A 55,677-nucleotide genomic window follows, 5' to 3' on the forward strand; every position below is an offset into this window, starting at 1 on the left:
CCGGGGTGTCGCCGCGGCGAAGCATCGAGACACCGATAGAGACCGTGACGCGACCCAGGATCTCACCAGTCGATTTTTTCTTCAATTCCTTGGCCATCACGGCGCGGCGAATATGGTCCGCGACCGCCAACGCCTGTTTCAGCGCGGTGCTTGGCAGCACAACCGCAAACTCTTCACCGCCGTAACGCGCGGTGATGTCCTGGCCCTTGATGGTCTGCTTCAATGACATTGCGACCAACCGCAGGACCTGGTCACCGGTCAGGTGTCCATAGTTGTCGTTGAACAACTTGAAGTGGTCGATGTCGAACATCAGGAGTGACAGCGGCTTGTCTTCATTAGTCGCCCGCGCCACGGCATCCGCCACGGCTCGATCGAAATACTTGCGGTTGCCGAGACCGGTAAGAGGATCTGTCATGCTCTCGGCTCTGATGGCCTCAAGACTATGCTGAAGGTTGCTGATCTCGACCTTCGAGAGATCCAGCCGATTCTCCAGCGCCTTGTTGGTTTCCTGCATCTCCCGGGTTGACTTCATCAGCCTCGCGGCTACCGGCAGCACCGAGTTTCTCGGCGGCGCTCTTCAGGCTATCATCGAAACCGGCCGTCAAGCCGAGCACGTCGGCGATGAGGGCCATCACGTCGTCGATCTCATTGATGACCCGCGCACCGAGCTTATCGATGCGTTCGGTAGTCCTCATCGGAGAAAGATAGGTTTCGTAGATCTGTTCGAGGTCGGCATCGCTCAGCGTGCCGTTGCGCGCCAGCGTCTCATTAATGATCCTGCTGAGGGATATTTCTTCATAACCATGCTGCCAACGTGTACATTATGGACAAGCAGAAAAGCCCTTAATTCACAGGTATAACTTAAAACCGTTGTCCATAACGTCCATAACGATTACTACTAGCGCATACACCAATAGCGGGGAAAAAGCAGGTAAGGATAGTTAGAATCCAAAATGGGGATCCACACTAGAAATGTTCTGACCGTTAAGGCGATTGCTGCGAGCAAGGCGGCCAAATTGCGCGATGGCGGCGGTCTCTGGCTCATAACGAAAGGCAATGGTCGGTACTGGACTCTCGATTACAGGTTCGGCGGCAAGCGCCGGGAAATGGGTTTGGGGCCGTTACACACTGTCGGCCTAGCTGAGGCCCGTCAGAAAGCAGAACGGGCGCGGGAGCTGATTAGGCGAGGTATCGATCCGCTGGCCAACCGCGCGGTTGAGGCTATCGAGGCCGCAAAGGGTAAAGATGACGTAAAGACCTTCGGGCAGTACGCCGACGAGTATATCGACGACGCGGTTAAAGCGAAGCGGTGGCGCGGTGCCCGAACGGAGGCAGGTTGGCGCAATACTTTAACAAGGCACTGCGCCTCGATCCGCGGCAAGCCGATCGCCGATATCGATACTGCAGACGTTCTTTCGGTTTTGCGTTCGCTATGGGGAACGAAGCAGGAAACTGCCGAGAAACTGCGTTGGCGCATTGAGCGCGTCCTTGACGCCGCCCGAGTCGAGGGCTTGCGTAGCGGCGACAATCCATCGACATGGAAGGGCAATCTAGAGCACGTTTTGCACAAGCCGGACGGCTCCACGCGCGGCCACCACGCGGCATTGGCCTATAGAGACGCGCCTGCCTTCATAGCGCGGCTGCGCGGCACCAGCACAATCGCTGCCCGCGCGCTAGAATTTTTGATTTTGACTGCCACCCGCAGCGGCGAAACGCGCGGCGCAACTTGGTCCGAGATTCAGTGTGACGTTTGGTTGGTTCCCGCCAATAGAATGAAGGGTAAACGGGAGCATCGTGTCCCGCTATCCGACCGCGCTCTTGAGATACTTAAAGAAATGGCGGTAATGCGCTTGAACGACTTTGTTTTCCCGGGAGCAAGGGACGGGAGTCCACTCTCGAACGCAACGTTCGGAACGGTGATCCGCGCCCACGAGGGCGGTGCTGCGACGGTACACGGCTTTCGATCTTCCTTTCGAGATTGGGCAGGCGACGCGACGGATTTCCCGAGAGAATTGGCAGAGGCGGCGCTGGCACACCTCGTCGGCGATGAGACTGAGCGAGCGTATCGCCGCGGTGATGCCCTGAAACGCCGCCGCGAGTTGATGGAGGCGTGGGCGGATTTCCTGGACACCGGAAAATAATTAGAAGTTTTACGGGCTATAGGCTACAACTTGGCAGCCCATGTTATATCTATTGTCAACCTGAGCCGCTTCAGCGGCAGGCATGATTGCCAGTGAAGGCTTCGGCCCGGCAAGTGCCATCGGTTTCCTCGGTAACGCCTAACGCCTTCAGTTGGCTAGGTTCAAGTTACCCGACTGAAATCAATCCTATGCAATCCCAAAATCCGCCTTCCGGCGAGGCTTGCCTCGTCTCGATGAAACGTGTGTGCGAACTCACGTCCCTTAGTCGCACGATGCTGAACAGATACCGCGCCGAGGGGCGATTCCCCGCGGCTGTCCCGCTCGGGGATCGCCGCGTTGCCTTTGTCAAATCTGAAATCGCCGAATGGATCAACGCCCGCGTGGCTGCGCGCGGTGTGAATGGCAACAAGCCGCTGGCCGGTAGGGGGGATGCGATATGAACGCCCTTACCACGACCGACGTTCCGCTCGACACATTAGCGGCGGAAATCAAAGCGCGCATAGATGCCGGTGACCGAGCCGCGGATAAGGCAGCCGACCACTTCCGCGCTGCCGGCCTTCGCTTGCTTGACGCCAAGAAGCATCTTGCCGCAGCGAAGATTCCATTCGACGGCTGGCTCATTGAAAACGAAATCGGCCGGTCTCGCGCCTACGAGTTAATCGGCATCGCGAAGGGAACAAAGACGCTTGCTGGCATTCGCGCGTCGACCGCCGAGCGTGTTGCCCGGCATTCGAAAAAGAACCGTGATGCGGAGTCCGTTACTAACGGACTCGATAACGTCCTCGGAGATCGCGACAGCGCGCTAATTGCCGAAATCGATTGGCTTCATGCCGAGGTCGATCGACTGACGAAAGAGAACAGCAGATTGCAACGCCGTTGCGACATGATGTTAGAATTCTTGCGCGAAAATAATGTGCTCTCCCTGGATCAACGAGACGAATTCGTTCGCAAGGTTTGCACCGAAGCCACGGAAGGGTGCACTCAAGCCGCTTAATCGGCCATGACAGGCCAGCCTGCCGCACGACTGGCGCTGTAGCCGGGTGCATCGACCAATCTAGCTAGAGATTAAACCAATGAAATTACTATCAGTGACGCCGTCTTATGGCGGGAACGAACTTGCGCGAGCCTCAATTGAGGTTGCCGCTGGGATCCGACTGCACGACCTGAAAATCACGCGGAACGGCTGTGTGTTTGCACGCAACGCAACGCTCGACCGCGCGGCCGTCGAGCGGATCTTTAACCTCGTAAAAGGCGCTCGCCATGAACCCCGCGCAAGCTAAGACCAGTATTTGCGACAACGTCGACGACAACCTCAATGGCGACATCAACACGCCCACCTTCACGGCCACGCCGTACGTCTACAAAGATCCGTCGACGCTACCGTGCCGCGGTGAGGCAACCCAGAACTGGGTTGCCTTCGAGGAGGAGATCAACCCACAAATAATGGAATGGATGCGGCAGGCGATTGTCGCGAAGGAAATTGTAGAGGATCAGCAGCGTAAGGCGGCCAACGACAATTTCGTCTCCGACAGCGCACCTGTCGACCTATGGCAGCGGCGCGCACATCCGCCGCTTCCTACCGGATTGTTGCCCCCGGTAATCGAAGAGTTTGCCCGCGCACAGGGCGAGCTGATGGGCGTCGATCCCGGCGGCCTAGCTGCTGCGGCTTTGGCCGTTTGTGCAGCCGCGATTCCGGACTCCATCAAACTTCGGGTGAAACGCCATGATCCGCACTGGTTGGAATCTGCGCGGCTTTGGGTCGCTCCAATCGGTGATCCTTCAACGAAGAAGTCACCTCTGATCTCGGCGGCTGCTGCGCCACTGAAGCGCCTAGACAGCGACTTGTTCCGCAAATACCAAGAAGCGCGCCGTAAGTATGATGCACTGCCTCCCGACGTTAAGAAAGACACGGCGCCTCCAAAGCACATTCGGTTGCGCCTCGAAGACACGACGATCGAGGCGGCACAGGAGGTTTTGAAAGACAGTCCGGACGGCGTTTTGTGTTTACAGGACGAGTTATCCGGATGGTTCGGATCGATGGACAAATATTCGTCCGGACGGGGCGCAGCGAAGGATCGTGGCTTTTGGCTTCAGGCGTTTAACGGCGGTCCATATACGGTCAACCGTATCAGCCGTGGCGCGACCCTGATTGAAAATCTCTCGGTATCTCTACTTGGCGGAATCCAACCCGAGCCGATCCGCGCCCTGGCTGCCGACGCTCATGATGACGGGCTGCTGCAACGGTTGTTTCCAATCGTTCTCGGGGCTGCTGGTGCGGGCGTAGATAAGCCGATGCCTGATGCAGCAGCGGCTTACGACGCGATGGTTGCTCGCCTGACGCGTCTGCGGAGGCCAACAGGTGAGGGTAACCTCAGTAGCCTCATTGAGGTGCCGCTTCGGTTCGACGATACTGCCCAGGATCTACGAAGCGCCCTGGCGCAGCGTTACTTCGAAATGCAGTGCGCATGGGAGGCAGTAAATAAGAAGCTCGCCTCGCATCTCGGAAAATATGACGGCCTCTTCGCTCGCCTTTGCATTGTTTTCCACTGCGTCGAGAGCGAGGGCTGCCGGCCAGCCTCCGTCATAAAAGAAGACACGGCAAAGCGAGCCTCGGCTTTTTTGGAAGAGTTCCTCTTGCCTCATGCGGTCGCGTTTTATGTCGATGTTCTTGGAATGGCCGACCGCCACGATCACGTCTTGGCAACGGCGGGTTATATCCTCGCACACAAATTGGACACGATCACGATCCGCGATGTCCGTCGTGGCGACCGCGTTATGCGGGGAATGGATAACGACGAGGCCAGGACGGTTCTTGAACAACTAGATGCATTCGGTTGGATACAGCCAGTGCCATCGCATCGGCGCGACTCATCGATGTGGCAGGTTCTTCCATCAGTCCACAAACTGTTCGCTGAACGTGCCGAAACCGAGAAGGCAAAACGAGAAGCGGTACGAAAGATCATTTCGGAATCGCTGCAGTAACAACAAGTGGCCGCGAGTGGCCCTTGCGCGCGCGACAGATAAAGCAGAATCCACCCTTTTTATATTCAAGGGACGGTTTTTTCAACTTTTGACTTACGCGCGCAAGGGACACTCGCGGACAGTTGAAGCCAAAACCGCAAGGTCGGCCGTAAAAGTATGAGGACCAAACAATGATTTACGCAAACGATAACCAGCCCATTCGCGCCACCGACTTCCCGGACACACCAGAGGGGCTCGCAGCAAGGCGGGCTTGGCTGCAAACCGCACCAGCCACACACGCCCCGCATCACGAGCAGGCACCTTGCATGACGTGGGCCAAACGCGAGAAGGATGAAGCCACATTCTTTGCGCTCAAGCTCTGGCGCGCCATAAGCGAACCGCCTCGCATGGCTGCGAACGACAACGAGCCGCAGAATGAGGATGACACTGAGGCGGGCGAGCCTGCAACACTTCCGAACCTTGATTGCGAAATAATCGACGTTTCAGCGAAGCAACTTGTCTACGCCGAGAAGAATGGCATGACGCGTTGGGCTGGCAACAAGCTGGTAAAAATCTGGAGCGGGCACGCATGGGTTGGTCCGGACGCAGAGTTCGGTGATGCACGCCAGCGCCTAAGCGACAAGGCTGATACCGAAAACTTCGACGCAAAGCCATCGCCCGACGCCCAGGCGGAATTGGCGCGTGCGATGGATGCCGAGCGGTTGCGTAAGAGGCTCGGTATCAAAACATGCACCGTCCTTGATATGGCGGCCTCCGATAGCACCCTATTAGAAATCGGGGAATACCTCGGATTCTCTGGGCAATACGCCACGCGATCGGCGCGCAGAGAGGTCCGAACGGCCGTGATCGCGTTGAATGCGACGCTGGCGGAAGAGGGAAGAAAAGCCGCCGCTTGAGCGGGAATGTACGCTCGTAAGCCGCCCAATCCCTTTAGTAATTGTAGGGGCAATTCGCCCCGTTGCCCCAAAATCAATTGTTTCCAGAACTAATGGGCTTCAGAAATGAATAAGAGCGACGCAGCGCGGATCATCTCGCGTCGGCTAAACTTGAACCTGGGCCGCTGCAACGCGCTATTGGTAGCAGCCAGTGACGCTGGCGTACTCCCGAAGGGATGCGGACGATCTATCCCACAGTTATCAAGCCTCGAACTCGTTCATGTTTTGCTCGCTTGTATAGCGGACAAGGGCATCGGCGACGCTGGCGGTGGGCCTACGCCGATCGGGTCTCTTGCAGAACTGGCTGAGGTGTTCGCTGCTCAGTACCCCGCCGGGATGCTTTCAACCTACGCGTCCTCCAAGCGATGCGCCAAGGAGATCGGCGGCATAACGGTTTCTGGTGTTCCTGTCGCCACCGATGATCGATCCAAGCTGTTGATCGCAGGCGCCCGCAACAAAGCCGACGCAAAACCTGGGTTCACCACGAAATGGAAAACGGCTTCTGGCTTCGTGCCGATCGACGCAGCAACCATCATCACGATTAGCGATGCTGTGTTGGCTCACGTCAACGACTGCTTTGAAATCGAAGAGACAATTCTAGACGACATCGACGCTGGCACCATCACAACTCGCGAGCAGATAGACGCGGCTTTCGTCGGTTAGCTGGCGCCTTCGCCTACCACGGAGCGTGGTGGGGCATATGGGGCATGTGCGTTTGAGCGGCTGGTAGGGCTACCCCCCGGTCTAGGTTCCTTTTGGCCCCTCCCGGATAGGTGCGGGTGCGGGCAACCCCGAAATCTCGGTCGTTGCAAATTTTTTACTAGGCCACTTCCTTCCTTTTGGAATCATTGATGATTTTGAAGACCGCGCGGATCCTCCACGGGCAAAGGGCGTGCGCTCGAACGGGCTGCCCCATGCGCAGTCGCGAAAAGGAAATCGCGCGATCAAAGGACGCGTAGATTGGAGAGTCCGATGAGTAAACCAAAGCTAGTGCAGCGAGCCTGCTGCGGGACCGGTCTATCCCGCCGGCGAGGATACGTCGCGCCATCTAATGTCGACGTTTCTTTCGACATCGCCGGCGTGAACGGGCCTATCATTTCCGAAATTGAAGATCATCAGATCGAACGAACCACCTGCATTCACGAAGCCGCTCACGCCGTCTTCGCTCACGGCTCCTCCATTAAGATCGAATCTGCATCGGCCGCACCTCCCGCGCGGGTGATCTACGCGATGCCCTGCACGTCATCTCCGGTTGAGCGTATCGCTATTCTCTGGGCTGCCCCAGCAGCAGAGGCTGCCGCGCTAAATCGTCGGATCACCTTAAGCCTACTCGATGAATCAGACTATCTGAGCCGCGTTTGCGCGTTCGAGTTCGGCGGATGCGATGAATGTAAAATGGCGTTGACTGCCTGGACGGCCACCGGCCTCAGCGCCGGTATCGACGCGGCGCGCGCTGTATTCCGAGAAGGACAATTGCTTGCGTTGAAGCTGCTTGATCGGTGCGACGTGCGTGCCGCGATCAATGCGTTGGCCGACAAACTTGCTGAAGGCGCGATCGTCGACGGCGCAACCTGCCACGAATTGATTGAGCGGCATTTGCCGTTTGGTTCGCTACGCCAATCACAGGAACCTTCATGACTAAGATAATTGCAAGCCTCCCCAAATTCGGTAGGTCCGCGGAGGTTCGCGCGTCGTCCTTGACGAGAAGGACAACTCTATTGAGGTTGTTTGGACTACAGGCGCTGCCGTGCGCCGCTTCGATTGGCGCACTGATCGCTTCTACTCCGAAGTACTTCTTGTCACACCATCCGCCGTGCGCCTCGATCGCGTAAACGCTGGCGCGCCATTCCTGAACACCCATTCTGATTCCGACTTGAGCGATGTTATTGGAAGCGTTGTACCTGGTTCGGCAAAGCTTAAGGGCGGTAAGGGCATTGCTCGTGTCCGCTTATCAAACGCGTCAGGCGATGCTGACATTGTTAGCAAGATCCGTGACGGCATCATTCGCAACGTATCAGTCGGCTATGCAATTCATCGGGTTGAGAAGACCGAAAACGTAGACAGTGATGATGAATGGCGTGTGGTGGATTGGGAGCCGCTTGAGATTAGCGCAGTCCCCATCCCTGCCGATGCCGGTTCGCAGATTCGCAAGGCTGATAAGGCTGAGCAGTATCCCTGCGTCGTCGTGTCTGGCGGTATCGGAAGTCTCCGAGCCGAGGCAACGAAAGCACGAATGAGATGCCGCCAACGGATGGCGGGCGTCGTTTGAAAGGAGTTTTGGAATGTTTGCTCGCTTGAAGAAAATTCTGACCGAGGCCGATATCAACACCGTTGCCGACATCGAGGCGGCGCTCTCAGAGTACGATCTTGCCGCACTGGAGACCAGCCTTGCCACCGCTCAACAGCGTCGCAGCGATCTTCTGCTCACTGGCAATGATGCAGAAATCCTCGCAGCCGAAGACGAAGCGACCAGGGCGCGCCTAGCTCTCGATCGCGCCCATGCCGCTGTTGCCGAATTGAATCGACGGCTAGAGGAGGCGCGTGCCGAGGAGCGCAAGGCCGCGATTAGTGCCGAGTACGCCGCCACGAGTACCAAGGTGGAAGTCGCTGTCGAACGTATAAATAGTGAATATCCGGCTTTAGCGGCAAAGATCTTGGAGCTATGTATACTCGCCGACGCGGCTGATGATGCGACCACGTCATGGAGCAAGAGATGCTTTGCGGGCGAAGCTGAAGGCTTGCCTATTGTTGATACGGTTACGGAACGCCTTGAACTTCATAATCGCTGGATGGTGAACGGACTGACATTCTCGAACGCGACCCGCCTGCTGCCAGTTGGTAAGTTCGAGGGGCACTCGATTGATTTTGAATCGATCGCTCTTTATCACGCGCGTCATGGCTGATCGCACGAATGGCGGAGAGGTACTGGCGCGCGACCATGGAGGTATTGGCGCGGCTGGGGGCGACGAGACGAGAGGTCGAGGATGCGCGAGAGTTTATGCTCGACTTCGTAGCGTCGCGTGATGGGAGGCTTGTGGCCAGGGGTGAGGGGAGGTCGCGATTGTCTTTCAGCAAGATAGATTATCATCATGCTGCCGGCGCGACATACGTTTGCGTATCTACTAAATTGACATGCGGATTAATATCCGAGGTCACCAAATGCCATCACAGAAACTATCCGATGCGTGGGTACGCGATCTCACGTGGGACCGCGCCCTGGAAGCGTACCTCAAAAAGAAAGATCGGGCGGGCAAATCGCACCCAGAGCAGATCGCTTACTTCGATTCGATGGAACGAGGGCTCGCCCTGAAGCTCGTGTTCAGTTCGGGCGGTACGAAAATGTTCCAGGTGGTCACCTACGTAGGGAGCAAAGCGCTCACCTATAAGCTCGGCACCTTTCCGAAGATGAGCGTTAAGAAGGCGAAAATGGCCGCCCGCAAATATTATGAGAACCCGGTGCTAACCGAGGCCCCCAGCACTTTCAGGGAGGTCATGGAGATTTTCCTCAAGAGATACGTACAGGTGGAGGAACCCGGCTATCGCGGCGAAATCGAACGATCTCTGCGGAAACATGCGATCCCGGCTTTTAGCAAACGTCCATTCGTCGAACTCAAGCGTAAGGGCGTCGCGAAGCTGCTAGAAAACGTGGCGGGTAATAACGGCCCTGTCACGGCTGATCGTTTGCTGGGCCATTTTTCGAAGATGATGAACTGGTACGCGGCCCAATGCGGCGGCTATCGAAGCCCTATTGGTCCGAATATGCGACGCTCCGATCGCAAGGCCAACGTAGGAAAGCGTCCGGCGTCCCGGTGGCCAGCTTAGGACAAGGTCGCGACGACGAGTAAGGCAAAACCTGCGGCCTCAGCGCAATCGGATTATCGGATCAAAAGCGGATGTCTTCGCATCTGCGAACGACCCTTGCCCGCGCCTTTTCATGACACTGAGTCGCAGGCTGAAGGTCTCGTTTTAGATTGACACACTTCTTTGGGCACCCAATTATAAGAAACTTACATTACAGTAATATGACAGGTCAGACGTATAGATGAAATAAGCGCGAAGTTCCCCTCAATCGTGATTGGAGTTTGGTAATGAGATACCTTTTGATTGCGATTTGTGCGACAACGATACTGAGTACTTCAGCGCTCGCTTTTTCCGGTAAAAACGAAAGCGGCAAAGGTGATCGGGGTTATGAAGGTCGCGTTTATCTGGCCTACGACTCCGGCGGGGGGTATACCCCTGCATACCACCGCAGAGGATATGGGCCCTCTTATAGTGGCCTTCGCCCCCACCTTGTCTTCCGTGAGCGCTGCTCCTTCACAAATGACCCGAGCTGTTAGAGCTTTGGGCCTCGCTCTGAGCGTGTGCGCTCAGAGCGGATTGTAGTGGGTCCCTCCATCCATTTGAAATTGCGTCGCCCAGGCGCTTGGACTTTTCTGAGACCTAGCTGCTGAAGGCACGATTGCGGGAAGGGGCGACGACGATGTCCCGCTTCTGCTACTGATCGAGGCGGGCAGAGGCGCCGCGATTGCGCTCGATCAATTACCTCGCAAGTGGAGAATCTGCGAAGCACGGGAGCGCCGCCTTTTTTGCTGCCTTTATAGGGGTCTCAAAATGCCCACTGGGTGCGCATCGCGTAGGCGTCCCATTTAGCGCCGAGATCCTGACCGGGAAGGTTGGATTTCGCTATCGTGCCGTGGATCCAATTGAACATAACGCGCATGTTGTCGTTGAGATACCAATTTAGGCCGACGGTGACGTTATTTTGCTTTCCCCCGAACACCAGGTTGTCGTTGAGATCCATGTAGCTGTAGCGCGCCGCGATCTCCCAAGCGCCGATACCGCCTGCCACATCCCAAACGAAGGGGTTGCTCGGGCGGACGCCGCCGAACGCAGCGTCATGTTGGAGGTATTTGCGCTTCTCCCCAGTAAGAATATAACCGGCCTGAACATAGCCCCCCTTAAAATGGAGATCGGTATTTCCGAAGCGGGAGACGCTGTAGTCGAAATATTCGCTTTGTGCATGGAAAGGGCCGATGGCGCCGCCGACTTCGGCACTCAGCACCCGGACGTCATCGACATTAGCAATGTTATGGGTGTCGAGCACCCGGGTCGGATCGATGCGAAGTTCGATGCGTTCGCGCAACCGGATGTCATTGACGCCAGGGGCGCCGCCGGTGTCGGCTAGATAGAGCACCTCGCCGCCGAACAAGAAGGTAGCCACATCAGTGTTGATCGGCGTGAAAACCAGGCGGCCAACCGCTGAATAGGGTACGCGCAGCGTATGATCATAGGCGCGCTCGGGCCCCGTCAGGTAGGCCCCGGCCCACCACCACTTGTCGTATTTGATGACCCCGACGGCGGCGCGTTGGCCTCCAGCGCCAAGGTCGGCAGCCATCACTTGCGCAGAGGAGCGCTCCATGAATGTGATGTTGTTCGAACTGGTGGCCTGTTCGAGGCTCCACATCACTTTCATGTAGCCGATGTCGATGCTCGTGTTCTCGAAGCCCTTGTACGACAAAAAGGCGTTGTTGATCGTCCCCGTGCCGTCCTGAGAGCCGCCGAATTCACCGATCAACGCATATACCCAGTCGCGTGCGAATATGCCGGTGATGCCGATACGTGCGCGGCGCGCGTTGACGCCGTCCTGCAGATCCTGCGGCACGGTTGCAGACGAATTTGGCGTGTAATTATAGCCCCCGACATCGAAGTGCAGGCGGCCGGTGAGACCGACGCAGTTGAATCCATCCGCGGTGCAGAAGCGGGGAGCGCCGCCTTTCATTGACACCAGAACGTCCGGCGGTGCGAACGTCCCCTTTGTTGGCATATAACCGGCGCTGGCGTTCAGGAAGGTGTTGTGCTGAACGCTTTCGAGCTTCTTTTCCAGCACGCTAATTTGCTTTTGCAGATCTTCGACCTGCTCCGGGGTTACAACCTGTGCGTTCGCTTGTGCAGCACTAACCGCGCCGACAAGAGCGATCGCTCCAAGAAACGACTTTGTGCTTACCCATCTGGGCTTGTGCCGAAACGGCCCTTCCCGAGAAAATGCACCAACCTTCGTTCCGGATTGACGAATGTTTCGGTTCTTGCGTCGCGGCAGCATCAGACCCCTCCCAATTTCTTAAACTTGGGGCCCGTCTAAAATAGTTCCATTACAGGTGTACGACAGGCGTGAGAACACAGGACCGATTCCGTTCGACCATTTCCCCCGCCACCCGACGCAGCTGCGTTACCGGCGCAACTGGTGCGAGAGGGGAATTTTTGAGGGGAAGTGCGGGCGATGGCTTCGCGGGGAAGAGTTCATTTATCCGGAACGCCAGCAAGGCTTACCGCAGTTACGTGAGCCGGTTAATATGTTTAAGTTTGGGAGAAGGCCGGCGGGGAGATAACGGCGCAATAAGTCCCAACCGTCCCGTGACGGTCATTTCGGTGGTTGAAGCTCCGGCGAATTGATCCAATTGTAAAGTTCTGTGGCTTGGTCGGCCTGTGCGATTTTCTTGAGCAACGCGTCTTGTTCTGGCCCGGGCGCCATCGTCTCCGCCTGTTTTCGAACCTCGTCGGCCCATGCCGCAAGGCGTTCCTGCAGGGTGGTGGGTTGCTTGGACATGGGGGTGCTTCTCCCGCTTTTAGACGAAAGAGGGGATGTATTTTGTGTCTCTGACTTACTCTGTGCGAGTCAAAATTTGATGACAGCTACGCGAGGCGACACCGTTGAGCGAAGCCCGCGAAAAGCCCCGCCGGTCTGAGGCACAGCGGGCCTGATCGGTTCAGGGATCATGGGTCTCGCACGAGCCCGTTCCGGGCGATTCAATGCGCGGGGCAGAAGAGCGTTCCAAGAAAGCCCCTATGGGCGGGGTTCGCGACCCCCTCAGTAGTATGACGTTCGGGCGGCCGGCTTTTGAACCCTAGTTGCAAATTTTTTTGCCACGACGGCTGTGAATGTCAGCGTTTCCGGAGCCGGACGCCGGCGCCACCGCCGTTCTCAGGGATAAACTGTGCACCCGCATCTTCGAGAGCGCGTTGGATGGAGGCTGAGGTGGCAGCCCTTGGGATCGCCGCTCCTCGTTCAATGTTGTGTAACGCCGCCGTGGAAATATTGGCCGCTTTCGCCAAATCAGCCTGCTTCATGTTGAGCATGGCTCGCGCGCCTCGAATCTGCTCGGGTGTGATCATAGCTTCGTACTACGCGCGCTTAGACCTTTCAAAAGTACCTTCGCTCTCGCCGCCAACTCGCGGTATCAGGGGTTTTTCGCGGCTCAGAGTTGCGGAATCCCGCAGTTTGGAATTGCTCGAAACAAGCGGGTTTTCCTTTGCGTTTCGCGGGATGGCCTAACAATATCGATCCGCAAATCGTCATCCCATCGGGTCCGGTTTTCATGATCGTTTGTTCCTGTAACGTATTGACCGATCACGACGTTCGCGCTGTTGTCACCGCAGCAGAAGATTTGCCGCGCTCCGCGAAGCAGGTTTACGGGTGCCTCGGATGCAGTGCCGAATGCGGCCGATGTGCCCGGACCATCAAGACGATTATCACGGAAGCGCTCGGCACCTGTGCGCGGGAATGCTGCGCCGTCACGCCGTAATCCACGGAAAAGTCGAGCAGATCCAGGCCGAAAAGCGCCGTGTGAGCGCCGATTTGGCGCAAGACGAATGACGGATCAGGCGAAGATCGCTCTCAGAAAACTTGTAATCACCCATGCGATGGCGCCCGCGCTAAATGCCAGCGCTGGGTCTGGCAATCCATCCGGCGCGATTCGGCTCTCAGCCACCGCCAGAACTGTTGCATGGTCACCCTCATCTGTGGGCACGCAGACAGATCTTGCAGGCAATACAAAAGGGCCCAAGGAGACGATTTAATCAGGCACTTCGTTCTAGGCCTTGGTCACCATGGCCATGTCGTTATGCAGGATCTTTTGCTGCTCTCGGTTGTCCCACTTGATGGTGACACCGGCCCAATCCTTTTCGATAACCGTGCCGGCGTCCTTGCTATCGCCGTGCCAAATCACACGAGAGTTAACGGCTAGTGATCTTGATTCGCTTCCAGTCATCTTGCCGACCACCACGTGTGGGTCATTTTAGGGCTCGAAGGAGTGCCTCGCCGCAGAAGTTGGAATCTTTGCCTTCATCGCTGCTAAGCCTGCCGCCGTAATGCGAAACGTAGAGGCCGCTGGGACCTCGATCCAGCCTTTTGCGATCATTCTGTTGATTGTTACCGCCGCGGGTTGGAACTGCCTTTTATGTAGCTCGCCCCCTCGCTCGTGAAGAATCTGCAAGATGCTCCGCTCTCGATGAGTAGGTATGTGACTAGCTCTGGCAGGCATTAGCTGCCCTTCGTCTTTTTATCCCGCCTTTTTTCTTCTTAGGCGGCGGAGGTGGCTCGACGGCCTCACGAGCCAGCCGCTCGGCCCTTAGACGCTCGCGATTTTTGTCGAATGCCTTTGCTGCGTTCGCGTGCTCAATCATTGCCGATTTTGCGTCGGCGTCTCGAAGCACTTTGCGAGCTTCACGCGCCTCTTTCGAAATAGGCTTACGTGGTTCGTATTCCCCGGGCGTTTTACTCATTTCGTTTCCCCTTCAGCCCGATCTCGACAGCGCGGCGGATAGCCTCGGACGGCCGATACATTGTATTGGTTGGCCAGTCGGAGAAGGAGGAAAAATGAAAGATATCGACAAACTTCCACTGGCCCCGCGGACTGTCGCGCACGTTGGCCGCTAGTTATGTCGGCGTGTCGCCAACTACCTTTGACCGAATTATTAAGGACGGTCTGATCCCAGGGATTGGACGTGGCGGCTTTGCCGGCGCAGTTGATGCGTGCTGTGCGATAGGTTGGATGTACAAACTGGCCCGCCGGACGGAGGGTCTAAGCGGGCCAACTTGGGTTCGGGGATCACAGGGGGGTGTGGAACCCGTTCCAGATTATCAATGCGGTCGGATGAGCGGCGTTCCTATGCCCGGGCGAGCAAAGACAAGGCGGCGACCATCAAAAGACGAGCTACGGGGCAAGTCTTGGCGGTCGCCAAACTATAATCAGGCTACGCGAAATCAAGGTACGGATTCGCGTACTTGTTGTCTTAATATTTAAGTCACAAGGTGACGGGATGTTTACGTCACAAGATCACTGGTGAAACTTGGGATGGGGAGAGCCGCAACCCCGATCAAAAATTGCTAATTCGACGGGCGAGCAGCATCGAGCAATGGACCAGGTTATCATCGCCGTTTTGGTAGTTACCAGCGCATTGATAGGTGCGGCCGCAGGATTGCGCTTTAAAGTCTTCACTCTTGTACCCATAGCAATATTGATCGCTCTCGCCTCTGCTGCCGTCCTACACAGGAACGATTTCGGGGCCGTGAGCGGCATTGCCACTATAATCGCGTGTCTGGTCGTGAACCAAGCTGCCTATATAATCGTCCAGATATTCACTCCGGCAGCCGATCTACTTTCCAATGAAGTATCCGACAGCGACCCAAGCTCCGGTCGCGAGCAGGGTGTCCGCAGCGATAACGGCGATTATCGCAATCAAAAGCCATCCCCAACCGGTGCCTTCAAAGGCAGCTTTTATGCCCGCAAAAGGTAGCGAGGTCTTACCGGCTTGGTCGATGGACATGAGAGCTATTGATCCTGAGGAGAGCGCAGCAGCGGCGTGCGGTCTGATCGGCGCGCTTCCAACTCAGTTCCCTTACGTTAGTTCCTTAAATTAATTGAACTGAACCTAAAATGCGTCATTTCGCCTCTCACGACGCACGTGGGCGCTAGACCATTTATTCCGCGCTACCTTTCCGCTCCGTAGCTTTGTCCGCAGCTCAAACGAACGCGCAGCTGCCGGCCGCTAAGCCAGCAATTGCGCCCAACTCTCTAGAAAAGCGCCGTTCTTAAACGAGTGAATTTTCTCTCGCACCGTCTCGTGCTACGCGACGACGCCGTACCAGCCAATAGACACCATAACCGACGGCGAGAATCGGAAGGCCAGCCGCGCCGGCGATCGGTCCAGGCGCTCCGTGCACACGACCAGGCTTGTTTTGGCCGGGAGCGTTTTCGCAATTGCCCCGACCGTTGCAAGCGAGAGCAGGAGTGGCAATGATGACAGCGAAGGCTGCCGCGGACAACATCTTGAGCGCCGTCTTCATTGATTTTGCTCCAAGTTTTTGAAGGACCGATTCAATTATCCGCGCGTTAAAATTTAAAAATACCGCGATTTAAATCTTCACGCCAATTAAATCGAAATGTGGGCGTCTGGTTCCCTTCACGTTGCGTTACAAAGTGGAGGGCTTTTCGTTCACCGATCCCGCGCCAGCCTCCGTTTGCGCCACGTATGGCTCTTCTTGCTTTTTGGGTTGCCGATCGGCGGTGGAGTGTCGCCGTACACGGCTCGATAGAAATTGATCCGCGCCATGAACACGAACGGGCCGCCGTGCTCTGCGGCTTCCTGAAGCACCTTCGCTGCGCATTGCCAGGGCTCGGTTTTCCCGACCTTGGCGGGCAGGCTGGTCGCATACTCGGCCGCCTCTCCAATGGTGCGAATGGTGCCGCCGTCTGGCATCGGGATGGGGTCTTGGAAACGGTGGGACCAGTTCACCATCCCGAGCTCGGCCTCGTAAAATCGATTACATCGCTCCAGTTCGGGCGGGTATCGACCCAACCAACCGCCCCACACACCGTACATCGCAAGTGCGCGCTGATGTCCGACCAGTCCCAGTCCGGCAAGTCAGCGATTCGAAGTATCGAGTTATGCCCGCACACCCCGCCGTTAACGTCGCCGACGCAATGAACGAGGATGGTCTTTATCGTGATGTCTCGCTTCGGCTTGCCAGTCCAATATCGTAAGGAGGATGCTGGCTTCTTTCGCTAGGGTTTTCGTTGGGTCATAGCCGGAATCCCGGTACCTGCGTTCGGGCGTCACGCTTCCCTATCCCTCAGTCTAACACCAGGCCCCCGTTTTGTGGATGATGCCCCGTTCCTCTCAATCTAGACCCGGCGGGGATTATCTACGGGTAACCTGACCATCTAGCCAGTCTTGCTCCTCGGCAAGTGCTAGCCAAGCATCCTGCATTCGCCTGTAGCGGTTCTTTGACGGCAAATCCTTCGCCTCATCGGCGAGCTCACCGCAGTTGCGGGCGTTCTCCCTGTACTCTTCCGAGTTGTTCAACATGCGTTGCTCCGGCGAGGGTTTCGATCCCCTGTGGCGTGGCGGTTAGCGACAGGGCCACGCTTCATGCAACGCCTTTATTACCAAAGCCCGAAAGTCCAGATGGAGGACCTCAGGGTGTCTATCCAAGTAATTCACGACAACGCGCAGCACCTGTTCGTTAGTAGCCTCATCCGGCGCACAAAATCTGATGGATGGAGGCAATACCTTACTAAAATAGATGGCCGCGTTGACAATTCCGCTGCACTTACCGTCCCAAACGTCAAAGCGGCTGTTGTCTGATAAGGCATGGTGGCAGTGAGGCAAAAGGAAGTTTGCGCTCCCATAATCCTCTTCCGCCTTCGCGGAACAAGCAAAGAAACCAGCCAGAACAAGGCACAAAACGCATCCGAGCAGGGTGTTGCGGGTAGGGCGGTTCATCAGGCTTCCAGCGCGTGTTATTTTTTTGAAAGGGCTTTTTCTACGAGCCTCCGAATCGCTTCCGGCCGGCCGGGGAGGTCGTCTTGTTTGCGCGGCGAGAGCGGCGCGTCGGTTAGGTGTTACGCCTATCTCTCAGTATAGCCTCGGCCTCGCCGCCCTTTGTGCGGATTCGTAGCTCACCTTCAATGCGGAGCCATTCTCCGTGGAGTCTTTCGGACTGCGCGACCACTGTCATCCTTTGCAGAGACGAACTGTCGAGGCATTCTGTTACTTCAGCAATCAAGCAGTCAGGATCCTCGCCGAGCAACGCAAGCTTTACGAGAGCGGTGGTCTTATCCGGGTATCGACCTTCATCTATGAAGACGCCTTGGCTTTTGCGGACGGCGGTTACGCAGTAGCGATCGGTCATAGTAATCTCCCATCTTGCGCTGCTGCTGTCGGGATGGGCGGCTATTTCATGAGATGACGGAATGGACTAGGGCACCATAATCGGCCCGCGATTCCTCTCCGCCCATTCCCGAAGCCTAACCACTGTCAGAAGGTTTTTCGAGCCGAAGTTGTGAGCTACATGGCTCGCCACAATGATGAATGCGTCGACCATCTCGGTCGTGTTGGGCTGAAGCTCCTCGACTGCGATGGTGATGTCTTTGTCGCGGTGCAGCTTGCCGTCCGATATCAACTGCTTCGCGTGTGCCATCATGCGGTCCACCAAAGCAGGATCGAGATCGGCGCCTTTCAGAGGTTTAATCCGCAATACGCCAGACTGGGCGCGAATTTGCTCCCACATAGTTTCTTCCGCCTATCGCCAAATTCAGTTACCCGAGGAGCGGAGCCATGGCTTCAGTCAGGTTCACCTCGGCGCTCATTTCTTAATTTTTAGTCCTAACTCCACCAACCGCCTTATCGCTTCTGGCCGGCCGAGCAGGTCGTCTTGGCGGGGGCGCCACTCGGCCTAGTGTTTTGTCGATCCCGGCTGCTGTTTTAAAAAGGAACCGATGCCATCAGTTTCGAGCACCCGATAAAATTCGTCATAGGCATCTTGGTCGGTGGCAAATCGATCCTCCCACACAGTCGATCCACCCTCGTGATCGGTCACTTCGAGCGTCCAGCTTTCGTCTCCTTCAACGAGCCGATAAATTTCGACCCGCACGGTCACGCCTTCGCGAGTCACGACGCCGCTCAGCGGCGATTTTTCAATTTCGGGAACTTCATCGGACATGGCCGCAGAATAACGTAAGCGTCGCGCGCGGGGTAGGGGTTAGCGTCTCGCCAACCTCACACCAGGCCCGCCATTCACCGACTTCCCATCATCCAGAAAGATCACTCCGGCAGATTCGAGCGCGGCGCGGATGGCTGCCAGGTTATTGGCGATGGGTTGGTGCGCGCCATTCTCAAATCGACGAACGGTGGACAGTGCCACATTAGCTCTTTTGGATAGTTCGGCTTGATTCCAGTCAAGGAGCGCTCTGCCTGCTCGACACTGGGCTGCGGTGAAATTGCTCATTCCGGAACTATACGCCGAGCCGCTTAATAAATCATGCTTGTGATCGTAAAAGATTCGTTTGACTCTTTTTAGGTCTTATGCGCATACATTGCCCCTCACCGCGGCTGTCGCGGGGGCTGAAGGGGTAAGAAATATGATTGAAGCAGGATCCGCCGATAACAAAGCCACCACCGCCACACCCCGTCATTTGCTGACAGGATGTGCGAACTGACGACGGGGATGGATTTACTGATCGATCGACTCAACCACGCCTTCGATATCGTGTCGGATCTTGGTCACGCTCCTGGCGAGGACGGATGGTACGCAATGAATGCGATTACCGAGACGCGATGGGTCACCGAACGGCTTAGCGAAGACATCAGGACGGTGAGGCGCGAGTTCGATCAGGACCCGTCCAATCACCGGAAGGTCAGATTCAAGCAAGCAGCGGAGTAGCCACCCCAAAGCTCGCCCCTCAACCAGGGCCTTCTACCTCCGCGGCCCAGCCAATAGATCTTTGGCGGGCCGCGCCTTCCAAAAGCGGGGAGGAATAGCGGGGAACCCGCTTTAGTTGTTCATAATTGAGCCGTAAAATCAATGGCTTAAGCCGCAAAAGTCGATCCTGCTGAGGGAGCGATTATATCCGGCAGCGTAGACGTACCAGATTTCGTAGTTGCGTGGGACCGCGGTCTGCCGCAACGATCGGATCTGGCCGAGCGCCACCTCGGCGAACGCCATGGTGCGTTCATGTTCGTCAAGCTCAACCACTGATGCGGCCCCGCCGACGATTTGTGCAATCGTCGCCTCAAAACGACAAAAAATATAAACGTAGAATATTGGTTAAAGATAGCAGCAGGGGGTTTACGCGCGGTAAACGGTGTTTTCAACGAGCCGGCCGGTGAAGAACCGCGCCGGCCGAAAGGCTTAGCCGCGGGCGCGGATCGGGCGGAGCAAAAACGCCGGCAGGTGTGAATGGTCTCCCGGCTCGGAGATCGCTTCCCGGCGCGGTGCGGGTGCGCGTCCGATTGAAGGCGGCGACGGCGCGGCTATGGATGCTGCGGCCGTCGCGGCAGGGGCCTCGTGCCTCTGGCGATCCCCACTGGAACGGCGCGGTTTGCGGGCTTCGCGCTTTCCGCCGCGTGCATGACTCTCGCCGCCCTTGTCGTGTGCCTGGCGGGATCGAGAAGGCTTTCCTGCAGCCGCTCCGTTGGCACCGGCTTCCGCGACTGCTTCGTTCGCGCCGGCATCATAGCCGGGAAGGTCTGCCTTGGGTATAGCTTGACCGGTCAGCTTCTCGATGGCTGCGAGTGATTTGAAATCCGCGGGACAGACGATCGTGATTGCGGTGCCGGCGCGACCAGCGCGGCCGGTGCGGCCGATACGATGGACGTAATCGTCGGGATGGTGGGGGACATCGAAGTTGAGGACGTGGCTGACTTCGGGAATGTCGAGACCGCGGGCAGCTACGTCAGAGGCGACAAGCAGCGGCAGTTCACCCTTGCGGAATTGATCAAGTGAAGCGGTTCGCGCCGACTGATCCATATCGCCGTGAAGGGCGCCGACGCTGAAGCCATGTTTCTGGAGCGACTTATAAACGATGGCGACGTCGCGTTTGCGGTTGCAAAAGATGATTGCGTTCTTGAGTTCCTTGGCTTCGCGCAACAGGTGGCGCAGCAGCTCACGCTTCTCGTGCGGTTCGCGGCTGCAACTGACCTGCGATTGCGTCACGGTCGCCGCCGTGGTTGCGGGCCTGGAGACTTCGATCTTTTCGGGATTATGCAGAAAGGCATCCGTGACGCGACGGATCTCGTTCGGCATCGTCGCAGTGAAGAAGAGGGTCTGCCGGGTGAACGGCACCAGCTTGCAGATGCGTTCGATGTCGGGAATGAAACCCATATCCAGCATCCGGTCGGCTTCATCGATCACCAATAGTTCGACGCCCGTGAGCAGCAGGCCGCCGCGTTCGGTGTGATCGAGCAGGCGGCCCGGAGTTGCGATCAGCACATCGACGCCGCGAGTCAGCTTCAAATCCTGATCGCCGAAGGAAACGCCGCCGATCAGGAGCGCCACGTTGAGTTTCTGGCCGGCGCCATACTTGTCGAACTGCTCCTTCACCTGAGCGGCGAGTTCGCGTGTCGGCTCGAGGATCAGCGTGCGGGGCATTCGCGCCCGGGCACGGCCCTTCTCCAGCAATGTAAGCATGGGCAGGACGAAGGCGGCGGTCTTGCCGGTGCCGGTCTGAGCGATGCCAAGGACATCGCGACGCGCCAGCACGTGGGGTATAGCCTGGTCCTGAATGGGGGTAGGGGAGGTATAACCTGCGGCCGCAACAGCGGCGAGCACCTTGTCGGACAAACCGAGATGAGAAAAAGACATTGAGCCTCTAGTGCGGTGTTCAGAAGTTCTCTTCAGAAGTGCGGCAGATTCATCAAGAGAACCTCTGAACCAAACCGCACTAGCATACTTCGTTTTCGAGCGTCCTCTCGAATACGAAGCTCGCTCGTCACCCGCGTCCATGCAGGGCGAACTTCGTATTCAGGACGCTCGCCGAAACCGCCGTTCGGAATCGAAGGCAAAAGGCTGTCGCGCTCAACCCCTTAACGGCGTGCTCTTAAAAGCGAAGGGGGCTCTGACTTACGCTGACGGGCGGCTCACCGGGAAATCGTGTTCGGGTCCCGGGCCGCGTTGGCCGGAACATAGGGACGAACCAGCCAAAGTCAATGCGGAAATGGCGAAATGCCGAAAAACCCTAATGTTTTTGTCTGATTCGGACAGGGATTCTCAGCGGGTGGGGCTTCTCCGGTCAGCAAAGCAGCCGGCAGCCGGGATGAACCGCGGTCGATATTTGGCCGACTATGGCATAATCCAATTTGCGCGCGGTGATCGCTGAAACACGGGATATGGAAAAGTTGGAATGAGGGGCATTTCGGTCGAACGCGCGGCGCTGTTGGGCATTGCATCCGCATTCCTGATGCTCGCAAGCCCTGCGCTGGCCGCAAAGCGTGTCGCACTCGTGATCGGCAACAACGACTACAGGAACGTTTCGAAACTTCAGAAGGCCGTCAACGATGCCCGAACCATGGGTGACGCGTTGAGGCAACTCGGCTTCAGCGTGATGGTGGCGGAAAACCAGACCCGTCAGGCATTCAGCCAGACGCTGCTGGCGTTTGATCAGCAGATCGAGGCCGGCGACACCGCGTTCTTCTTCTACGCCGGTCACGGCTTCGAAATCGCCGGCCAGAATTATCTGCTACCGACCGATGTTCCGGCCGCCACCGAAGGGCAGGAGGAACTAGTCCGTGACGCTTCGATCCTCGCCGACCGCATCGTTGAGAGGTTGCAGAACAGGAAGGCCCGCACGTCGGTTTTGGTGTTCGATGCCTGCCGCAACAATCCGTTCGAGCGCAAGGGCACGCGCGCGGTTGCCGGCGGCGCAGGACTCGCACCGATGACCGAACTACCGGAAGGCGTGTTCTCGGTGTTTTCGGCCGGCCCCCGCCAGACGGCGCTCGATCGCCTGTCGGACAGCGATAGCAATCCGAACTCGGTATTCACCCGCATCTTCGCGAAGGAATTGGTGCAGCCCGGAGAGACCATGGTGCAGGTGGCGCAGCGGACCCGCCGCACCGTCAGCGAAATGGCCGAGACGGTGCGGCACAAGCAAGTGCCGGTCTATTTCGATCAGATGGTCGACGATGTCTTTCTGAACGGTCCTGCCAAAGCGGAGCCGCCGTCGTCGCACGCCGAGCCTGCCCAGAAGGTTGCAGCGCTACCTGTCGCACCGCTCAAGCCGCCATCCAACGAAGCGGTCAACGCGCCGATTGCAAATTTCTCGCGCCACAACGGCGGGTGGACCGTCGTGTTCTCGATCGCCGATCCCGCGCTCGGGATTTCCTGGCGCATGGGTGACAGCGGCGAGTTCAAGGAAACCGGCTTTCTCGATACGCTCGATCCACGAACCCGAAAGCGCATGCCAAATCCCGCGATCGAGCTTGCCGCCGACGCGCCGGCCGCGACAATCCAGATGCGCTATGTCGATGCCAACGGCGAAGTGCAGGGACCCTTTCCGATCCGGTTCGATCCGGATGCGGCATTGATCCGCGATCAGCGGAAAATCCTCGACATGACTGCCACGAGTTGGTTGTCGTTTCGTCAGTTTAATGGGCTACTCGTCTATTACACCCACCTGATGTCATATCGCTGCGCGATCCGCGAGGTGAGGATCGGAATCGACTCGTCGGTGCCGGATCGAGCGCTCAAGATGCCGCCCTGCGATCCGCTTGATCCCGTCGCAATTCCGCATGACGCCACGCCATATTTGAAGCTTTCGCCTGCAACGAAAACCATATCGGTTGAATTGACCTATCGCGACGGTAGCGTATCGGAGATCAAAAGTTTCCGTCGCTGATTTCTCGACTCGAAGGACTCAGCCGACTGTCATAGCGGCGCGGCGCATGGCTTCCGACCTCACAAGAGGATCGAGCCCGGTCTCCGGCCGTCAATTAACCCACGGATTATAAGTGCCAATGCTCCAGACTTGGCCCTCAGGATCGCGGCAGGTGAAGTCGCGCCCTCCATAGTCCTTGTCGGAAATCTCGAGAACGATGATGGCGCCGTTGGCCTTGGCCCTGGCATAAACGGAGTCGGCATCCGGCACCACGATGTAAGCACTCTGAGTCACCAGGTGATTGGTCGTGGCCGGCTTCTGAACCTTGGCGAAATCGTCGTCGCGCGCCGAGCCCAGCATGATCATGCCATCGCCTAGCGACAGTTCGGCATGGACAACACCGCCGTTGCCATCGTCATGGACGGCTTTGCGGATAAAGCCGAAGGTATCGCACAGCCAATCGATCATTTTGTGTGGATCACGATAACGCATCGCGGGAATCACGGGTGAACTCATTGCCTAGCCTCCTTGCAGTTGAGGTCTCCCTGAATAAGACCGCAACTTGCCGCTGGAATCTAGTCAACTACTTAGCGTACCCCGTGATAATGCTTAAACGTCCAGCATATCCTCGCTGGCGAATTCCGCCTTGTCGGAGATGAAGGCGAAGCGCGCCTCCGCCTTGGTGCCCATCAAACGCTCGACCGAATCCGCCGTATCCTCGCGATCGTCCGCCAGCAGCATCACGCGCAACATTGCGCGCTTTGCCGGGTCCATGGTGGTTTCCTTGAGCTGCGCCGGCATCATCTCGCCGAGCCCTTTGAAGCGGCCGACATCGACCTTGGCGTTGGCGTTGAACTCGCTCTTGAGCAGCGCATCCTTGTGGGCGTCGTCGCGGGCGTAGATCGTCTTGCTACCGTGAGTCAGGCGATAGAGTGGCGGCACCGCGAGGTAAAGGTGACCCTCGTCGATCAGATGCGGCATCTGCCTGTAGAAGAACGTGATCAGCAGCGAAGCGATGTGGGCTCCATCGACGTCGGCGTCCGTCATGATGATGACCCGCGAATAGCGCAAGTCCTCCTCGCGATAATTGGTCCCAGTGCCACAGCCCAGCGCCTGGATTAAGTCAGCCAATTGAGCGTTAGCGACGACCTTGTCTTTGGTCGCCGATGCCACGTTGAGGATTTTGCCGCGTAGAGGAAGCACGGCCTGCGTCTTGCGATCGCGCGCCTGCTTAGCGCTGCCGCCGGCCGAGTCGCCTTCGACGATGAACAGTTCCGAACCTTCGGTCGCGGTGTTGGTGCAGTCGGCAAGCTTGCCGGGCAGGCGCAGCTTCTTCACTGCGCTCTTGCGCGAGGTTTCCTTCTCCGCACGACGGCGCAACCGTTCGTCCGCGCGCTCGATCACAAAATCGAGCAGCTTGTTGGCCTGCACCGGATTGCCGGACAACCAATGATCGAACGGATCCTTGATCGCCTGCTCGACGATCCGCGAGGCTTCGGCGGTGGCAAGGCGGTCCTTGGTCTGGCCCTGAAACTCCGGTTCACGCACGAACACGCTCAGCATCACGGCCGCCCCGACCATCACATCTTCAGAGGTGATTGGCGCGGCGCGCTTGCCGAGGCCGACACGTTCGGCATGATCCCTCAGTCCACGCAGCAGCGCGCTGCGTAAACCGGACTCGTGGGTACCGCCGTCAGGTGTCGGCACCGTGTTGCAGTAGGAGGACAGGAAGCCGTCGGCGTCCGCGGTCCACGCCACCGCCCATTCGCAAGCGCCGTGTGCGCCGTTGCGGCCGGACTTGCCCGAGAAGATGTCGGGATGAACCAGGGTGTCCTTGTGGATCGCGGCGGCGAGATAGTCTTTCAGGCCGCCGGGGAAGTGAAAGGTCGCTTCTGCCGGGACGTCATCGAGGCCCTTGAGCAGCTCCGGCGCGCAACGCCAGCGGATTTCAACACCGCCGAACAGGTACGCCTTCGAGCGCGTCATTTTGAACAGGCGCTGCGGCTTGAACGCGGCCTTTGCACCAAAAATTTCGGTGTCCGGCTTGAAGCGGATGGTGGTGCCGCGGCGGTTGGCTATCCTGCCAAGGTCTTCGAGCTTGCCCCGAGGGTGACCGCGCTCGAAGGTCATCTTGTACAGATTTTGGCTGCGCGCCACTTCCACCTCAAGGAGCGAGGAGAGGGCGTTGACCACGGAGACGCCGACACCGTGCAGGCCGCCGGAGGTCTCGTAAACCTTGGAGTCGAACTTGCCGCCCGAATGCAGCGTGCACATGATGACTTCGAGTGCAGACTTCTTTGGGAACTTGGGGTGTGGGTCGATCGGAATGCCGCGCCCGTTGTCGGTGACGGTAAGGAATCCGTCGGCGGTCAGTTCGACGACGATAAAGGTCGCGTGGCCGGCCAACGCCTCGTCCATGGCGTTGTCGATCACCTCCGCGAACAGGTGGTGCAGCGCCTTCTCGTCAGTCCCGCCGATGTACATTCCGGGACGGCGGCGGACCGGCTCAAGCCCCTCGAGCACCTCGATGTCAGCGGCGGTGTAGCCGGCCTCAGCTCCCGATACGGGTGTTGAAGCTCGGGCGGGGACGCGACCCTTGACGTCCGAAGCCGCGAAAAGATCGTCAGGCTTCTTCTTATTAACGTTCGATTTCAGTGATTTGGCCATAATTATTCAGATACTGCGTACGGCTGCGTATGAAGGAATCGGCTACGCCGACTATGCCATGGTGGTTTCGTGCCGTCCGCGTCTTTGTGACTTGAAGTCGCCGGACGGGGGTGGCTTACCTGTGGCGGGTTTGGCGGGGAAGAGGTTTCCTGGCCGCATTGAGATTTGGCGAGAGGCGCTGTGGAATGGAAGACGTCGCACGTAGCCTGGTCGACTTCGTGCGCGATCATCAGGTTTGGGCTGCCGCTGTCGTTCTGGTGCTTGCTTTCGGCGAATCGCTCGCCTTCATCTCGCTGCTGGTCCCGGCGTGGGGCGTGTTGGTGGCCATCGGCGCGATGATGGGGCCTGGTCAGATCAATTTCTGGCCGGTGTGGGTAGCTGGGGCGGTCGGCGCGGCGCTCGGCGACTGGCTGTCCTATTGGATCGGCTTCACCTTCAAGGAACGGGTCGCTTCGATCTGGCCGCTGTCGCGGCATCCGGGCCTTCTGCCCCGAGGCGTGGCCTTGGTTGAGAAATGGGGTGTCCCATCGATTTATATCGGGCGGTTCTTTGGACCGCTGCGCGCCACCGTGCCACTCGCCGCAGGCATTTTCGAAATGCCGTCCTTGCGATTTCAGTTCGCTAACTGGACATCAGCGCTGATCTGGTCGGCGGTGCTGCTGCTGTTCGGCGACCTGATTTCACGGACCGTCGAATGGGTCTGGAGCGCGATCTGAGTCTCAGCAGCCTCCGCTCTGACGAACGGAGAACCGGCTGTCGCGCAACCACCACAACTGAGTTACAAGCCGCAGACGCGAGCGCGCTCGCGAATGCTAGGATAATGTCATGACCGGCGCAGACACCAGGATGAAAAGCACCGCTTCAAGCGGCGATAAGGCGAGCAGACCGACAGTGTTCGTCGATGGCGCCTCGGGAACGACTGGCCTCGAAATCCGTCAACGGCTTGATCGGCAAGGCGACGTCAATGCCAGGAGCCTCCCTGAGGACAAGCGGAAGGATCCGGCTGCGAAGCGCGCGCTTATGGCGGAAGTTGATCTGGTCATCCTCTGTTTGCCCGACGACGCGGCGAAGGAAACTGTCGCATTGATCGACGACATGGGTGCTGACGCGCCGAAAGTCCTGGACGCCTCGACCGCCTTCCGCGTCGCGCCGGACTGGACCTACGGCTTTCCGGAACTGACGCCGGATCAGGCGGACAGGATCAAGGCGGCGCGCAAGGTTGCGAACCCCGGCTGCTATCCGACCGGATCGATTGCGTTGCTACGGCCACTGACCGATGCCGGCCTGATCCCACGGGACTATCCCGTCACCATCAATGCGGTGAGCGGCTATTCCGGCGGCGGCAAATCGATGATCGAGAGTTTCGAGAAGGGAACCGCACCGGCATTCGAACTCTATGGACTCGGCTTCGAGCACAAGCACCTGCCGGAAACGCAGAAATACGCGAACCTGACGCGACGGCCGATTTTCGCACCGTCGGTCGGCGATTATCGGCAGGGTATGCTGGTGTCGATCCCGCTGCATCTCGATACGTTGCCGGGACAACCCGATGGCGCGACACTCCATGCAGCGCTGGCGAAGCGGTACGCAGGCAGCACCTATGTTTCGGTGATACCACTGGACAGCGCTGCTGCGAAAAGCGGGCGGATCGAGCCGGAGTCGCTGAACGGCAGCAACAGGCTCGAGCTTCATGTCTTCGCCAGCGACAAGCACCGGCAGGCCGTCCTGGTCGCGCGGCTCGACAATCTCGGCAAGGGCGCATCCGGCGCGGCGGTGCAGAACATGCGGCTGATGCTCGGGCTGAAGGATGAGGGGACGGATTAGAAGCGCCGTGAGGAGTGACGAACGCCAGATATTTCAGCCGCACTTTCCAGAGCGCTATTATGAGCCGCTGCGGGTTCCGCAGTATCGCTGATCACAAAGCCAGGAAATCTCAATGAACAAATTCGTCAAGTTCACCGACGCCGCCACCAGCCATGAAATCTTCGTCAACGTGACTCATATCATCGCGGTTACCCCGACTTCAGCAGACCGAACGCAAACGTGGATTCACACGGCAAATCCTCAAAATCCGACGTTCACGATCGACGAGAACGTCGACGCAGTGATGCAGAAGCTAGGCGGTTAGCGTTCCCTTCGGCACCATGCAATCTAATGGCTACTCTTTCGATCTTTCGGAAGGCAGCAACCCGCGTTGGCTGACCCGACCCGGTCGCAAATGACGAGAAGCAGTCATTTGAGCGGTTCAGAAATGCTTCCAGCTAGTCCATCCGGCGTGCGTGCGAATGGTTTCGAATTCTGTGGTAAGTTACGTCCGGTCGGTTTGTTTGTGGGAGATTGCAAATGCCAGGATCATCAGACGCGGTGAGAGTGATCCAGCCCGGCAAGACCTATGTCGGCAAGCAGGGCTTTACCTACGGAGCCGGCGTATCGAAGGAGACGGCTGGAGCAAAGCAGGTCTGTTTGAATGTGCTGCCCATGCCTCCGGGTGCCAAGGCAAAGGTCCATTACCACAAGGGCATCGAGACGATTGCTTACCTTTTGGAAGGTGAATGCGCCGTCTACTATGGCGACACACTTGAGCATCGTCTCGTCGTCAAGGCTGAGGACCAAGTCTATATGCCTGAGGATGTCCCGCATGCTCCATCCAATGAGAGCGGAGCGCCGTGCAAGTGGCTTGTCGTGCATTCATCCGGTAGCGATCAGGACGGCATCGTCCTGCTACCAGACCTTGATGCAATATTGGCGCAGAAGCCGGGCGCGACAGCGTCGTAAGTCATAAATTCGTGCTTCTGCTGTTCGCCCTTTGGGACTGCTGTCCAACTCTGAAATCTCCGTTCCTCGGGGCAGACCGGAAGCGGCGAGCGGGCGATCAAAGCGGCGCTTTTGACCCGAACCGATCACGCATCAGTTAGACAACGATTGATCGGTTCCACGATACCAGATGCTGACTGCTTCCCGCCAATATGGTATATTAGGTCAATGCATCCCAATCCGGGGAGCGTGACCGGCCCTGCCACGCAAAATCAATGCGATAGGCGTTGAGCCGCACGATGGAGGAAGCTATGTCCATCGAAAGCATTCTGAGGCGGAAGGGCCCTGACGTCACAACAATAGGTCCGGAAGCCAATATCAAGAGCGCGGCGGGCTGGCTCCGCGCAAAAAATATAGGCGCGCTCGTGGTGACGAGTGGAAACGCAATTCTTGGCCTCATTTCCGAACGTGAAATCGTTGACGCATTTTTTCGCTACGGCGAGGCAGCCGGGTCGATGCGTGTGAAGGAAATCATGCAGCACGGTGTGACCACCGTGTCCCCGGACGAAAGCGTCACTCGCGTGATGAAACTGATGACGCACCAACGCGTGCGACACTTGCCGGTAGTTCATGGCGGCAAGCTAGCCGGCATCGTCAGCATCGGCGATGTAATCAAGTATCGGCTGGAGGAGCTGGAGCTGGAGGCGAACGTCCTACGTGATGCCTACAGCATCTCGCGTTGACGCCTTAAGCATCGTCTCACAAGCGTGCCCGTGTTTGATCTTGTTCCAATTTGAACGAGGGCCCACTCGCTTGGGCTTGGCGTGCATGCTCGCGCGCACCTTGGGATGCCTGCCATTGGTGGCCCATCGGGCGCAAGCGGGTCATCTCACGAGCGCACGCGACGTAGCTGTCCGGCGCATCCTCGATCGGCGGCTGGCGCTGATCCCTCCTCAATTTGTGCTTTGATCCAAGTCAACATCGGCAAGTTGGGTGCATTCAGGCTTTCTTTTTTTTGAGCCGCGGAGGCATTCAATGAAACTCAGTAGTTTGCTTGCAGGCGCGAGTCTTTTCGTCCTGAGTTCTGTCTCGGCATTTGCTCAGCAGGTCACGGGTGTTCCAGGTTCACCCGGTGCCACGACCACCATCGACGGGAAGCAGATTCCACCGCCCCCGCCAGCATTCGGCGGGATGATCAAGGAGAAGGCCTCGGAGTCAACCGCCTGGTGGGCGCCCCGTGTCGTGCCGCCGAAGGGCGCTCCCAACGTGTTGCTCATCATGACGGACGACCAGGGTTTCGGAGCACCGAGCACCTTCGGCGGTGTTATTCCCACGCCCGCAATGGATCGCATCGCTGCACAGGGCCTGCGGTATACCAATTTCCATTCCACTTCGCTGTGCTCACCGACTCGGGCGGCCCTTATCACCGGCCGCAATCATCATTCGGTCGGCTTCGGAGTGGTCGGTGAAATATCGACGGGATTCCCAGGTTACGACTCGATCATTCCGATCGAGAAGAGCACCATCGGCACTATCCTGAAAGCGAACGGGTACGCGACCTCGTGGTTCGGCAAGGACCACAACACACCCTCGTTCCAGTCGAGCCAGGCAGGGCCTTTCAATCAATGGCCTAACGGCATGGGATTTGAGTACTTTTATGGCTTTGTCGGCGGTGACGCCAGCCAGTGGCAGCCGAACCTGTTCCGCAACACCACGGCTATCTATCCTTTCCAGGGCAATCCCAGCTGGAATCTGGAAACCGCCATGGCCGACGAAGCCATCCAGCACATCAAGCAACTCAAGGAGATTGCGCCCGACAAGCCGTTCTTTGTCTATTACGTGCCAGGCGCAACCCACGCGCCACATCATCCGACACCGGAGTGGATCGAGAAGATCGGCGGTATGCACCTGTTCGATGACGGCTGGAACAAAGTGCGCGAGAAAATCTTCGCCAACCAGAAACGCCTGGGCATTATGCCGGAAAATGCCAAGCTGACGCCGTGGCCGAAGGAATTGCCGCAATGGGACTCGCTCGGTTTGCTGGAGAAGAAACTCTTCATCAAGCAGGCCGATGTCTATGGGGCTTACCTCGCTTACGCAGACCATGAGATCGGCCGCGTCATCCAGGCCATCGAAGATCTCGGAGAGATGAACAACACCTTGATCATCTATATCGGCGGTGACAACGGCGCGAGCGCCGAAGGCATGATCAACGGTACGCCCAACGAGTTCACGACCTTCAATGGTGTCACGGTGCCGGTAAAGGCTCAGTACCTCTGGTACCCATTCTGGGGCTCGGACAAGACTTTCCCGCATTTTGCTGCGCCGTGGGCCTGGGCGATGGACACTCCATTCAAGTGGGTCAAGCAAGTGTCGTCGCATTTTGGTGGGACCGCCCAAGGCATCGTCATGTCCTGGCCTGGCCATATCAACGATGCCGGAGCTATCCGTCGCCAATTCCATCATGTCATCGACATCGCTCCAACCATCCTCGAAGCGACCGGCATTTCGCAACCTGAGACGATCGACGGTTTCAAACAGAGCCCTATGGAAGGGGTGAGTATGGCGTACACATGGGACAGCGCTAACGCCGACGCCAAGACGACGCACACGACTCAATATTTCGAGATGCTCGGGAATCGCGCCATCTATCACGATGGATGGGTTGCGGCCACGACACCGATGACGCTTCCATGGAAGCTAAGCAGCGCGCCTCCACCGGATGTGATCACGGGATACAAGTGGGAGCTTTATAACGTCCAGGAAGACCCTACCCAGTTTAATGATCTGGCCGCCGAGATGCCGGACAAAGTCAAGGAACTGCAAGCTATCTTCGATGTCGAGGCGAAGAAGTACAACGTGCTGCCGCTCGATAACACGACGCTCGCGCGTTGGAATACGCCGCGTCCAAGCCTGACTGCAGGGCAGACGGTATTCACCTATTCGGGCGGACTGACCGGTGTGCCGGCAAGCGCTGCGCCGAGCATCCTCAACAAGTCCTATACCATCACCGCCGAGATCGAGATTCCCGAGGGCGGCGCTGAAGGCATGATCGTCACCGAAGGCGGACGTTTCGGCGGCTACGGGCTGTTTCTGAGCAAGGGTGTGGCGGGCTTTCGGCGGGGCAAGCCTGTGTTCCTCTATAACCTTCTCAACCTGAAGCGCACGATCTGGTCGGGACCGGAGTTGAGCGCGGGCAAGCACACCATCGTTTTCGACTTCAAGCCCGATGGGCCGGGATTGGGAACGGGCGGCACGGGCGTACTTTCAGTTGACGGCAAGGAAGTAGACCGAAAACCCATTGAACACGGCACGCCTGTCGGGTTCTCGGAGGACGAGACCTTCGACGTCGGCCAGGACACCCGCACCGGTGTCGCGATGCTCGAGTATCGCTACGATCCTCCGTTCAAGTTCACGGGCAAGATCAACAAGCTGACGTTCAAGCTCGGACCAGTGCTGAAGGATCCGGCGCAAGCCAAGGCAGAGCTCGGACCAATGCCGGCGCCGGAGCCGGATTCCATTGGCGAGGCGAAGCCTCAAAAACCATCCGCGAACGTTGGAAAGAAATGAAGGGCGCATTGGCGTTCACTGCCGTCAGCGAAGCTGCAACGGGATTGGCACTGCTGATCGCCCCGTCGCTGGTGGACCAGTTGTTGCTGGACGAGCAGCTTTCCGGTGTCGCTGCGCTGATTGCCTTGGGGATAGCCTGCTGGCCAAGGTGGCCGCCACGCGCGGGCATGTTGATCTACAGCGGAGCCGTCGCCCCTATATTTGGCTTACCTCGGTTTCGCAGGCGGATTGAACGGCGTCCTTCTGTGGCTGGCAGTCATCCTTCATCTCATATTGACCGCTCTCTTGATGCGTGGCCCGCAAAGCCGCGACTTATAGCGTTTTCGAGCGAAGTAAAATCCGGTTCGCGTGAAGAAAGCGCATCAAATCAACTGCGTATCTCACGAGCGCACGCGGACATAGCTGCCCGGTGCATCCTCGATCGGTGGTAGCGCGCCGGCCCCGACCTCGCGCGCCGCGATCTCCTTGCCGTCGATATTTCGCAGCCATGCGAGCCAGTCCGGCCACCACGAGCCCTTATGTTCCTCCGCACCCTTCAGCCACTGGGCGAGAGTCTTGTTGCGGAGCTTGTCGTTGGTCCAATACTGGTATTTGCCGCGCGCGGGTGGATTGATCACACCTGCGATGTGGCCCGATCCCGACAGCACGAAGCGTACCGGACCGCCAAAAAAGCGCGAGCCGTACAACACCGATTCCGCCGGCGCGATGTGATCGTCGCGGGTCGCGAGATTGTAGACGGGCACCTTGACCTTCGAAAGGTCGAGCAAGGTATTGTCGAGCACCATCGAGCCGGTGGAAAGGCGATTCTCAAGATAACAGTTTCGCAGATAAAAGGAGTGGTTGGCCGCCGGCATCCGCGTGGCATCTGAATTCCAGTGCAGAAGATCGAAGGCGGGTGGTGCCTTGCCCTTGAGATAGTTGCTGACGACGTAGGACCAGATCAGGTCGTTGGAGCGCAGCATGTTGAAGGTCATCGCCATCTTGCTGCCTTCCAGCACGCCGGACCGCTTCATGTCGCGTTCGAGCGCGGAGATCTGATCCTCGTCAGCGAATATCAGCAGATCGCCGGCATGGGTGAAGTCCACCTGAGCGGCGAAGAAGGTCACCGACCTCACGCGCGGCCGCCGCTTATTCGCAAGCCATGCCAGCGTAGCGGCAAGCAGAGTGCCGCCGACGCAGTAGCCGGCGGTATGCACCTTTGTCTCTCCGGTGGCCTTTTCGATGGCATCCATCGCGGCGAGCGGACCTTCCTTCATGTAGTCCTCGAAGGTCTTTTCCCCGAGCCGTCCGTCCGGATTAACCCAGGATATCACGAACACGGTGATGCCCTGGTCCACACACCACTTGATGTATGATTTCTCCGGCTTGAGATCGAGGATGTAGAACTTGTTGATCCATGGCGGCACGATCAGCAGCGGCGTCCGCAGCACGTTTTCGGTGCTCGGCGAATACTGGATCAGTTGCATCAGTTCGTTCTGATAGATCACTTTGCCCGGCGTCGTCGCCAGGTTGACGCCAACCGCGAGCCCGGCGGAATCTGATTGGCGGATGCGCAGCGCGCCTCTACCGGCCTCGATGTCTTCCGCCAGCATCTTCATGCCGCGCGCCAGATTGTCGGCGTTGGAGGCGAAGGTTTCGCGGAGCACCTCGGGGTTGGTCATCACGAAATTGGATGGCGCGACGGCGTTGGTGAACTGCGTGACGTAGAATTCCGCCTTCTTGCGGGTATGCGGATCGAGATCTTGGGCGTCGCGAACCAGTTCGTTCGTCCATTTCGTCGTCAACAGATACGCCTGCATCAGGAAATCGAAGATCAGGTTCGACCGCCATTCCGGATCAGCGAAGCGTTTGTCGCGCGGTTCCGGCTCGATGGCTGGCCTGACCTCTTCGCCGGCCAGGCGGCGCGCGGCATAACCCCAAAGCTCCATATAGGATGCGCCGAGCTTTGCCTGTAATTCGACGGCCCGGGTCTGGTCCGACAGCCAGTATTCACAGACCGTGCTGACGGTCTTGATCAACTCGGCGAACTCGGTCGGCGAGTTGTCGGGGGTCTGGTCGTGCTCACGAGCCTTAAGATAAGCGGCCAGCGCCCTGCCACCGTTTTGCATGGCATTCGCAAGATTCATCGCGAAGGTGTCGGAGTCGAACCCCGTCTTCGGCTTGGTATCGGTGGATACCTCGCTCATGGACGCGTCTGAGGGCTTGTTCATCATTCCGTCACGCAGGTTGCCAATGGCGGGCATTGGATCATGACATAGTCTTGGGGACTTGTTGCCTGATTCGATGTGGTGCCGTGCGACAACACTTCTTGATCCCGCCATACATGGGCCGTGATGACTCGATTGAAATGGCCGCACCTTCTTGGATTTCGAAGTTTTAATATTTTCGGAAGCATAATGGTCTCGCCTACGATTAGGTTTGATAAAACAAACATTTACCGGCGCAAGCTTGGGCGGGACGATGTGAGCAGCGTGACGGTAGCATCACAACGACGGACGAGCAGACGTGCGGGACCCGTGATCGCCTGCACCGCCGCATTGGCGTTGATGTCGCAGGCGCTCGGAGGCTGCACATCGATTGCCGATCTACCTTTCGAGGCTCCGTCGGGTGCGGCGGAACGGTCCCACGACGTATCATCCTATCCTGCGGTGCATGACCTTCCCGCCCCAAGAGATCATGCGGCGATGGATCGTGCCGAGCAGGCGCGGGTCGAAAAGGAACTGATCGACGCGCGCGACCACCAGGCTCACGCCTCACAGGACCACGGCTCGGAACCCAGATAACTTCGCTCGAAAACGCTATAAAACACGCGAAGTGATGGCAGAGCAGGGTGTCCGTGTTAAAAGAGATGATTCAAGCAGAAGGCTGCGCCTGAAACGTCAGACCTCGACGTCGACGAGCTAACGCTTGAATATGCCAAGCTTTTGAATACACACGTTTTCTGCTGAAGCTTCGTCGACTTCATCGAGGCAATGGGCGATCGCCTCGTCAATCCGGCCTGGAGCCAGGACTTATGGAAGAGTTTTATCGCATCCGCCGTCTGCCGCCTTACGTGTTCGAACAGATCAATCGCGCCAAGGCGGCTGCACGGAACGCCGGAGCCGATATCATCGACCTCGGTATGGGCAACCCGGACTTGCCGACGCCGCGCCACGTCATCGAAAAACTCAAGGAAACCCTCGGCAAACCCAAGACCGACCGCTATTCAGCTTCGCGCGGCATCACCGGCCTGCGGAAGGCTCAGGCGGGTTACTATGCCCGCCGCTTCGGCGTGAAGCTCAATCCCGATACGCAGATCGTGGCGACGCTCGGCTCCAAGGAAGGTTTTGCGAACGTCGCTCAGGCAATCACCGCGCCGGGCGACGTGGTGCTCTGTCCAAACCCCAGCTACCCGATTCATGCATTCGGCTTTTTGATGGCTGGCGGCGTGATCCGCTCCGTGCCGTCGTCGCCGACGCCGGATTTTTTCGCCGCCTGCGAGCGCGCGATCATCCATTCCATTCCGAAACCGATCGGGCTGATCGTCTGCTACCCGTCGAACCCGACGGCACAGGTGGCGAGTCTCGATTTCTACAAGGATCTCGTCGCGTTCGCGAAGAAGCACGAGATCTTCATTCTGTCCGATCTCGCTTATTCCGAAGTCTATTTCGACGATAACCCGCCGCCTTCGGTGCTACAGGTGCCCGGCGCTTTCGACGTCACCGTGGAGTTCACCTCGATGTCGAAGACGTTTTCGATGGCCGGCTGGCGCATCGGTTTCGCGGTCGGCAACGAACGCATCATCGCGGCGCTGGCGCGTGTCAAATCCTACCTCGATTACGGGGCTTTCACGCCCGTGCAGGTGGCGGCCACGGCGGCGCTGAACGGCCCCGACACCTGCATCCGGGAGATGCGCGAGATCTATCGCAAGCGCCGTGATATACTGGTTGAATCGTTCGGCCGTGCCGGATGGGTGATTCCGCCACCTCAGGCCTCCATGTTCGCATGGGCGCCGCTGCCCGAACGTTTTCGTGATCTCGGGAGCATGCAGTTCTCGACCCTGATGGTTGAGAAATCGGGCGTCGTGGTTTCGCCCGGTGTCGGTTTCGGCGAGCACGGCGAAGGTTATGTCCGCATCGCCATGGTGGAAAACGAGCAGAGAATTCGCCAGGCCGCACGGGGCGTTCGCCACTTCCTTGAAAGCGGCATTGAAACGTTGCACAACGTGGTTCCTCTCGCCAACCGGCGGTAGGCGCCAGTCCGGAGAACGGCTTTCCGGTCTTTCGCTCGGATCGTGCCCTGCACGCCGGTTTTCCAGCAGGTTTGTTATGGTCGCACCACTGAAAGTGGGCATCGCGGGGCTCGGAACTGTCGGGTCCGCCGTCGTCCGACTGATAGAACAGCAAAGCCGCGCGCTGTCAGCACGCTGCGGACGCGGCGTTCGCGTCGTCGCTGTTGCAGCGCGCTCGAAAACCAAGAAACGCGACGTCGACCTTACCGACATAGCATGGGCTAAGGACGCGCTGGCGCTGGCGAACGATCCCGGCATTGACTGCTTCGTTGAGCTGATGGGCGGTTCAGGCGATCCGGCGCACTCGGCGATCGAGGCGGCCCTGAAATCCGGCAAGTCGGTGGTGACGGCCAACAAGGCGCTGATCGCCAAGCACGGTCTGCGGCTCGCCGCTCTCGCCGAACAACACCACGGCGCGTTGAACTACGAAGCCGCGGTCGGCGCCGCCATTCCCGTCATCAAGACGCTGCGCGAAGGGCTTGCGGGAACCACGATCAATCGCGTCTACGGCATTCTCAATGGCACCTGTAACTACATCCTGACGCGGATGGAGAAGGAAGGCCTGTCGTTCGCCGAATGCCTGAAGGACGCCCAGCGTCTCGGCTATGCCGAAGCCGATCCGTCGTTCGATGTGGACGGGCACGACACCGCGCAAAAGCTGTCGATCCTGGCGAGCCTGGCTTTCGGCACGCGTGTTGCGCAGAGCGCGGTCTATGTCGAAGGCATTTCCTCGATCGCGCCGGAGGATCTTCGCGCCGCTGAGGAACTTGGCTACCGGGTCAAGCTGCTGGGGGTCGCGGTGCGAACCTCAAAAGGCATCGAGCAGCGGGTGCATCCGACCATGGTGCCGAAGACGTCGTCTATCGCACAGGTCATGGGCGTCACCAACGCGGTGACCATCGATGGCGACGGCATCCCTCCGATCACGCTTGTCGGTCCGGGTGCCGGCGGAGCCGCGACTGCGTCCGCCGTGGTGGCAGATATCGCCGATGTCGCGTCCGGCATTCGGGCTTTGCCGTTCGGCCGTCCCACGGCGAAGCTGCGCGCGACCGAGAAGGCACCGATGGAGCGCCACGAGGGCGGTTATTACATCAGGCTGATGGCACGCGATTTCGCCGGCACCGCTGCGACCATCGCCACGCGGCTGGCCGAGCAGAAGATTTCAATCGAATCGATCGTCCAGCGTCATCCCAACGGCAAGCTGGATGACGAGGAATCCGACACGCCGACTTCGCCGGTTCCGGTGCTCCTGATCACCTATGCAACCCACGAGGATGCGGTGCATCGCGCGCTCCATGCGGTGCGGGCTGACAAGGTCATCACGGGCCGCCCGCAGGTCATACGAATCGAGAAGAATTGAACGAGGATTTTCGTGCCGACGCAGGGGCCTCCACGCTGCCCGAGGGAGTTGAGACGATGCCGACACAGAATTCCGTCCCGCCGGAGCAGGTGCGCGAGCGCCTCCTGACGCTCGAGATCGCGCGCGTGACGGAGCGGGCGGCGGTGTCGGCGGCGCGGCTGCGCGGGCGCGGCATGGAAAAGGCGTCCGATCAGGCTGCGGTCGATGCGATGCGACGCGAACTCAACAAATTGCCGATCAACGGCACGGTCGTGATCGGCGAGGGCGAGATCGACGAGGCGCCGATGCTGTTCATCGGTGAGAAAGTCGGCAACACACGCGGCCCCCAGGTCGATATCGCCGTCGATCCGCTCGAGGGGACTGTGCTGTGCGCCAAGAACATGCCGGGCGCAATCGCCACCATCGCGATGGCCGAAAGCGGCACGCTGCTTCACGCACCGGACTGCTACATGGACAAGATCGCGATCGGTCCCGGCTATCCGAAGGGCACGGTGGATCTCGACGCGCCGGTCGAAGAAAACATCATCAATCTGGCCAAGGCCAAGGGCGTCAAGCCGACTGACATCACTGCCATCCTGCTTGACCGGCCGCGCCATGCGGCGAAGATCGCCGCGCTTCGCAAACTCGGCGCCGCGGTGAGCCTTATCAGCGACGGGGACGTCACCGGCGTCATTCACACCGCGGAGCCGCGAACGGGAATCGACATTTATCTCGGTAGCGGCGGCGCGCCGGAAGGCGTGCTTTCGGCAGCGGCGCTCCGCTGCATCGGCGGCCAGATGCAGACCCGTCTCATTATCGACAGCGAGGTGCTCCGCGAGCGTACCCTGAAAATGGGGATCAAGGATCCGAGAAAGAAATACGAGATCGAGGATATGGTGAAAGGCGATTGCCTGTTTGCCGCTACAGGCGTGACGACGGGCTCGCTGCTGTCGGGTGTCCGGTTCCGCAAGAACAGGATCGAGACCGAAACGGTGGTGATGCGGTCCGCGACCGAGACCATGCGTCGCATCAAGGCCGAACATCGCAAGATAGATAAGTTCGACCTGGATTGAACCAGACCCCAAGGCCCGCGATAAGGCCGGCGACGTTGTTGGCTTTATACGGATATCGCAAGGCACGGACGACAACATGACCTTGCCAGCCTCCGCGTTGCCGATCGAAGCGCCTGATGCCTTTCTCGGTGTGTCGCATTCGGCGACCGGCCGTCTGTGGCGTGACCGCCTCGATCCGCGCGGCACGGCGCGCGCACTGGCGATCACTCAGCGCCATCGGCTACCGGAAATGCTGGCGCGGGTGATCGCCGGACGTGGCGTCGAAATCGATGCCGTTGAGGATTTTCTCGATCCCACCATCCGCCGGCTGATGCCCGATCCATTCACCGTGACGCAAATGGAGGCGGCCGCCAAGCGGCTCGCAGATGCCGCGATGCGCGGCGAGAAGGTTGCGATCTTCGGCGATTACGACGTCGACGGCGCGACCTCTGCGGCGCTTCTCGCCTGGCATCTGCGACATTGCGGCCTCGATCCGCTGATCCATATCCCGGACCGCATTTTCGAAGGCTATGGTCCGAACGTCGATGCGATCGACACGCTCGCGGGCAGGGGCGCGACGTTGCTGGTGACCGTGGACTGCGGCACCACGAGCATCGAGCCGCTGGCGGTCGCAAGACAGCGGGGCATGTCGGTCGTCGTAATCGACCATCACCAATGTGGCGACGACCTGCCCGAGGTCGAGGCGCTGGTGAATCCGAACCGGCCGGACGATCTTTCCGGGCTCGGACATCTCGCCGCCGTCGGTCTCGTATTGGTGACGCTGGTCGCGTTGAACCGCGAGCTGCGCCAGCGCGGCTTCTGGGGTGACGAGCGGCCGGAGCCGGATCTCCTGAACATGCTGCATCATGTCGCGCTCGGCACGGTCGCCGACGTCGCGCCGCTGACCGGCCTTAACCGTGCCTTCGTCGCGAAGGGGTTGATCGCGCTGCGCCGCCGCGATCATGTCGGCCATACCGCGCTGATGGACGTGGCGCGGCTGAACGGTCCGCCGGAAGCCTGGCATCTCGGTTTCATGCTGGGACCGCGCATCAATGCCGGAGGCCGCATCGGACGCGCCGATCTCGGCGTGCGGCTGCTGCTGGAAGGCGATGTCTCGGAAGCTGCGCGGATCGCCGCCGAACTCGATCGCCTCAATACCGAGCGCCGCGTGATCGAGCAGGCGGCCGAAGCGCAGGCCGAAGCCGAGGCGCTGGCCTCGCTTGGTCTCGAGGACAAAGGATCTGTCATCGTCACGGCGTCCGAGGGCTGGCATCCGGGCGTGGTCGGTCTCGTCGCGTCGCGGCTCAAGGACAAATTCTCGCGGCCCGCTTTCGTTGTCGCGCTGGAGCCCGGCGGCATCGGGACCGGATCGGGCCGTTCCATCGGCGGCGTCGATCTCGGCAGGGCGGTACGGGGGGCCGTGGCAGACGGCGTTCTGCTCAAGGGCGGCGGCCACGCCATGGCGGCCGGCGTCACGCTGCGGAAAGAACGGCTCGCGGAATTCCGCGCCTACATGGAAACAGCGCTGGCCGCCGATGTCGCGCGGTCGCGCCATGTCCGCGAGCTTTTCATTGATGGCGCGGTCAGCGCGCGGGCGGCGACGCCCGAGTTCGTGGCGACGCTCAATCGCGCGGGACCGTTCGGCGCGGGCAACCCCGAGCCGGTGGTGGCGTTGCCGTCGCACCAGTTGATCCATGCCGACGAGGTCGGGCAGGCGCATCTTCGGTTGCGATTCAAATCCGGAGACGGGGCTATCGTGAACGGCATCGCGTTTCGCGCGGTCGGCCAGCCGCTCGGCAACGCGCTGGCGCAAATGCGGGGGCAGCCGTTGCATGTCGCGGGATCGCTGGCAGTGGACCGCTGGCAGGGCGCGGAGCGTGTGCAGTTGCGCGTGGTGGATGTGGCGACGCCCGATCCCGGGCCAGCGGTTATTCGCTGATCGATTGTTGCGCTGACCGCAATCGTTGGAAGGCAAGGTGCCAGGTTATTGTGCGCGCAGTCGTCCAAGCACCTCGAGTCCGGCATAGCCGTCGGTCGGCAATCCGACGCGGGTCTGAAAATCCTTCACTGCCTTCATGGTGTCGTTGCCGACGCGGCCGTCGGTGCCGCCGGTATCGAATCCGGCTTTGGTCAGGCGCGTCTGCACTTCCTGCACTTCCGCGAGCGTGAGCGCACGTTCCGAACCGGGGAATGGATGAAGGAAAGGCGACGCCCCGAGAATGCGATCGCCGAGATGGCAAATTGCCAATGCATAGTTCATCGACGGATTATAGCTGCGAACCGCGTAGAAATTCGGCCCAAGCAGGAACACCGGGCCGCCCGGTTCCGGGATCCAGAGTTTGGCCGATGCATTCGGCTGCGGAAACGCCTTGCCGTCGGCGCGTTGCACGCCGGCCGCCGCCCACGCGGCATAACTGCGGCTGCCGCTCGCGCCGCCGGGTGCGCGCACCTCATAACCCCAATGTTCGCCGCGATGATATTTCCCACGGTTGACCAGATAGCGCGCGGTCGAGCCCAGCGCGTCGTCGGGTTTTCCAAATGGCGAGACCCGGCCGTCGTGATCGTAGTCCATGCCGACGTTGAGCCAGACCTCGGGCATCCATTGGGTGTGTCCCATCGCGCCGGCCCATGAGCCGCGCATCTCTTCGGGCGTGCTCCAACCCTTGTTCACGATGCGCAATGCATTGATCAGTTCGGTTTCCCAATAGCTGCGCCGTCGTGGTTCATTCCAGGCGAGCGCTGCCAGTGAAGGAAACACCGGGCGCATGTGGTTCTTCTGAACCAGCGGATCGCCGAACGCGGATTCAACCCCCCACAGTGCCAGCAGTGTGCCGCGCTCGACGCCGAAATCGTGTTCGATCCGCGCGAACAGTGCCTCGTTCTTCCGAAGCGCCTCCTTGCCCGCGGTGATCCGCCAGTCCGAGACGCGACGGTTGATGTATTGCCAGGTCTTTTCGTGGAACTCCGGCTGGTTGCGCATCTGCTTGAACACGCTCATGTCCGGCTCGATCCGGCCCATGCAGCGGCTCCAAGTCGCGTCTGAGATGCCCTTTGCCAGCGCGCGGGCGCGAAAGCCGTCGCGCCATGGCTCGAAGCCCTGAGGCGGGGCGGCAAGAGCGGGGAAGGGCGCAAGCGCTGCCAACGCTCCAAGGCATTGCAGCGCGCTGCGCCGGCTGAGCCGGATGTGAGAATCGAGGATTGTCATGCAACGAGCATAACGGAGGGAAGCACCCCGCAGCAAAGCCTCATTGCGTTGCGGGAACCTCGACTCCTCGGACAGCCTTCGGGATCAGTGCTTGTTAGGTTGTCAGTCCTTGGCGCGCTCGACGTAAGAGCCGTCCTCGGTCATGACCACGATCCGCGTGCCGACGCCGACATGGGGCGGCACGCCGGTGCGGACGCCGTTCGACAGCACCGCGGGCTTGTAGGATGAGGAGGCGGTCTGCCCCTTGGTGACCGGCTCGGTGTCGACCACTTCGAGCGTCACCCGCTGCGGTAGCGTGATCGCCACCGGCACCATGTCGTGCAGGGACAGTTTCACCACCATGTTTTCCTGCAGGTAGGGCGCGGCGTTGCCCACGACCTCCTTAGGCACCTGAACCTGATCGTAGGTCTCCGCATTCATGAAGTGGAAGCCGTCGGCGTCTTCATAGAGGAACGTGAAGTTGTGATCCTCGATGGTGGCGCGTTCGACCTGGTCTGTGGTCTTGTAGCGCTCGGAAATTTTCACGCCGTCGCTGATCCGCCGCATCTCGATTTGGCTGACCGGGGTTCCCTTGCCGGGGTGGATGTTCTCCGCGGTGAGGACCACGTAGAGCTTGCCGTCTTGCTCGATGACGTTGCCCTTGCGAATAGAACTGGCGATAACTCTCACGGCTGGATTTCCTAAGGTTTGGCTCGAGACCGGTCCGGACGGGGGCGTCCTGCGGCCGTTGAGGCGGCTTCGGGCCGCAACATACTGATTTGGTTCGCTCGCGCCAGTGGGTTGCGGCTAATTCCGGTCGATTGCTGAGGATGGATGAATCGGATTTCACCCTGGTGGGACCGGGCAAGGCACGCGGACCGGAGGCCGTTTCTGGAAGCGCGCAGGACCGTGACGAAGGCGCTGCGGGCCTGGTTCGACACGCAGGGGTTCGTCGAGGTCGAAACCGGCGTTTTGCAGGTGTCGCCGGGCAACGAAACCCACCTTCACGCGCTCAGCACCACGCTGATGATACCGGGCGGCGACCAAGTCGCGCGCCACTTGCGCACTTCCCCGGAATTCGCCTGCAAAAAGCTGCTGGCGGCCGGTGAACAGAAGATCGTGGAGTTCGCGCGGGCGTTTCGGGATCGCGAGCATGGCGTGCTGCATCTACCCGAATTCACCATGCTGGAGTGGTATCGCGCTGGCAGTTCCTATGACGTCGTCATAGCCGACTGTATCGCCGTGATCGCCATTGCGGCGCAAGCGACCGGGATTCCGAGATTTTCATTTCGCGGCCGGCAGGCCGATCCGTTCGTCGAGCCGGAGCGGTTGACGGTCGCTGCCGCGTTCGACCGTTTCGCGGGGATCGACCTCCTGAGTACCGTCGTCGGCCGCGAGGGTGACCGCCCGGCCCTGGCCGCGGCGGCGCAGGGGAAGGTGCGGATCACGGACGACGATAATTGGTCGGATATCTTCAGCAAGGTGCTCGTCGAGCATGTCGAGCCCCATCTCGGGCAGGGCCGGTTGACGGTGCTATTCGAATATCCCGCGCCGGAAGCCGCGCTCGCGCGCGTCAGTCCGTCCGACAACCGTGTCGCCGAGCGTTTCGAGATCTATGCCTGCGGCGTTGAGCTTGCGAACGGCTTTGGCGAATTGACCGACGCCGCAGAACAGCGCATCCGTTTCGTGCAAGCGATGAACGACAAGCAACGCCGCTACGGCGAGCGCTATCCGCTGGATGAGGATTTTCTTGCGGCCGTGGCCCGAATGCCGGAAGCGGGCGGAGTGGCGCTGGGCTTGGATCGGCTGGTGATGCTGGCGAGCGGAGCGTCGAGAATCGATCAGGTAGTATGGGCGCCGCCCGCGGAGGATGCATGAGCGTCAAGACCGACAGGAGCGTCGTTTCGACATTACGGCGGCCGGAAGACCTGATCGCCCATGGCCTCGCGCCCGCATCAGGGCTGGCCGATCTCGAGAAGGTTGCCGCGCGCTATGCGATCGCGATCACGCCGCACGTCGCCGCCCTGATCGATCCGACCGATCCCGATGATCCGATCGCGCGGCAATATCTCCCAAGCGCCAATGAATTGGCTGCACAACCGGGCGAACGCGCCGACCCGATCGGCGATCACGCCCATTCCCCGGTGGACGGCATCGTTCATCGTTATCCCGACCGGGTGCTGCTCAAGCTCGTTCACGTCTGCGCTGTCTACTGCCGGTTCTGCTTCCGTCGCGAGATGGTGGGACCTGCCAAGGAAACGGCGCTATCGAAATCCGCAACCGCGGGCGCGCTCGATTACATCCGGTCGCATCCGGCAGTCTGGGAAGTGATCCTGACCGGCGGCGATCCGCTGATGCTGTCGCCGCGGCGGCTGGCCGAAATCATGGGCGAACTTGCCGCAATCGATCACGTCAGGGTCGTCCGCGTCCATACGCGCGTGCCGGTGGCCGATCCCGCTCGGGTCACTGACGAGATGGCGGCGGCCCTGCGGATGGACGGCGCCACGACATGGCTGGCGCTGCACGCCAATCACCCGCGCGAACTGACCGCGGCGGCGCGGTCGGCCTGCGCGCGGATTGTCGACGCTGGCATTCCCATGGTCAGCCAGTCGGTGCTGCTGCGCGGCGTCAACGATGACGCAGCAACGCTGGAGACGCTGATGCGCGCCTTCGTCGAATGCCGCATCAAGCCATACTATCTGCATCACGGGGATCTCGCGCCGGGCACCGCACATCTGCGAACCACCCTGGAAAAAGGCCAGGTTTTAATGCGTGCGCTACGTGGTCGCGTGTCCGGCTTGTGTCAGCCGGATTATGTTCTCGATATTCCCGGCGGGCACGGAAAGGTGCCTGTGGGACCGGATTATCTATCGCGCTCAGATTTAATATCCGGGGAAGGTGAACATGGTCCAAAATTGCGTTATCGTATTACCGACTATTGTGGCGGCGTTCACCTTTATCCGCCGGTATTGTAGAGGTTCGTTTGTCCGGCTGGCTTAGTCACAGATCAATCGCGGAACGTTTGCGCGTTCTCAACCGTTCTTGACAGGCCGATCTCGGACGTTGGAGGCAGCGAAATGAACAAGATCATCGCGTTGGCGGCTTTTGGGGTCTTGGTCGGTGCGCCCGCGGCGCTTGGGCAGTATCAAGCGAGGGACGGGTCGTCACCAGGTTCAAGCGTTGACAAGTCCTCGCGTTACGACGCGCCGATCGGTCATCGCCAGCCGCGCCCGAGCGACTTGCCGCCGGAGAGGGCGGACACGGAGAACCCGACACCGGTCGATCCGGCGGATGCTGCCCTCAAACGCAAGATTAAAAGCATCTGCCGCGGCTGCTGATGCAGCTGGGTTGAATTTCGTAACGTAATCAGGTTTGCGGATTGGCGCCTTCATCTGACGTCTGTCAGAAGGCAAAACGCTCTAACACGCATTTCTCATGGCGAGCGCCATTCCAATCAACGTGGTACCGCCGAATATCATATTGAGGCCGACCAGCAACCCGATGGCCCAGGCCGCCGATCCCGGGAGGCCGACGATGATAATGCCAGCTATGATGAGGTCCATCACTCCCGCGGTCAGCAGCCAGCCCCACCGCTGCGAGAGTTCGCGGCGATGTTCAAGAGCGTACATGATCGTGACGGCACCCTCGGCGAGGAAGTAGGCGCCGAGCAAGATTGTCAGCGTCAACATACCCTGTACGGGCTGCACCACCAGCAGGATGCCGACGAGAATCGACAGCGCAGCCGAGAGCAACGACCACCAAAAGCCCGGCATCCCCCGTGCCCAGAAGGTAGCGACAAGTCCGACGACGCCGCCAACGAGAAACAGCCAACCGAGAAAGATCGTGATGGCGAGGCTCGCCATGGGTGGCACGACGATGACAGCCAACCCCAGAAGCACGAGCAGGATGCCTTCGAAAAGGAAGGCCTTCCAATGCTCGCGGACTTCCGTGCTCACTTTCAACTGAAGGCGTTCGAAATCTTGGGAAGGGGTCGTCATTGGCTGGGCTCCATGAAACGGAAACGCGCATCCCTCGGGGCACCAGCTTAACGCGCGACGGCTCCAAAAGCAGCAAAAAATGCCGACTGCTGCGCGGTTCAAAAGTTCGCGTCATCTCACGACGCGTTGATCAATGCGACCTTTGGAATGGCTCCAGGAAGCAATGGTCGGACTTGCCGGAGATCGCGGCTCGTCCCCGCCACTGGAAAGGGATACCCGAGAACGCAGATGCCAACTTCATCACCAGCAGCCGGAATTCCGACCGGCACGGTGCCATGGTCAAACCAGCCTGCTTTACGGGGCAGGCAATCCGTACCAAGACGTCGCCGTTCAGACCTGCACACCCTCTCCGTTACAGGGCGCACTGTTCCAATTGCTCCACTGAACGTTGGCAAGACTGCGAAAATCTGTCGTCAGCGGACGCCGTGTAAGTTTCTCGTAAGCGCCGATGACCTTCTCTGAGACGGTGAGCTTGCGCCGTAGGTTGGCCGCTATCCGCAGCGTCTCGACGCGCACTCGCGGATCCGCGGTTTCACCAAAGCGGAAACGGCGAACCTCAATGTCACGCAGAGCTTCGCGATGCTTTTTCAATTGAGCGCGGTGCCATGCGATGGTGCTATCGCTATCAGCCATCAAAAAATCCTCACTCTGCGCGGCTGCATTTAGCCGCAATAAAGAACGAGAGCCGAACCCATCCTCCGCTGATTTCGATTCGTCAGCGGAGGAAGGAATTGAGACTGAGAAAGCGTCGACGGATTCTGGTTAATCAAAGGTTAACGAGCATTCACGGCGCTGGGTGAGGCACAGCAACACGCGGGTGATCCTCGATTCCAACGTTCGCAAGAAGGCTTACTGAAGGGGAAAAGGAATGTTTAGAAGCGACCCGCCAACCGTGATTGTTTTATTGACCGGCAGCGGATTGCACGTAATAGCAGGGCCGTGGAAATTGTAGCTTTGCGTTCGTTCTGATCACCGTTTCAATTGATGCGATGAATTATTGACTATGACAATTACGGGTCTCGATAGAGAAGTTCTGCTCACGCTCAACGCATTCGGTGGAGGAAGCAACAACCTCTGGGACCTCGCGAACAATTCGCTTTTCAGGGGATTTCCGGTGTTCTTTTCTCTTGTCGCCCTGTGGTTTTCCGGTGATCAGCCGGAGCGTCACGGTCGTATGCTAGCCGGGCTGCTGGCGGTCTGTTTGGCGACAATGCTTTCTGTTTGGTCACAGTTTCACACCGCGGTTCACATACGTCCAATTCTGGACTTGGCAATTCCTCTGGATACTGTCATTCCGCGAACACCATGGGACCGAACGAATTCGTTTCCGAGCGACACAGCGACCTTGTTTTTTAGTCTCGCTGCTGTGGTTTTTGTAGAAAAGCGGTGGGTCGGGCTATTCTGCTTTGTTTGGGTCGCGGCGATAGTCGCGATTCCCCGGATCATTGTCGGGCTCCACTATCCAAGCGACATTCTTGGGGCGTTTATTCTTGGACCGGTGACCGTTTTCCTTTTTGCCACGCTTCCATACCCAAAGGGCCTGTTTGAACGCGCGCTCACGTGGTTCGAAGGCCGTCTGTATATTGTTCACGCACTCTTATTCATTTTTTTGGCCGAAGCGTTCGACCTGTTCCCGAGCTTGCAAGCCCTCGGAAAGGTGTTTGCGCGAATGCTTCACTCCTAGAGCCCTTCCGCTTCCGGCGGCATCAGCTTCCGGCGGCATCAGAAGCGGAATTCTATTTTTTTGACGCGTTTTCCTCACGCGAACCGGTATCCACTTCGCTCGAAAACGCTATAGAGTTTTTGCTTGGGCAAAACTTTAGGCCGGCTCCAGCCGTGCAGGAGCCGTCAGTTCACGACATCATGGCTGCGCTTGGTGACACTGGCCTAAGCGAGCCGCTACACACGGGAAGCCAACGGAACAACACAGCGACAGGTGCGCCGTTGCCCTGATTTCCCGTATGTCACAGCCCGGCGCCAAACTCCGCCCCGTCTGTTTTATTTCGAGTGCGACTTCCGCGAACTGTGTTTCGTCTCCGGAGCAGACGCAGAAGCAGCGTGCTCCGAAAGTTGATCGAGACGTGTGTTCAGCTTTCCTACGTCCGCTTGAAGAGCGTCTACGGTCGTCTTGATGGACTCAGGATTTTCCGTCTCGGCAACCTTCCTCTTGAGAGTGTCGAAATCCGACGCAGAGAAAGCGCCCAACTTAGTTTGTACGGCCGCGATCTGAGACTCCAGGCCCTTGATCCTAGCATCGAGCTGAGCATCAGATGTTGGCGGAGCCTTCATCTTGGCTTCTAGGAGGAGCAAGCGTTGTTCAAGTCCGGCGGTTGCATCGGCGTGCGGCGCAGCCTGGTGTGCAGGGGCGGGTGCCGCCTTCGCTTCGCTCGTAAGCCGGCCGGTACTGCTCCATACCAAGGCCATGCTGCCGAAAAACATCACGCAGATAACGGCTATGCCCCCGATCAACTGATTGGAGCGGTCGTGTTCATTCATCACGTTGCCTCCTTGCGTTGCTAACGTTGCATTGCTTACGTTGCGTTGTCTCCCTTCGAGCCAGTTACCAAGTATGACTGAGCTGCGACATTTTGTACAGGGGCGCACGCATCCATTGGCGGCGTCTGCGGAGGTCTGTCTGCTCATCGCAGCATTTTCGAAAAGACCAGAAAGAGCGACGGTGTTCCATCCAGGAACTTCGCCCTCGGACGCAGTGCAAGCTACCGTCGTCATTCCGCCAAAGCGAAACCGAAAAGAACGGCATCTTACGACGCCAGTCTCAACAAGAAGCACAACATCATCGAGCGCTTCTTAAGCTAGCTGAAGCAGTTCAGGCGCGTCGCAACCCGCTACGAACTATTTGCGACACGTCGGTTAAACAACCAAAGCGCGAGGGCGCTTGCCAGCATCACCAGCCCGCCCAGCAGCACCGACAACGGCGTAGCCCCGAGTCGCTCAAACCATTGAGTATAGAAATGAATACCGCTGAAGACGGCGACGAGGTTGACCAACCAGCGTCGATTTGCCCGAACGGCCCAGAATCCAGCACCGAGCAACGCCACCGCCCACATCACGCTGAATGCCATGGCCGGAATGACGGGTTTGGTCATGAGCGTCGAGGATACGTCCTTGGCAGCGAGCGAACGTATCAGCATCAGTGGATCGCCCCATAGTGAGCCGATCCAGAAGCCGAAATTGATCAACAGCAGCGAGGTTCGCGCGGCTGTGACCGCGAGCCGCGCATATTCGGCTGGCAGACGTCGCGAAGCTCGATAGGCGATCAGGGCCACCATAGAAAATACGACCACGGTGAGCGTCGGTTCGAAAATAGCTAGCGAATAACTGGCGTGGCTATAACCCGTGCGTGCTCCCAGGCAAGCCGAAGCGGCCAGCACCGCCAGCGCCATCAAGAGGCTGGAGCGAGCGATGATAGCTGCGAGGCAGAAAACACACGTGACAATCAGCATGGTGGCAAGGAGGTCGGCACGATAGGCGATAGCGCCGCCGCCTAACATCAGTGCGCCGATGACAAGGCAAATCTGCCCGAAAATCATCCAATGCTGCACGCGATTAAGTGCAATTGCGCAACCTGCGACAAAAAGTGTGAGCCCGAAGCTAATCGCCGTCAATGGCGCAGGCGCCAGCGCGACGGCACCCGCCGCAATAGCGACGACAGCGAACCCGACGAGGATGTTGATGCCGAGAGAGATTGTATCATGTGCAGCGAGCTTCGTGAGCTTTTCGGCTTCCTCGCTCGTTAGCTTGCCTTCCTCAACAAGCTTGGAAATGTCCAGCGTGATTTTCATCGTCCCTCGTCCAGCGGAGCCGATCCCTATCCCATATAGAAACTGTCAACCTATCAGAAATCAACATCCACGCCTCACTGTATGATTGTCGGGGGAAGACTACGCGCGCATATGAAATGCAGTTATGCTGTGCATACTATAGTGCGAAATCGGGGAGGCGGGTTACGGCTACGCGCGCGTCAATCATCGGTGGCGCAATTGGGGCCCGCAACAGCTAGCGAAACTGATGACGCTACAGTTTATTGACTTAGATCAACGAAAAGGTCCGCTATCGCACTCCGATGATCGGCAAAGGTCACGTCGGGTGCTGGATAGCCAACTGACCAGTAGATCGGAGAGTTGCATGAGAACCATCAACCCGTTGGTGCTGTTAGCGCTGTTAGTATTGCTCGTTGCGCAATCGGCTTCGACAGAGGCTGCGGATTTGAGCGGAGCTTGGGCGATTGATTCCTCGACCTGCGGTGACATATTTACCAAAAAGAATAACAAGCTTGCTTTCAAGCAAGATGCTGATCTCCACGCGGGCGGTATAATTGTTCATGGAAAGCAAATAACCGGCACATTTCAAAAATGCACCATCAAATCATTGCACGATGACGGGCGGGATGTGCGAGTGATTGCGGCGTGCTCGGACGGTATCGCGGTATCGGACATGGAGTTCGACGTGAAAATCTCCGGAGAAAACAAGATCACACTTAGCTCAAAGGAGCCGGTACCGGTGGAAATGCCATATGTTCGCTGCCCGATGTGACTGTCCGGACGGCGACATTGGTGGCGAACGATGGAGGTTCGTCATGTCTATTCCAGTGGCATTGCGCGCAGACGCCAAGACATCATAGCTGGCGTCACCAAATGAATCGGCGAGACTTAAGGGCCGCAGTCCCTAGCGGACCAGGAGATTAAGCGGTTTCAGGATGTTCGCCTGAAGTGAGACCCGAAAGCATTCGGGTCCCACTACAGCGCTCTGGTTTAGCTTCAGAGATAAGCGACCAACCCTACAGACGACGCAGCAAGCGATATCAGCGCGGCTCCAAGCATCATCCATAGCGTATCGAGTTTCGTCGCCAGCAAAAGGACGAAGCAGACAGCCGCAATGGCGATGGTAATGGGACCTGTCAAGCCGTCATGCCCCAGCGGAATCGCCGCAGCTAACAGCAGCCCAGCACTCGCGATCACAACCGTTTGCAAGATCGATTTGACGCAGGAGTGTTCCATTCTGCGGCCCACGAAGTGAACCAGCGGAATGATGAGGAGCGCAGGCGTAATCATAGCAAGCCATCCAGCGACGGCCCCCGGAATCCCTGCCGCAAAATATCCGACGCTCACGATATAGAGTCCGACAGGTCCCGGCGAACTGCGGGTAATGACGACGGCTTCGTTGAGCTGCTCATTGGTAAGGACATGATAGTGATTCACCAGTGCCTCTTGGATGACCGGCAACGACGCGAGTCCTGCAAAGGAGGTCACCGTGCCCTTCAAGAGCACAAGATAAAGCACCAGTATGTTCATGGCAGGAAGCATCCCACGACGGCGGCGATGACCAGCACGTAAATGGGCGAGATGCCAACGACAACATTCAAAAGGAACGCGCTCGCACCAATCAGGATCACGCGCAGCCGCTTACCCGTCTTGAAGTACGGATGCGCGATGGTCCAAACCGTCTTCACCGTAACCGCGACGGCCGCTGCAACCGCGCCCTTGATCGCCGCCTGAGCGAATGCGTTTTCTTGCCATTGGGAAAATAGAATGGTGATGACCACCACGAACGAAGTGCAGGGGATGGAGGATGCCAGCAACGTCACTACCGCACCGGACCATCGTCGCAACATCCAGCCGACACCGACACAGAAGGCAAGAACATTGGTGCCGGGCGTTAGCCGACCAAGGGCGAATGACAGCGCGAATTGCTCTTCGCTAATCCATCGCCGTTTTGCAACGACCTCACTGTGTATGACGGCCGTTGTCGCGCTTCCTCCGCCGAGCGTGAAGTTGGCATAGCGCGCGAAAACGCCAGCGAGTTGCTTGAGTGTTGGTTGATTCATCGACATGCACGACACGACCGCTTGGGCGCCTAGTACGCCAGATTAAGACAAGCCCGTTTCCGTCGTGCCGGAGAGTTTCACACCTGCTTACGGCAGGCCGTGAGGCATGCACAAACTAATCAGAACTCCCGGTGGGTTTCAAGCTACGGCTATTCAGCGGTCACAAACGCGAAGGGTAGGGCGCTAAGGAAAACAAAGGGCAAGCTAGCCGTTGGCGCTCCCTGGAGCTGCCGGTCGTCGAGATCGAGTTCACGATGAAGCGGCTGCGCGGCGCGGATTAGTTTTCGGTGCGCAAAACCCGCCGGTGCGGGGGCTCCGGCGGGTTTTGAATGGGGCGAAGGGATTAGAGGAGGAAAATCGCCAACAACACAACGACGGTGATCACGACCGCGGCACCGATCGTCCCCAATTTGATGAAGGACTTATACGTTTCCTCGTGCGCCGGATAATCCATTCCTTCCGCAGTCGAGTACGTCAATTCGCCATGATCAGACATGTCAAGCTTCCCAGTTACGGTTGATCTTGCGTCTCTCACGACGGTGACCGGTGAGACCGATATACCTGCCCGCGGTCACCGCCAATTCATGCAGTTCTGCGAGCTTACGCTGGCGGGTGTTCGCGTCGGCGGCTCTCGGTCTGACGCTCGCCATAAGCTAAAGCTAGCGAGAATATGGCTATGACGCCGGCAACGAATGCGGTCACAATGATTGTGTCGGTTGGCATGTCGATCTCCCGTTTTGCTTTCGACAAGCCAAGAATACATTCAATCACGCGCATGTTTTTCATCTAGCGCAAAGACGCCGTTATTCTCTTACACAGATGCTCCGGGCGGTCAGACCCAGGAATGGATATCTCTTCGCACTATGCGCTGCGGCGTTGCTGATGCTGGGGTTCGGCTTGGCGCTTGAGTGAGCGCAGCGCCTTTTGATCTAGAACAAACTATAAAAATAGCAGGCATGTTAAACGAGTGAATTGCCGGTAGAGACCCCGGCGATATCCAGGCCCGCCCTGGGCCCGTTCCTTCTCTAACTCGGCCCGACGCTTCACGGCGCTGGGCCTTTCTTTTTCGGCCGCGGCTCGCTTGCCTTGAACCGTGTCGACCGCGGCTCACCGATCGGCGGCGGCGCGGCGTCATGAACGGCTCGATAGAAGCTGATGCGGGCGATAACCGGCCGCCGTTTCGACCCATGCTCCTTCACGAGACCAAGGCGGGTTATGGCGCCATATAAGGCTCCCGCGCGAGGACCGTTCCGTTTAACCGACACATTGGCGAAGCGCTTCGAGATCCAGAATGTCGATGTGGCGGTGCGAGGAAATTTGAATCACTCCAGCTCGCCGCAGCCGCGTGAGCTCGCGCGAAACCGTTCCAATCGTCAAGCCGAGAAAGTCGCCAATTTCGGCGCGCGAAAGCGGAAGATCGAAAGCCGTGACGCCGTCGCCTCCTGCAAACGGATCGATCTGCCGAACCATCATCATAAGAAAGCTGGCTACCTTTTCGCGTGCCGTCTTGCGTCCAAGCGCCAGCATCCACTCGCGACCCTGATCGACCTCGCGAAGGGCTTGGTGCAGCAGTTTTGCTTCGAGGGCCGGATTTTCTTCGAGCATCTTCCGCAGCGCGCTCCTGGTTATGCTGCAGATCTCAACATCCGAACAGGCTTCGACCCGAACAAAACTCTCCTCTTGATGAAGTCGTCCGACGAAATCGGGCGCGAATTGAAGTCCGACGATTTGTTGGCGACCATCGGCCAGAGTCTTGGTCAGCTTGAGCACGCCGCGCATGACATTGGCATAGGATCTGATCGGTCCTTGCTCCTGTAAGAGAACCTCGCCGGCGGATACCTTTACGACACGCGTGAATTTGGCGAAATTCACCAATTCGTCGGCATTGAGCGCGCCGCACATACCCTTGTGCCGTACATCACAGCTCCGACAGAGCTTCGGCACATTAGAGTTATGGATGTCCTTCCGGGGCGGGTTCATACTGCTCTAGCTTGAGGATAATCGTCTGCAGCGCCGAGACACCGTCTCTTTTCAGCTGTCGGTTCTCCGGACGGATCCTGCATCCCATAAATCTTTCTGTCTTTGCGATCGCGCAAAGGCGAACCTGAATTGTTGCGCTACCGCAATCTGAATAGTTTGAACGACGAGCGGTGATTGCACGCGAGCGATTTCTGAGCTGACGACCAGTAAACGGCAACGCCCATTGCATATCGCTAGCTCGACAATGGCCAGTACCGTGAGAAGTGTACACAGCGGTTTATTGGCCATCCATTGGAGACGAAACGGGCTTGTCGAGCTAGCCTATTGAAATCATTGGCGGCTCCCTAGCGGACCAAGACGACTGAGCCGTTCAAGGTGTTGGCCTGAGGTGAGACCCGGAGGCGTTCCACGGGATTCTTGTGCTTTCCAATAGGCGTGGCTCACCGGTGCAAGTGCAGCGCCCCGTTTAGCCATCAGGGAACCAACCCTACCGAAACTTCCCGTCGAAAAACTCGCAGGCGACCTCACCCCTGCGACAGGCCGACCGAATAGGGAACGAACGGTCAGTCGGCGGATTAGTGTACTCAGCACATGCTTGTGCAAAGGAGCATGTCCATGAGTAACGATCACGAAACTGGCCATCTGACCGCCAGCGATAAAGAGTCGGGGAAAGCTGTCTACGGCGCTGAGAACAAGAAGATTGGTAAAATCGAAAGTGTCATGATCGACAAGACCAGCGGGGAAATCGCTTACGCTGTCCTCAGTTTCGGTGGATTTCTCGGTATCGGCAAAGACCATTTCCCGGTCCCCTGGAAGCTGCTGCGATTTGATTCCGAGCTTGGCGGTTACCGTTCCGACATCAGCGAGAACCGCCTGCACGGCGCTCCGAAACACGGTACCGAGACCATCTTCGATTGGAACGCCAGGTACGCAGAACTGGACGACTACTACAACGAGGAAGTCCTTTCTGCTGACAAGCACTGGTTTGGTAAGGTTGGTGAGGCTGCGGGCTCTATTTTTAAGGGTAGCAAACGCGAATGGTAGGGCGTGACGGCTGCGAGAGCAGTTTTCTCCGTACCCCGTCCGCAAAGCCACCGCCTTGAGTGGGACCGGTAAGGTCCGCGAGGGAAATGATTAGACACCGGCGCTAGGAGCTGGGGAGAAATGGCCTTTGGCGCTCCCTAGCGGAATCGAACCGCTCTCTCCACCGTGAAAGGGTGGCGTCCTAACCGATAGACGAAGGGAGCTGAACTTTTCGGCGGCAAATCGCACGTCGTTTCAGTCTCAATCCGCTGCAATACTACCGTCAAATCAATATCCTATATTGATTTGATCAGACGGAGTTTCCGGCCGACATGAACCGACCGGCTGCAGTCGTGAAACGTATAGTGGCGTTTTCCCGGAGGAGCAAGCATCTCCACCGTGGGGACCGGGTTGCGCCGGGTCCCACTTCGACTGAAAGGCGAGCCCCACACGGGCCTACCCGTCCAACTCGAGCTACCCGTCCAATGGAGCATCCAAAATGATG

55 protein-coding genes, 1 tRNA gene and 3 pseudogenes (1 of these 59 cut by a window edge) are annotated in these 55,677 nt (G+C 58.6%); 31 read left to right on the forward strand and 28 right to left on the reverse strand.

The features are described from left to right. A pseudogene (locus tag GGQ85_RS01570) lies at window positions 1-785 on the reverse strand (GGDEF domain-containing protein); its annotated part reaches 164 nt to the left of the window's first position; the annotation flags it as partial. 168 nt (window positions 786-953) lie between these two features. Between GGQ85_RS01570 and GGQ85_RS01575 the strand changes: the two are divergent. From GGQ85_RS01575 to GGQ85_RS01620, 10 genes are all read left to right on the forward strand, one after another. Further along, window positions 954-2,141, forward strand: coding sequence for a tyrosine-type recombinase/integrase (locus GGQ85_RS01575; RefSeq protein WP_309773029.1), 1,188 nt, complete (start codon window positions 954-956; stop codon window positions 2,139-2,141). Between the two features lie 233 nt (window positions 2,142-2,374). Beyond that, window positions 2,375-2,581 (forward strand): helix-turn-helix transcriptional regulator, encoded by a 207-nt coding sequence (locus tag GGQ85_RS01580; protein ID WP_309773187.1) that lies wholly within the window; start codon window positions 2,375-2,377, stop codon window positions 2,579-2,581. Further along, the gene (locus GGQ85_RS01585) at window positions 2,578-3,135 is read left to right on the forward strand and encodes a hypothetical protein (RefSeq protein WP_309773031.1); all 558 of its coding nucleotides are present in this window, start codon (window positions 2,578-2,580) and stop codon (window positions 3,133-3,135) included. Before GGQ85_RS01580 ends, GGQ85_RS01585 begins: the two co-directional genes overlap by 4 nt. Before the next feature lie 266 nt (window positions 3,136-3,401). Continuing rightward, complete coding sequence (locus GGQ85_RS01590; RefSeq protein ID WP_309773032.1) at window positions 3,402-5,123, forward strand: DUF3987 domain-containing protein; 1,722 nt, start codon at window positions 3,402-3,404, stop codon at window positions 5,121-5,123. A gap of 170 nt (window positions 5,124-5,293) precedes the next feature. Continuing rightward, window positions 5,294-6,019, forward strand: coding sequence for a hypothetical protein (locus GGQ85_RS01595; protein WP_309773033.1), 726 nt, complete (start codon window positions 5,294-5,296; stop codon window positions 6,017-6,019). 105 nt (window positions 6,020-6,124) lie between these two features. Then, a complete protein-coding gene (locus tag GGQ85_RS01600) occupies window positions 6,125-6,721 on the forward strand; it encodes a DUF4376 domain-containing protein (protein ID WP_309773035.1) in 597 nt (198 codons plus the stop codon). 309 nt (window positions 6,722-7,030) lie between these two features. After that, window positions 7,031-7,696, forward strand: a complete 666-nt coding sequence (locus GGQ85_RS01605; protein ID WP_309773037.1) for a hypothetical protein — start codon at window positions 7,031-7,033, stop codon at window positions 7,694-7,696. A 109-nt stretch (window positions 7,697-7,805) separates the two neighbouring features. Next, on the forward strand, window positions 7,806-8,327 hold the full coding sequence (locus tag GGQ85_RS01610) for an HK97 family phage prohead protease (RefSeq protein ID WP_309773039.1): 522 nt from the start codon (window positions 7,806-7,808) through the stop codon (window positions 8,325-8,327). Window positions 8,328-8,340: 13 nt separating this feature from the next. After that, the gene (locus GGQ85_RS01615) at window positions 8,341-8,961 is read left to right on the forward strand and encodes a hypothetical protein (RefSeq protein WP_309773041.1); all 621 of its coding nucleotides are present in this window, start codon (window positions 8,341-8,343) and stop codon (window positions 8,959-8,961) included. A 229-nt stretch (window positions 8,962-9,190) separates the two neighbouring features. Beyond that, window positions 9,191-9,880: a hypothetical protein gene (locus tag GGQ85_RS01620; RefSeq protein ID WP_309773043.1), complete on the forward strand. Its 690-nt coding sequence runs from the start codon at window positions 9,191-9,193 to the stop codon at window positions 9,878-9,880. Between the two features lie 784 nt (window positions 9,881-10,664). Here the strand turns inward: GGQ85_RS01620 and GGQ85_RS01625 are convergent. From GGQ85_RS01625 to GGQ85_RS01635, 3 genes are all read right to left on the reverse strand, one after another. Next, entirely contained in the window at window positions 10,665-12,158 is a 1,494-nt protein-coding gene (locus GGQ85_RS01625; protein WP_309773044.1) for an OprO/OprP family phosphate-selective porin, read from the reverse strand. 318 nt (window positions 12,159-12,476) lie between these two features. Further along, complete coding sequence (locus GGQ85_RS01630) at window positions 12,477-12,662, reverse strand: hypothetical protein (RefSeq protein ID WP_309773046.1); 186 nt, start codon at window positions 12,660-12,662, stop codon at window positions 12,477-12,479. A 335-nt stretch (window positions 12,663-12,997) separates the two neighbouring features. Next, complete coding sequence (locus GGQ85_RS01635; protein ID WP_309773048.1) at window positions 12,998-13,228, reverse strand: helix-turn-helix transcriptional regulator; 231 nt, start codon at window positions 13,226-13,228, stop codon at window positions 12,998-13,000. A 203-nt stretch (window positions 13,229-13,431) separates the two neighbouring features. Between GGQ85_RS01635 and GGQ85_RS01640 the strand changes: the two genes are divergently transcribed. Further along, window positions 13,432-13,638, forward strand: a complete 207-nt coding sequence (locus GGQ85_RS01640; protein WP_374708832.1) for a (2Fe-2S)-binding protein — start codon at window positions 13,432-13,434, stop codon at window positions 13,636-13,638. Between the two features lie 288 nt (window positions 13,639-13,926). Here GGQ85_RS01640 and GGQ85_RS01645 read toward each other — a convergent pair whose 3' ends face one another. Further along, window positions 13,927-14,118: a hypothetical protein gene (locus tag GGQ85_RS01645; RefSeq protein ID WP_309773050.1), complete on the reverse strand. Its 192-nt coding sequence runs from the start codon at window positions 14,116-14,118 to the stop codon at window positions 13,927-13,929. 241 nt (window positions 14,119-14,359) lie between these two features. Next, window positions 14,360-14,617 (reverse strand): hypothetical protein, encoded by a 258-nt coding sequence (locus tag GGQ85_RS01650; RefSeq protein WP_309773051.1) that lies wholly within the window; start codon window positions 14,615-14,617, stop codon window positions 14,360-14,362. A 633-nt stretch (window positions 14,618-15,250) separates the two neighbouring features. Between GGQ85_RS01650 and GGQ85_RS01655 the strand changes: the two genes are divergently transcribed. Next, window positions 15,251-15,631, forward strand: a complete 381-nt coding sequence (locus GGQ85_RS01655; RefSeq protein ID WP_309773052.1) for a hypothetical protein — start codon at window positions 15,251-15,253, stop codon at window positions 15,629-15,631. A gap of 699 nt (window positions 15,632-16,330) precedes the next feature. On the opposite strand, the gene GGQ85_RS01660 is transcribed toward GGQ85_RS01655, so the two are convergent. The 5 genes from GGQ85_RS01660 to GGQ85_RS01675 form a co-directional block, all read right to left on the reverse strand. Further along, complete coding sequence (locus GGQ85_RS01660; RefSeq protein WP_309773054.1) at window positions 16,331-16,633, reverse strand: hypothetical protein; 303 nt, start codon at window positions 16,631-16,633, stop codon at window positions 16,331-16,333. 612 nt (window positions 16,634-17,245) lie between these two features. Continuing rightward, complete coding sequence (locus GGQ85_RS20790) at window positions 17,246-17,620, reverse strand: Rap1a/Tai family immunity protein (RefSeq protein WP_374708833.1); 375 nt, start codon at window positions 17,618-17,620, stop codon at window positions 17,246-17,248. 475 nt (window positions 17,621-18,095) lie between these two features. Beyond that, window positions 18,096-18,407, reverse strand: coding sequence for a hypothetical protein (locus tag GGQ85_RS01665; RefSeq protein ID WP_309773056.1), 312 nt, complete (start codon window positions 18,405-18,407; stop codon window positions 18,096-18,098). Window positions 18,408-18,572: 165 nt separating this feature from the next. Continuing rightward, entirely contained in the window at window positions 18,573-18,839 is a 267-nt protein-coding gene (locus GGQ85_RS01670; protein ID WP_309773058.1) for a hypothetical protein, read from the reverse strand. 39 nt (window positions 18,840-18,878) lie between these two features. Beyond that, the gene (locus GGQ85_RS01675) at window positions 18,879-19,124 is read right to left on the reverse strand and encodes a helix-turn-helix domain-containing protein (protein ID WP_309773060.1); all 246 of its coding nucleotides are present in this window, start codon (window positions 19,122-19,124) and stop codon (window positions 18,879-18,881) included. A 219-nt stretch (window positions 19,125-19,343) separates the two neighbouring features. On the opposite strand from GGQ85_RS01675, the gene GGQ85_RS01680 reads away from it, so the two are divergent. After that, the gene (locus GGQ85_RS01680) at window positions 19,344-19,559 is read left to right on the forward strand and encodes a hypothetical protein (RefSeq protein ID WP_309773062.1); all 216 of its coding nucleotides are present in this window, start codon (window positions 19,344-19,346) and stop codon (window positions 19,557-19,559) included. A gap of 162 nt (window positions 19,560-19,721) precedes the next feature. On the opposite strand, the pseudogene GGQ85_RS01685 reads toward GGQ85_RS01680, so the two are convergent. Beyond that, window positions 19,722-19,841, reverse strand: a pseudogene (locus GGQ85_RS01685) (GGDEF domain-containing protein); the annotation flags it as partial. A gap of 186 nt (window positions 19,842-20,027) precedes the next feature. Then, entirely contained in the window at window positions 20,028-21,479 is a 1,452-nt protein-coding gene (locus GGQ85_RS01690) for a DEAD/DEAH box helicase (RefSeq protein WP_309773064.1), read from the reverse strand. 538 nt (window positions 21,480-22,017) lie between these two features. Between GGQ85_RS01690 and GGQ85_RS01695 the strand changes: the two genes are divergently transcribed. Beyond that, window positions 22,018-23,511 (forward strand): caspase family protein, encoded by a 1,494-nt coding sequence (locus GGQ85_RS01695; RefSeq protein ID WP_309773066.1) that lies wholly within the window; start codon window positions 22,018-22,020, stop codon window positions 23,509-23,511. A gap of 90 nt (window positions 23,512-23,601) precedes the next feature. Here the strand turns inward: GGQ85_RS01695 and GGQ85_RS01700 are convergent, their stop codons facing one another. Next, a complete protein-coding gene (locus GGQ85_RS01700) occupies window positions 23,602-24,006 on the reverse strand; it encodes a VOC family protein (protein WP_309773068.1) in 405 nt (134 codons plus the stop codon). 93 nt (window positions 24,007-24,099) lie between these two features. Next, on the reverse strand, window positions 24,100-26,157 hold the full coding sequence (gene parE / locus GGQ85_RS01705; RefSeq protein WP_309773070.1) for a DNA topoisomerase IV subunit B: 2,058 nt from the start codon (window positions 26,155-26,157) through the stop codon (window positions 24,100-24,102). Window positions 26,158-26,342: 185 nt separating this feature from the next. Here parE and GGQ85_RS01710 point away from each other — a divergent pair, with 185 nt between their 5' ends. From GGQ85_RS01710 to GGQ85_RS01735, 6 genes are all read left to right on the forward strand, one after another. Then, entirely contained in the window at window positions 26,343-26,873 is a 531-nt protein-coding gene (locus GGQ85_RS01710) for a DedA family protein (protein WP_079446797.1), read from the forward strand. A 109-nt stretch (window positions 26,874-26,982) separates the two neighbouring features. Beyond that, window positions 26,983-27,981, forward strand: a complete 999-nt coding sequence (gene argC / locus GGQ85_RS01715) for an N-acetyl-gamma-glutamyl-phosphate reductase (protein ID WP_309773073.1) — start codon at window positions 26,983-26,985, stop codon at window positions 27,979-27,981. Between the two features lie 112 nt (window positions 27,982-28,093). Next, complete coding sequence (locus GGQ85_RS01720) at window positions 28,094-28,285, forward strand: hypothetical protein (protein ID WP_079446795.1); 192 nt, start codon at window positions 28,094-28,096, stop codon at window positions 28,283-28,285. Window positions 28,286-28,500: 215 nt separating this feature from the next. Then, window positions 28,501-28,932: a cupin domain-containing protein gene (locus tag GGQ85_RS01725; RefSeq protein WP_309773076.1), complete on the forward strand. Its 432-nt coding sequence runs from the start codon at window positions 28,501-28,503 to the stop codon at window positions 28,930-28,932. Window positions 28,933-29,222: 290 nt separating this feature from the next. Beyond that, entirely contained in the window at window positions 29,223-29,654 is a 432-nt protein-coding gene (locus GGQ85_RS01730; protein WP_201789015.1) for a CBS domain-containing protein, read from the forward strand. Window positions 29,655-29,946: 292 nt separating this feature from the next. After that, window positions 29,947-32,481, forward strand: coding sequence for an arylsulfatase (locus tag GGQ85_RS01735; RefSeq protein WP_309773077.1), 2,535 nt, complete (start codon window positions 29,947-29,949; stop codon window positions 32,479-32,481). Between the two features lie 380 nt (window positions 32,482-32,861). Here GGQ85_RS01735 and phaC read toward each other — a convergent pair whose 3' ends face one another. Further along, window positions 32,862-34,667: a class I poly(R)-hydroxyalkanoic acid synthase gene (phaC, locus tag GGQ85_RS01740; RefSeq protein WP_079447017.1), complete on the reverse strand. Its 1,806-nt coding sequence runs from the start codon at window positions 34,665-34,667 to the stop codon at window positions 32,862-32,864. A 330-nt stretch (window positions 34,668-34,997) separates the two neighbouring features. On the opposite strand from phaC, the gene GGQ85_RS01745 reads away from it, so the two are divergent. From GGQ85_RS01745 to recJ, 5 genes are all read left to right on the forward strand, one after another. Beyond that, window positions 34,998-35,264: a hypothetical protein gene (locus tag GGQ85_RS01745; RefSeq protein WP_244553479.1), complete on the forward strand. Its 267-nt coding sequence runs from the start codon at window positions 34,998-35,000 to the stop codon at window positions 35,262-35,264. A gap of 230 nt (window positions 35,265-35,494) precedes the next feature. Then, window positions 35,495-36,712, forward strand: coding sequence for an LL-diaminopimelate aminotransferase (locus tag GGQ85_RS01750; RefSeq protein WP_079446791.1), 1,218 nt, complete (start codon window positions 35,495-35,497; stop codon window positions 36,710-36,712). Window positions 36,713-36,788: 76 nt separating this feature from the next. Continuing rightward, window positions 36,789-38,111: a homoserine dehydrogenase gene (locus GGQ85_RS01755; RefSeq protein ID WP_079446790.1), complete on the forward strand. Its 1,323-nt coding sequence runs from the start codon at window positions 36,789-36,791 to the stop codon at window positions 38,109-38,111. A gap of 56 nt (window positions 38,112-38,167) precedes the next feature. Beyond that, window positions 38,168-39,163, forward strand: coding sequence for a class II fructose-bisphosphatase (gene glpX / locus GGQ85_RS01760; RefSeq protein WP_309773080.1), 996 nt, complete (start codon window positions 38,168-38,170; stop codon window positions 39,161-39,163). A 76-nt stretch (window positions 39,164-39,239) separates the two neighbouring features. Then, complete coding sequence (gene recJ, locus GGQ85_RS01765; protein WP_309773082.1) at window positions 39,240-41,081, forward strand: single-stranded-DNA-specific exonuclease RecJ; 1,842 nt, start codon at window positions 39,240-39,242, stop codon at window positions 41,079-41,081. 45 nt (window positions 41,082-41,126) lie between these two features. Here recJ and GGQ85_RS01770 read toward each other — a convergent pair whose 3' ends face one another. Both GGQ85_RS01770 and efp read right to left on the reverse strand, forming a co-directional pair. Beyond that, on the reverse strand, window positions 41,127-42,347 hold the full coding sequence (locus tag GGQ85_RS01770) for a lytic murein transglycosylase (protein ID WP_309773083.1): 1,221 nt from the start codon (window positions 42,345-42,347) through the stop codon (window positions 41,127-41,129). A gap of 102 nt (window positions 42,348-42,449) precedes the next feature. Next, window positions 42,450-43,016, reverse strand: coding sequence for an elongation factor P (gene efp / locus GGQ85_RS01775; protein ID WP_079446787.1), 567 nt, complete (start codon window positions 43,014-43,016; stop codon window positions 42,450-42,452). Between the two features lie 144 nt (window positions 43,017-43,160). Here efp and epmA point away from each other — a divergent pair, with 144 nt between their 5' ends. From epmA to GGQ85_RS01790, 3 genes are all read left to right on the forward strand, one after another. Continuing rightward, a complete protein-coding gene (gene epmA, locus GGQ85_RS01780; protein WP_309773085.1) occupies window positions 43,161-44,204 on the forward strand; it encodes an EF-P lysine aminoacylase EpmA in 1,044 nt (347 codons plus the stop codon). Continuing rightward, window positions 44,201-45,301: a lysine-2,3-aminomutase-like protein gene (locus tag GGQ85_RS01785; protein ID WP_309773088.1), complete on the forward strand. Its 1,101-nt coding sequence runs from the start codon at window positions 44,201-44,203 to the stop codon at window positions 45,299-45,301. The genes epmA and GGQ85_RS01785 overlap by 4 nt, the downstream gene beginning before the upstream one ends. A gap of 102 nt (window positions 45,302-45,403) precedes the next feature. Continuing rightward, window positions 45,404-45,664 (forward strand): hypothetical protein, encoded by a 261-nt coding sequence (locus tag GGQ85_RS01790; protein ID WP_079446785.1) that lies wholly within the window; start codon window positions 45,404-45,406, stop codon window positions 45,662-45,664. Between the two features lie 81 nt (window positions 45,665-45,745). Here the strand turns inward: GGQ85_RS01790 and GGQ85_RS01795 are convergent, their stop codons facing one another. Together GGQ85_RS01795 and GGQ85_RS01800 are read right to left on the reverse strand one after the other, a co-directional pair. Next, window positions 45,746-46,324 (reverse strand): HdeD family acid-resistance protein, encoded by a 579-nt coding sequence (locus GGQ85_RS01795; RefSeq protein WP_309773090.1) that lies wholly within the window; start codon window positions 46,322-46,324, stop codon window positions 45,746-45,748. Between the two features lie 330 nt (window positions 46,325-46,654). Further along, window positions 46,655-46,957 (reverse strand): hypothetical protein, encoded by a 303-nt coding sequence (locus GGQ85_RS01800; protein ID WP_173815970.1) that lies wholly within the window; start codon window positions 46,955-46,957, stop codon window positions 46,655-46,657. A gap of 370 nt (window positions 46,958-47,327) precedes the next feature. Between GGQ85_RS01800 and GGQ85_RS01805 the strand changes: the two genes are divergently transcribed. Then, on the forward strand, window positions 47,328-48,008 hold the full coding sequence (locus GGQ85_RS01805) for a phosphatase PAP2 family protein (RefSeq protein ID WP_309773188.1): 681 nt from the start codon (window positions 47,328-47,330) through the stop codon (window positions 48,006-48,008). Between the two features lie 314 nt (window positions 48,009-48,322). Here GGQ85_RS01805 and GGQ85_RS01810 read toward each other — a convergent pair whose 3' ends face one another. After that, window positions 48,323-48,967, reverse strand: a complete 645-nt coding sequence (locus GGQ85_RS01810) for a hypothetical protein (protein ID WP_309773093.1) — start codon at window positions 48,965-48,967, stop codon at window positions 48,323-48,325. 203 nt (window positions 48,968-49,170) lie between these two features. Beyond that, window positions 49,171-50,127: a hypothetical protein gene (locus tag GGQ85_RS01815; protein ID WP_309773095.1), complete on the reverse strand. Its 957-nt coding sequence runs from the start codon at window positions 50,125-50,127 to the stop codon at window positions 49,171-49,173. A 343-nt stretch (window positions 50,128-50,470) separates the two neighbouring features. On the opposite strand from GGQ85_RS01815, the gene GGQ85_RS01820 reads away from it, so the two are divergent. Next, window positions 50,471-50,878, forward strand: coding sequence for a hypothetical protein (locus GGQ85_RS01820; RefSeq protein WP_309773096.1), 408 nt, complete (start codon window positions 50,471-50,473; stop codon window positions 50,876-50,878). 224 nt (window positions 50,879-51,102) lie between these two features. Here GGQ85_RS01820 and GGQ85_RS01825 read toward each other — a convergent pair whose 3' ends face one another. The 5 genes from GGQ85_RS01825 to GGQ85_RS01845 form a co-directional block, all read right to left on the reverse strand. Then, on the reverse strand, window positions 51,103-51,636 hold the full coding sequence (locus tag GGQ85_RS01825) for a chromate transporter (RefSeq protein ID WP_309773098.1): 534 nt from the start codon (window positions 51,634-51,636) through the stop codon (window positions 51,103-51,105). Then, window positions 51,633-52,175 (reverse strand): chromate transporter, encoded by a 543-nt coding sequence (locus GGQ85_RS01830; protein WP_309773099.1) that lies wholly within the window; start codon window positions 52,173-52,175, stop codon window positions 51,633-51,635. The genes GGQ85_RS01825 and GGQ85_RS01830 overlap by 4 nt, the downstream gene beginning before the upstream one ends. 337 nt (window positions 52,176-52,512) lie before the next feature. Then, complete coding sequence (locus tag GGQ85_RS01835; protein ID WP_079446777.1) at window positions 52,513-52,665, reverse strand: aa3-type cytochrome c oxidase subunit IV; 153 nt, start codon at window positions 52,663-52,665, stop codon at window positions 52,513-52,515. 104 nt (window positions 52,666-52,769) lie between these two features. Beyond that, on the reverse strand, window positions 52,770-52,955 hold the full coding sequence (locus GGQ85_RS01840; protein ID WP_079446776.1) for a hypothetical protein: 186 nt from the start codon (window positions 52,953-52,955) through the stop codon (window positions 52,770-52,772). Between the two features lie 468 nt (window positions 52,956-53,423). Continuing rightward, on the reverse strand, window positions 53,424-54,149 hold the full coding sequence (locus GGQ85_RS01845) for a Crp/Fnr family transcriptional regulator (RefSeq protein WP_079446775.1): 726 nt from the start codon (window positions 54,147-54,149) through the stop codon (window positions 53,424-53,426). A gap of 615 nt (window positions 54,150-54,764) precedes the next feature. On the opposite strand from GGQ85_RS01845, the pseudogene GGQ85_RS01850 reads away from it, so the two are divergent. Then, window positions 54,765-55,115, forward strand: a pseudogene (locus GGQ85_RS01850) (PRC-barrel domain-containing protein); the annotation flags it as partial. A gap of 206 nt (window positions 55,116-55,321) precedes the next feature. Here the strand turns inward: GGQ85_RS01850 and GGQ85_RS01855 are convergent. Continuing rightward, window positions 55,322-55,396, reverse strand: a tRNA-Glu gene (locus GGQ85_RS01855). Window positions 55,397-55,677 lie beyond the last annotated feature (281 nt).

The sequence above is a fragment of the Nitrobacter vulgaris genome, from assembly GCF_031453995.1.
GTDB classification, from domain to species: Bacteria; Pseudomonadota; Alphaproteobacteria; order Rhizobiales; family Xanthobacteraceae; genus Nitrobacter; species Nitrobacter vulgaris.

Coding starts and splice junctions, on each gene's coding strand:
- GGQ85_RS01575 (WP_309773029.1), top strand. CDS start 954: ATGGGGATCCACACTAGAAATGTTCTGACCGTTAAGGCGATTGCTGCG.
- GGQ85_RS01580 (WP_309773187.1), top strand. CDS start 2,375: ATGAAACGTGTGTGCGAACTCACGTCCCTTAGTCGCACGATGCTGAAC.
- GGQ85_RS01585 (WP_309773031.1), top strand. CDS start 2,578: ATGAACGCCCTTACCACGACCGACGTTCCGCTCGACACATTAGCGGCG.
- GGQ85_RS01590 (WP_309773032.1), top strand. CDS start 3,402: ATGAACCCCGCGCAAGCTAAGACCAGTATTTGCGACAACGTCGACGAC.
- GGQ85_RS01595 (WP_309773033.1), top strand. CDS start 5,294: ATGATTTACGCAAACGATAACCAGCCCATTCGCGCCACCGACTTCCCG.
- GGQ85_RS01600 (WP_309773035.1), top strand. CDS start 6,125: ATGAATAAGAGCGACGCAGCGCGGATCATCTCGCGTCGGCTAAACTTG.
- GGQ85_RS01605 (WP_309773037.1), top strand. CDS start 7,031: ATGAGTAAACCAAAGCTAGTGCAGCGAGCCTGCTGCGGGACCGGTCTA.
- GGQ85_RS01615 (WP_309773041.1), top strand. CDS start 8,341: ATGTTTGCTCGCTTGAAGAAAATTCTGACCGAGGCCGATATCAACACC.
- GGQ85_RS01620 (WP_309773043.1), top strand. CDS start 9,191: ATGCGGATTAATATCCGAGGTCACCAAATGCCATCACAGAAACTATCC.
- GGQ85_RS01625 (WP_309773044.1), bottom strand. CDS start 12,158: ATGCTGCCGCGACGCAAGAACCGAAACATTCGTCAATCCGGAACGAAG.
- GGQ85_RS01630 (WP_309773046.1), bottom strand. CDS start 12,662: ATGTCCAAGCAACCCACCACCCTGCAGGAACGCCTTGCGGCATGGGCC.
- GGQ85_RS01635 (WP_309773048.1), bottom strand. CDS start 13,228: ATGATCACACCCGAGCAGATTCGAGGCGCGCGAGCCATGCTCAACATG.
- GGQ85_RS01640 (WP_374708832.1), top strand. CDS start 13,432: ATGATCGTTTGTTCCTGTAACGTATTGACCGATCACGACGTTCGCGCT.
- GGQ85_RS01650 (WP_309773051.1), bottom strand. CDS start 14,617: ATGAGTAAAACGCCCGGGGAATACGAACCACGTAAGCCTATTTCGAAA.
- GGQ85_RS01655 (WP_309773052.1), top strand. CDS start 15,251: ATGGACCAGGTTATCATCGCCGTTTTGGTAGTTACCAGCGCATTGATA.
- GGQ85_RS01660 (WP_309773054.1), bottom strand. CDS start 16,633: ATGGTGAACTGGTCCCACCGTTTCCAAGACCCCATCCCGATGCCAGAC.
- GGQ85_RS20790 (WP_374708833.1), bottom strand. CDS start 17,620: ATGAACCGCCCTACCCGCAACACCCTGCTCGGATGCGTTTTGTGCCTT.
- GGQ85_RS01665 (WP_309773056.1), bottom strand. CDS start 18,407: ATGTGGGAGCAAATTCGCGCCCAGTCTGGCGTATTGCGGATTAAACCT.
- GGQ85_RS01670 (WP_309773058.1), bottom strand. CDS start 18,839: ATGTCCGATGAAGTTCCCGAAATTGAAAAATCGCCGCTGAGCGGCGTC.
- GGQ85_RS01675 (WP_309773060.1), bottom strand. CDS start 19,124: ATGAGCAATTTCACCGCAGCCCAGTGTCGAGCAGGCAGAGCGCTCCTT.
- GGQ85_RS01680 (WP_309773062.1), top strand. CDS start 19,344: ATGGATTTACTGATCGATCGACTCAACCACGCCTTCGATATCGTGTCG.
- GGQ85_RS01690 (WP_309773064.1), bottom strand. CDS start 21,479: ATGTCTTTTTCTCATCTCGGTTTGTCCGACAAGGTGCTCGCCGCTGTT.
- GGQ85_RS01695 (WP_309773066.1), top strand. CDS start 22,018: ATGAGGGGCATTTCGGTCGAACGCGCGGCGCTGTTGGGCATTGCATCC.
- GGQ85_RS01700 (WP_309773068.1), bottom strand. CDS start 24,006: ATGAGTTCACCCGTGATTCCCGCGATGCGTTATCGTGATCCACACAAA.
- parE (WP_309773070.1), bottom strand. CDS start 26,157: ATGGCCAAATCACTGAAATCGAACGTTAATAAGAAGAAGCCTGACGAT.
- GGQ85_RS01710 (WP_079446797.1), top strand. CDS start 26,343: ATGGAAGACGTCGCACGTAGCCTGGTCGACTTCGTGCGCGATCATCAG.
- argC (WP_309773073.1), top strand. CDS start 26,983: ATGACCGGCGCAGACACCAGGATGAAAAGCACCGCTTCAAGCGGCGAT.
- GGQ85_RS01720 (WP_079446795.1), top strand. CDS start 28,094: ATGAACAAATTCGTCAAGTTCACCGACGCCGCCACCAGCCATGAAATC.
- GGQ85_RS01725 (WP_309773076.1), top strand. CDS start 28,501: ATGCCAGGATCATCAGACGCGGTGAGAGTGATCCAGCCCGGCAAGACC.
- GGQ85_RS01730 (WP_201789015.1), top strand. CDS start 29,223: ATGTCCATCGAAAGCATTCTGAGGCGGAAGGGCCCTGACGTCACAACA.
- GGQ85_RS01735 (WP_309773077.1), top strand. CDS start 29,947: ATGAAACTCAGTAGTTTGCTTGCAGGCGCGAGTCTTTTCGTCCTGAGT.
- phaC (WP_079447017.1), bottom strand. CDS start 34,667: ATGAGCGAGGTATCCACCGATACCAAGCCGAAGACGGGGTTCGACTCC.
- GGQ85_RS01750 (WP_079446791.1), top strand. CDS start 35,495: ATGGAAGAGTTTTATCGCATCCGCCGTCTGCCGCCTTACGTGTTCGAA.
- GGQ85_RS01755 (WP_079446790.1), top strand. CDS start 36,789: ATGGTCGCACCACTGAAAGTGGGCATCGCGGGGCTCGGAACTGTCGGG.
- glpX (WP_309773080.1), top strand. CDS start 38,168: ATGCCGACACAGAATTCCGTCCCGCCGGAGCAGGTGCGCGAGCGCCTC.
- recJ (WP_309773082.1), top strand. CDS start 39,240: ATGACCTTGCCAGCCTCCGCGTTGCCGATCGAAGCGCCTGATGCCTTT.
- GGQ85_RS01770 (WP_309773083.1), bottom strand. CDS start 42,347: ATGACAATCCTCGATTCTCACATCCGGCTCAGCCGGCGCAGCGCGCTG.
- epmA (WP_309773085.1), top strand. CDS start 43,161: ATGAATCGGATTTCACCCTGGTGGGACCGGGCAAGGCACGCGGACCGG.
- GGQ85_RS01785 (WP_309773088.1), top strand. CDS start 44,201: ATGAGCGTCAAGACCGACAGGAGCGTCGTTTCGACATTACGGCGGCCG.
- GGQ85_RS01790 (WP_079446785.1), top strand. CDS start 45,404: ATGAACAAGATCATCGCGTTGGCGGCTTTTGGGGTCTTGGTCGGTGCG.
- GGQ85_RS01795 (WP_309773090.1), bottom strand. CDS start 46,324: ATGACGACCCCTTCCCAAGATTTCGAACGCCTTCAGTTGAAAGTGAGC.
- GGQ85_RS01800 (WP_173815970.1), bottom strand. CDS start 46,957: ATGGCTGATAGCGATAGCACCATCGCATGGCACCGCGCTCAATTGAAA.
- GGQ85_RS01805 (WP_309773188.1), top strand. CDS start 47,328: ATGACAATTACGGGTCTCGATAGAGAAGTTCTGCTCACGCTCAACGCA.
- GGQ85_RS01810 (WP_309773093.1), bottom strand. CDS start 48,967: ATGAGCAGACAGACCTCCGCAGACGCCGCCAATGGATGCGTGCGCCCC.
- GGQ85_RS01815 (WP_309773095.1), bottom strand. CDS start 50,127: ATGAAAATCACGCTGGACATTTCCAAGCTTGTTGAGGAAGGCAAGCTA.
- GGQ85_RS01820 (WP_309773096.1), top strand. CDS start 50,471: ATGAGAACCATCAACCCGTTGGTGCTGTTAGCGCTGTTAGTATTGCTC.
- GGQ85_RS01825 (WP_309773098.1), bottom strand. CDS start 51,636: ATGAACATACTGGTGCTTTATCTTGTGCTCTTGAAGGGCACGGTGACC.
- GGQ85_RS01830 (WP_309773099.1), bottom strand. CDS start 52,175: ATGTCGATGAATCAACCAACACTCAAGCAACTCGCTGGCGTTTTCGCG.
- GGQ85_RS01835 (WP_079446777.1), bottom strand. CDS start 52,665: ATGTCTGATCATGGCGAATTGACGTACTCGACTGCGGAAGGAATGGAT.
- GGQ85_RS01840 (WP_079446776.1), bottom strand. CDS start 52,955: ATGAAAAACATGCGCGTGATTGAATGTATTCTTGGCTTGTCGAAAGCA.
- GGQ85_RS01845 (WP_079446775.1), bottom strand. CDS start 54,149: ATGAACCCGCCCCGGAAGGACATCCATAACTCTAATGTGCCGAAGCTC.